Origin of the sequence: Mesorhizobium sp. M0208 (genome assembly GCF_040322015.1) — a bacterium.
Taxonomy (GTDB): domain Bacteria; phylum Pseudomonadota; class Alphaproteobacteria; order Rhizobiales; family Rhizobiaceae; genus Mesorhizobium.
Window position 1 is genome coordinate 113,442 of record NZ_JAMYSP010000011.1, and the last position, 56,398, is coordinate 169,839.

Below are 56,398 nucleotides of genomic sequence, written 5' to 3' on the forward strand. Positions count from 1 at the left end.
TGAACTACGCCATTCCCGCCTCGGTTGCCGGGCGCAAGGTCATCCTGGCCGCAAGCAGCGTGGCAATGGTGGACAGTGCCCGCAATCAGTTCACCTACCATGTCCTTGATGGACTGAACGAGCGTGCCCGGTTGCTGGGCGTCGAACTGGTGACCCGGCCGGTTTCGGCGCCCGAGGACGAAATCGCGCTGCTGCGTGAATCCGAGCGCGACGACAGCGTCGCCGGTTGCCTGTTTCTGACGCTGGACGATGACGATGTGCTGACGCTGACAGCCGGCTTCGCTAAGCCGATCGTGCTCGTCAACGGCGACGATCCCTCGATGCGCCATTCGAGCGTGACGCCCTGCAATCGCTCTGCCGCCATGCTTGCCGCGCAACATCTGCTCGGCCTCGGCCACCGCCGCATCCTGTTCCTGATGCGGCGTGGCCGGCGCACAATCGAGCGGCGCTATGAAGGTTGGCGCGACGCGCTGATCACGGCCGGCATTGCCGGCTTCGACGACTTCGTGGTCGAGGTGCGGGACTGGCTGCCGGAACTTGCGAGCAGAGCCGTGACCGAGCGCATCGCGGCCCGCGGCCTCGATTTCACCGCCGTGCTGACGGCCGGCGACAGCCTGGCCTTTGGTGCGATCGCCGGCGTCCAGGAGGCCGGATATTCGGTGCCTGGCGATGTGTCCGTGGTCGGTATGGACGACTTGCCGCTCGCTGCCTTCTGCAACCCGCCGCTGACGGCGATGCACATTCCCATGCGCGAGATCGGATCGGCAGCACTTAGCCTGCTGCTCGACGACATGGCCCATTCGGGGTCGCCGCCGCGCCGCGTCGAACTTGCCTGCAATCTCGTGGTGCGCCAGTCGACGGCACCAGCCCGGAGCGGCGCGGGCGGTCATCAACTGGCCTCTTGAGCGCGCGACTTGCCGCCAGCAAAGAGCAGCGGCAAACCCTCTTGCGTCTCCAGTTCAAGGACACGTCCAAGCAGGATCATATGGTCGCCAGCCGGGAAACGGTCGGCGACGCTGCATTCGAACCGCGCCAGTGCGCGCGGCAGCAATGGCACGCCGTGCTCGCTCCACGACAGGTCAAGATCGGCAAAGTCCGTCCCCGACTTCGAAAAACGCCAGCACAGATCGATCTGATCTTCCGCCAGCACGTGAATGGCGTAGTGCGCGGAATTAGCGAAGGCTTCGAACCGGCGCGAGTGGCGGCCGATAGACCAGAGCACCAGCGGCGGATCGAGCGACACGGATGAGAAGCTGTTGGCAGTGATTGCTACCGGGCCGTCGGCCGTGCCAGTGGTGACGACCGTTACGCCGGTGGCGAAGCGCCCGAAGGCATTGCGCAAAAGGCGTGGATCGCACACAACATGCTCCATCAGCGGCGCTCCCCCGTTCCCAGTGGTGTCGCCGGGATCCGTTCCGGCACCCGGCCATAGGCGTGCGGGAGCGAGCATGTCTTGAGCTGGGGCAGCACCTTGGTGCCGAAATGGCGCGCCTCGTCGAGATGCGGGTAGCCGGAAAAGATGAAGGCGCGGATCCCCATCTTCATATACGCCTCGATTTCCGACAGAACCTGATCGGTCGAGCCCACCAACGCCGCGCCGCAGCCGGAGCGCGCTCGCCCGACGCCCGTCCACAGATGCGGCTCGACATAGCCTTCGGCATCGGCGATCTGGCGGTTCCTGGCCTGGTGCGATACGCCGAGCGATCGGGCGTCGAGCGCACGCTCGCGGATCGCCCTGCCCTGCTCGTCGTCCAGCTTCGAAACCAGCTCCCGGGCATATTCCTTTGCCTCGGCCTCGGTGTCGCGCACGATCATGTGGACGCGCAGGCCGTAGTCGAGCGTCCGCCCATTGCGCTCGGCGCGTTCGTGGACGGCTTTCATGCGGCCGGCAAGTTCCACCCTGGTTTCAGGCCACATCAGGTAGACGTCACACTGTTCGGCGCAAAGCTCGAGCGCGTCGGGCGAATAACCGCCGAAATAGAGCAGCGGACCGCCATTTTGCTGATAGGGCTTCGCCGGCGCCGTCGAGAGCCCCTTGAAACGATAGACCTCGCCCTCGAAATCGATGCTGTCCCTGGTCCAGGCCTGGCGCAGTATCTGCACCACCTCGCGCGAACGCTGATAACGGTAGGCGCTGTCGGCTGTCTCGCCCGGAAAGTCCGACGAAATGACGTTTACCGTCAGCCGGCCTTCCAGCATGTGGTCCAGCGTCGCAATCGTGCGCGCCAGCATAATTGGCTGCATCTCGCCGCAGCGCACAGCGGCGAGCAGATTGATCTTCGACGTGATCGGCGCACAGCCGGCTACGAAGCTCAACGTGTCCTGGCCGACCTGATAGGACGACGGACACAAGATGTTGCGGAAACCGAGTTCCTCGGACGTCTTCACGATCTCGGAGCAATGCGCCCAGCTCGAGCGCAGCGCGCCGTCCGGAACGCCGAGATATTGATAGTCGTCCGAGCAGAGTGCGGCGAACCACGAGACTTCGGCAGCTTCGAGATCCGGCGAAGTGATTGGGACGATGCTCATTGCCACTCTTCAGAAAAGACGTCCGGGCCACTCTTCAATGACCTCAGGAGCTGCGAATGGGGCTTGCGTAGCATTCGTTTTAGTGTAGATCAATACTGTATCAATTTTGGAGCCAAACCCGAAACCGGGATGCGATTGGAACACCGGATGCATTTGACAAGGGCGGACCCCGGCCACCGATCCAGCCAGATGCGCGGCCCCCTGCCTGTGCACTTGCAGACCAGCGAAATGCTGATCCGCGAAATCGCGGCCGGACGGCTGGCCGACGGGGCGCGGCTGCCGCCCGAGCGCGCGATGGCCGCGAGCCTCGGGATTGCCGTCGGCACGCTCAGGCGGGCGCTGGCAGATTTGACCGAAAAGGGCCTTCTCGACCGCATCCAGGGCTCGGGTAACTATGTGCGGGCGCGCGGCGACTTGCTCGGGATCTATGCTTTCTTTCGCCTGGAGCGTATCGGTGGCGGCGGCCTGCCGAGCGCCGACGTGCTATCCGTCGAGCGACTGCCCAAGCCAGCCGACCTGCCGCAATTCGGCAGCGCCGGCGAAGCCCACCGTATACGCCGGCTGCGGCGGCTCGACGGCGAGCCGGCCGCGGTCGAGGAGATCTGGCTGGACGTCAGCCGCGCCGAGCGGCTCAAGCGCGAGGATTTGTCGGAATCCCTCTATCTCCACTACCGGCTCGCTCTCGGCTTTTCGATCGTTCGCGCCGAAGACCATGTTGCCGTCGCACCCGCGCCGGACTGGGCCCCGCTCGAATTCAGGCCACCGCCGGGGACGGTCGTGGGGTTCATAGAACGTATCGCCTGGGCTGGCGACGGCGCCAGCGCGGAATATTCCAGCAGCTGGTTCGATCCGGGCGCGGCGCGGTACGTCACGCGTTTCAGATAGGCCGGAGGAAGACGCAGCGTGACCAGATCATCGATCGGCTACGGCATCATCGGCTGCGGCATGATGGGCCGCGAGCATATCCGCAATATCGCTCTGTTGCCCGACGCGCACGTGGCCGCGATCGTCGAGCCGGACCCCGGCATGTTGGCGGCGTCGCTGGCGACGGCGTCGGGCGCGCGATCGGCGGCATCGATCGCCGAACTGCTGGCGATGGACGAGGTGGACAGCGTCTTGATTGCCAGCCCCAATCACCAGCACCTCAGTCAGATGGAGCAGATCGCCGCACTTCGACCACTGCCGGTACTGGTGGAAAAGCCGCTCTTCACCGACGCCGCCGACGAGGAGCGGATCGCGGCGCTGAAAGCTCGGCTTCCGCTCGTCTGGGTGGCCATGGAATACCGCTATATGCCGCCCGTCGCCGCCTTCGTCGAGCAGGCGCGCCACGCCACCGGCGGCATCCGCATGCTGACGGTCCGCGAGCACCGCTTCCCGTTTCTGGCCAAAGTCGGCGACTGGAACCGCTTCAACCGCAACACCGGCGGCACGTTCGTCGAGAAGTGCTGCCACTTCTTCGACCTGATGCGGCTGATCCTCGGATCGGACCCCGTCCGCGTGATGGCGAGCGCTGGACAGGCCGTAAACCACCTCGACGAACGCTATGGCGGTGAGAGGCCGGATATCCTTGACCATGGCTATGTGCTGGTTGATTTCGCGAGCGGCGCGCGCGCCATGCTGGAACTGTGCATGTTTGCCGAGGGCAGCCGCTACCAGGAGGAACTCTGCGCTGTCGGTGGCGACGGAAAGATCGAATGTCTGGTGCCCGGACCAGGCCGGTTCTGGCCGACCCACCTTGGCCCTGCGCCAGTGCCCCAGTTGATCGTCAGTCCGCGCAATCCGCCTGGACCGCGACTGCTGGAGATTCCCGTTGACCCCCGGCTGCTCGAGGCAGGCGACCATAACGGTTCGACCTATTTCGAGCACGCCCGCTTCACCGCTGCGGTGCGCGGACAAGGCAAAGTGGAAGTGACCTTGCAAGACGGCTGGTGGGCCGTCGTCATGGGTCTTGCCGCCGAGAGATCGGCCCGCGAAGGCCGCGCCATCGAACTCGCCGGTGAATTCGCATTGCCGACCTAAGGCTAACCACGCATTCACCGGACCACCGAGTCAGATGCGCCGACCGGTTGCTGCGTCGAACAGATGCGCACATGCACGGTCGATTTCGATCCGCACCCCTTCGCCTTGCTTGAGCGCAAGCCTTTCTCGGAAGAGGCAGGAGATTTCTTCACCGGAGCAGTCGACCCTGGCGAAGATTTCCGAGCCGGTCGCCTCGAGAAGCGTGATCGTGCCCGGCACGCCCTGCCCGGTCGCCCGGATATGTTCCGGTCGAATGCCGTAGACGAGTTCGCGTCCTGCGGCATCCGCCGGCTGGGCGCCTTCCGGCAACGGCAGGATCAACCCGCCGGCGCTGCGGAACACGCCCTCCTCGATGCGGCCGGCAATGAAGTTCATGGCGGGCGAGCCTATGAAACCGGCAACGAAGAGGTTGGCCGGATGGTCGTAGAGGTCCAGCGGCGCGCCGATCTGCTCGACCAGGCCGTCATGTAGCACGACGATCTTGTCGGCCATGGTCATGGCCTCGATCTGGTCGTGCGTGACATAGATCGTCGTAGTACCCAGCCGCTGGTGCAGGGCCTTGATCTCGCCGCGCATCTGGACGCGCAATTTGGCATCGAGGTTGGAGAGCGGCTCGTCGAACAGGAAGACCTGTGGGTCGCGTACGATCGCGCGACCCATGGCAACGCGCTGGCGCTGGCCGCCAGAAAGCTGGCGCGGATAGCGGTCAAGCAACTTTTCCAGGCCAAGAATGCCGGCTGCCTTCCGGACCCGGCCAGCGGTGTCGGCCGGATCGGCTCTCTTGATCTTGAGGGCAAAGCCCATATTGTCGGCCACAGTCATATGCGGATAGAGCGCATAATTCTGGAACACCATGGCGATGTTCCGGTCCCGCGCGCGCAGATTGTTGACCATACGTTCGCCGATGGCGATCTTTCCGCCGGAGATCGTTTCAAGGCCTGCGATCATGCGCAGCAGCGTCGATTTTCCGCATCCCGACGGACCGACCAGGATGACGAATTCGCCGTCGGCGATGTCGACGCTGACGTCGTGAATGATCTTGGTGGCCCCGAAGGCCTTCTGCACGTTGTTGATTGTTACCGATGCCATTGGATCTTTCCTGGAAAACGGTGATGTCAGGCCGCGTCCTCAACCGCCCTTGACGGCGCCGGCGGTCAGCCCCGCGACGATCTGCCTTTGCGCGAACATAGTCAGGATCAGCACCGGCAGCGTCACCACCAGCGCCGCCGCGGCGAGCGGCCCCCAGCTGACCTGCTCGTAGGACAGCATGTTGTAGACGGCGACCGGGAGTGTGCGCGTCTCACGGCTGGCGAGCACCACGCCGAAAACGAAATTGTTCCACGAGAAGATCACGGACAGGATGAAGGCGACGACGATGCCCGGCTTGGCGATGGGCAGGGCAACCAGCCGGAAAACCTGCCACGAGCTGGCGCCGTCGATGTTGGCCGCCTCCTCCAGTTCCATCGGCGTGGTCTCGAAATAGCCGATCATCACCCAGACCACGATCGGCACCGTCACCACCAGATGGATGATGATCTGCGGCCAGAGCGTGCCGAGGATCCCGATCCATTGAAACAGCAGAAACAGCGGGATGAGATAGGATAGTCCGGGCGTCATGCGGGCTATCATGATGACGACCGCCGATCGTTCAGCCTTGAGCCGTGCGATGCCATAGCCGGCCGGTACGCCGATCAACAGCGCCAGCAAGGTCGCCGTGCCGGTGACCAGAACCGAATTCCAGAGATACAGCAGGAAATTGTTCTCCTCGAACACTTTCACATAGTTCGACCAGGCGAAACGTTCGGGGATCAGGATCGGCGGATAGGCACCGTTATCGATTTCGAATTTCAGCGACAACGAGATCATCCAGAGGAAGAACAGGATCGCCGGCGAGACGAAAACCAGGGCAGCGAAAAACAGACCGATCTGGTTGAGCAGCCGTGAACTCATCTATTTGCCCTCCGTATCGATCCACTGCGAGCGTTGGCGCAGCATCAGCAGGACAAAAGACAGGGCCACGATGACAACGAAGAACACCACGGCCATGGCCGAGCCGTAGCCGATATCGTAGTAGGAGAAGGCGGTGTTGTAGAGATAGAGGTTGATGGTCTCCGACGCCGTGCCCGGCCCGCCCTGAGTCATCGCGTAGATGATATCGAAGCTCTTCAACGCATCGATGGTGCGGATGATGACCGCGATCATCAGGAACGGCGCGATCATCGGCAGAGTGAGATAGCGGAATTGCTGCCAGGCATTCGCGCCGTCGATCTCGGCGCTTTCGAAGGGCTCGCGCGGCACCGAGGCCAGCCCGCCAAGCACGATCAGCATGACCAGCGGCGTCCACTGCCAGGTCTCGACCGCAACCAGCGACGGGATGACCGTGTTGGCGTTGAATATCCATTCCTGAGCCGGGATGCCGACCAGCGACAGCAGGTAGTTGAGCACGCCAAGCTGAGGATGGAACATCATTGTCCAAACCAGTGCCACGGCAACGGGTGTTGCCATCATCGGCATGACGAAGACGCCGCGCAGCAAGCCGCGCAGCGGAAACCTGGCGTCGAAAATCAGGGCGGCCAGAGTGCCCAGCAGCATCGGCGCTGCAACCGAGAGGAAGGTGTAGGTCAACGTATGAACAAGGGATTCCCAGAAACGTGGGTCGCTTGCCAGGCGGAGATAGTTTTCCATCCCGGCAAAGCTCCGCGATTGGCCGAGCGTCCAGCGGTTAACGCTCATCCACAGGGTGAAAGCCCAGGGGAAGACGATGACGGCGCCGACGACGACGAGTGCGGGGACAACGAAAGGCCAGTAGTTGGGAGCCAGCCGGATGGTCTGGCTCCCGTCGATAACCGGCATCGTCACCCCGGTCTGTTCTGGGGTGGTGGCCGACATCAGCCCTGCTCGCTCCTGTCGAGAACCGGCTGGAACTGCTCGGTGGCCTTCTTCAGCTCCGCGGCGGGATCGGCGCCGGCAATCATGTTGGTCAGCGCCACGCCATAGATATCGCGGAATTCGGTGACGGGGATGATGACCGGCAGCGCCAGCCGGCTGATATTGCCCGAGCCGACCACGGCATCGAGCCAGCTTGCCGGCATGGTGACGCCTTCGCGCACCTTGGGATCCTCCAGCACGGATTTGCGGAACGGAACGCCAGCGCCGGCCTGCAACAGCCGCGCGCCCATGGCTGGCGATACCGCCCACTGGCAGAACAGATAGGCAGCTTCCTTCTTCTCGCTGGCGGCGGTAACGCCAATCCCGTCGCCGAAGGTGCCCGAGGCATGCGCCTTGGGACCCTTGGGCATGACGCCATAACCGACCTTACCGACTACCCTCGACTTTTCCGGGTTTTCCATCGGCGGGGCAAAACCCACACCGTCGAACCACATGCCGATCTTTCCCTGCAGGAAGGCAGACTGTGCTTCGGCCCAATTGAACCCCGTGACGCCCGGAGGGGCGGACTTGGTCATCAATCTTTGATAGAGCGCGGCAGCCTCGACCGCCTCGGGAGCCTCGGTGCGCAGCTTGCCCTTGTCATCGAGCGGTGTCATGTCGTAGCCGAGCATCAGCGACGTCCACACCGGCGTGTTTGCGTTCTTGAGCCCGCGGGCGACGAAGCCGTATGTATTGGTCGAGGGGTCGGTCAGCGCTTCGGCGGCGGCCACCAGTTGCTCGAAGGTCTCGGGGTATTTGAGGCCCTTGGCCTCGAACAGCTCCTTGTTCCAGTAGAGGATCCAGTAGTCCACCGAGAAGGGTAGCGAGCGCAGCACGCCCTGGCCGTCCTTGGCAAACAGCATGCCGGCTTCGGCGAAGTCGCTTTCGACCAGCGCCGGATCGGTGAGCGACGGGTCGGCGAGATAGCCGGCGATGTCGGCCAGCCAGCCGCCCTTCTCGAACTGGCGCTTCTGCACGTGGTAGCTCAGATGCACGACATCGAAGCTCGGCTTGCCCGAGCTCAACTCGATCACCGTCTTCTGGCGCTGCTGCTGCTCGGGCGTTGCCTCGGCATTGACCTTGATGCCGGTCAGTTCCTCGAACTCGGCAAGATATTTCAGGATGGTGTCGCTGCGCGGGCTTTTCACCAGATTGACGTCAAGCGTCGTCCCGGCAAAGCGTTTCCAGTCGACGCCTGCGGCAAAGCCGGGGCGAAGCCCCACAAGGCCGGCAGCGGTTAGCGCTGCGGTTCCGGCAAGGAGTTGCCTCCTGGTTGGGTTGAACAGATTGGACGACATTTCTTCCTCCCGGTTGCTGTCGTTGTGGATGCGCCGCGAACCGCGGCGCGGCTATATTTCCTCAGATCTGGAGCGCCAGCCGGCGCGCATTGTCGATATGCAGACTGATCGCTTCAACCGCCTTTTGCGGATTGCGGCTCTCCATAGCTTCGATGACAGCCAAATGTTCGCGCATCACCGGCACCACACGTCCGTCGATGCGGAAACGCTCCTGGTGGATCAGCCGGATTTTCACCGAGTTGACCAGGTAGGCCTTGGCGATAATCTCGTTGCCGAGCGCATTGATGAAGGTGTCGTGCATGGCCCAGTCGATGTTCTGGGCCTTGGCTTCCATTTCAGGCGTCGGCGCCTGTCCCAGAGCTTGAGCCAGCATCTCCTCATGTTCGCGCCGCATGCGGGCAAGTTCGGCGTCAGAAGCGCTGGTCGTGAATAGCGCCACTGCCTCGCGTTCCATGAACAACCGAAACTGAAACGCCTCGCGGATCAGATTGATATCGATATGCGCGATCTGCATGCCGCGCTGCGGGATGGTGGTCAGCAGTCCCTCGGCCTCGAGACGCGGGACGATCTCGCGAATGGCACCCAGCGGCAGCCCAGTGAAAGCGACCAGTTCGCGCTGTGACACGAACTGCCCCGGCCGCAGATCACGGGCCAGCAAATGCCGCGTGAAGCTGGCATAGGCTTTCTCCCGGAGAGTGATCGGTTCGCTGCCGTCTTCCACTTCAGCTCGCTTCCTTGTCGGTCAGCCCGCCCTTGTCGGTCAGGCCGCCTCTGTCGCAAACAGCCCGTCGTAGGCAGCAGCAAGCTGCCGTTGTCCTTGCGGGCCGATCGCCTCCAGGGGCGGGCGGACCGCCAGCCAGCGCTCGTCGCCGGTCTTGCGCGCGACCATGACCTTCACCGCCGGCGTGACCGGGTATTTGAGCAATTCGAGCACGAAGTCCTCGACGCGTGAGTCGTCGCGGCCCTCTTCGACCATTGCGCGGATTTCGCCGGTAACAAAATTAGCCATGCCGGAAATCGCACCCTGTCCGCCGCGGCGCACGCTTCTCGCCAGATGCCGTTCGTCGCCGATGAGGATCACCAGATCGCCGTGCGCTTCAAGCAGCGCCTCACTGTAGCTCCAGTCCCCGCCGGAATCCTTCACCCCGGCCACCACAGCGGGAAAAGCGGTGCGCAGCCGGCCGATCAGCCCAAGCGGGAGCGGCACCATGGTGACTGAGGGGATGTTATAGAGGAGCACGTCGCGCGCCAGCGGACCGAGTGCGGCGAAGACGGCGGAAAACCATCCGAATAGCCCGTCCTCGCCGACATTCTTGAAGTAGCTCGGCGGGGCGAGCAGAATGTTGCGAACGCCGCGCTGCAAAGCGTGCCGGGCCTGATCGGCGGCATCTTCAGCGGCATCGACCAGCACTCCGGCAACGAGCTGATGTGCCGGAATACCGGCCGCCAGCATGGCTTCGGTGACGATCCGCCGCTCGTCGGTGCCGACCGAGGCTCCTTCGCCGGTGGTACCGAACAGCGTCACACTGCTGCAGCCGGCGCCGAGGCAGGCTCGGGCATGCGCGATCATCGGCGCGAGCGCTATCTGCCCCGACGGGTCGAAGGGTGTGGTTAGGGCAACCGAAAGACCAAAGCGGGAAGGCAATGCGAACTCCGTTGAAATCAATGTGCACGTAGCGTTAGCACGCTAACATGTCAGATGTAAACTGGCATCGCCGACTGGCGCTGTCACGGCAGCAGCATCGCCGATCATTTCCCGCGCCCGAGCATCGCATAGGCTGCTGTCCCCGAGCCCTGCGGATTGGCTGGACGAGGTAGCCTAAGCTCGCTCAAGTGGCGACGAGGTGGCCGTCGCCAACATCTTCAAGCTTGAGCTTCCGGGGCTCGTCACCGATGCGCCGCACAGCGCTTGGAATTTCACTGTCCAAGCGGGCGAACCGGGCGCGCCGGCGGCCTGGATCGGGAACCGGAACGGCTTCGATCAGCCGCTTTGTGTAAGGATGGCACGGGTTGGAGAAGATCTGGTCGCGGGTGCCCATCTCGACGATCTGCCCCAGATACATTACCGCCACGCGATCGGAGATGTTTTCTACCACCGCCATGTCGTGCGAGATGAAGAGATATGCGACGCCAAATTCGCGCTGCAGTTCCTTCAGCAATCTTAACACGCGCGCTTGCACCGACACGTCGAGAGCAGAGACGCTCTCGTCGGCAATGATCAGCTTCGGTCGCAGCGCCAGCGCCCGTGCAATGCAGATTCGCTGGCGCTGCCCGCCGGAGAATTCGTGGGGATAGCGCTCCATCTGGTCAGCGGAGAGGCCCACGCGTTCGAACAGGGCGGCGATCTGGGCACGCCGTTGCTCTCTGTCGCCAAGGCCGTGGATCAGCAGAGGCTCGGCGACGAGATCGCCTACTCGCATGCGCGGGTCGAGGGACGCGAAGGGATCCTGAAAGATCATCTGCACATTGCGGCGGACAGCCTTGCGCTCCTTTCGGCTGAGTGCCGACAAGTCCTGGCCGCCGATTGAAATGCTGCCGATGTAGGGCACCAGCCCGGCGATCGCCTTGGCCGTCGTCGACTTGCCGCAGCCCGATTCGCCGACCAGCGACAGGGTTTCGTGCGGCGCGATCGAGAAACTGACGCCTTCGACCGCGTGCACCCTGCGGTCGACGCGGCCGAAGAAGCCGCCACGCAGGTCGAAGCGGACGTGAAGATCGCCGACATGTACAAGCCCGGCCGGCATGTTGGCGGCATCCTGTCGGTCTTCGGCCATCCGTCCGCCGCCGATACGCGGCACGGCGGCCAGAAGCTCGCGCGTATAGTCGGCCTGCGGGCGATTGAAGATGTCAGCCGCCCTGCCCTGCTCGACCATCCGTCCGTCGCGCATGACAATGACGCGGTCCGCCATCTCGGCGACGACGCCCATGTCGTGCGTGATCAGGATAACGCTGGTGCCGTGCTCGCGCTGCAGGTCGCGCAGCAGCTCCAGCACCTCGCCCTGAACCGTGACATCGAGGGCGGTCGTCGGCTCATCGGCGATCAGCACATCCGGGTTCAGGGCCAGAGCCATGGCAATCATCACGCGCTGACGCATGCCGCCTGAGAGTTCGTGCGGATAGTGCTCGAGCCGCCGTTCGGCATCCGGAATTCGGACTGCCTTCAGCGCCTCGAGCGCCCTCAGCCGCGAGTCGGAGCGCGACAGCGAGGTGTGTGCCTCGATCGCCTCCGTGAGCTGACGGCCGATGGACAGAACCGGATTGAGCGATGTCATCGGTTCCTGAAAGATCATTGCAATACGGTTGCCGCGGATGCGGCGCATTCCGCTCTCGCTGAGAGCCGCGAGATCCTGATCGCCGAGCCGGATGGAGCCTGATCTGATGCGTGCCGCCGGCTGCGGCAGCAAGCCCATGATGGCCAGCGCCGTCATCGACTTGCCGGAACCGGACTCGCCGGCGATGCAAAGCGTTTCGCCGCGCATCAGGCCGAATGTCAGGTCGGAAACGACGTCGCGCTCGCCCTCCTCGCCACGCACGGCGACGCTCAGACCTGAGACGCTGAGTACCGGCCTAATGGAGCCACTCTCCGAGGCGGCCTGCCCGGATCGTTTGATGTCCTCCATGTTCATTCAAAGACGCAGCGGGGGAAGTAGAACGAAACCACCCAGTTGGGCATGTCGACGATCTCGCTGATGCGCAGGTCACCGCAAACCGAGACGAGCATATAGGCATCTACCGGATCCATGCCGTAGCGGCCGGAGAGCAGGTCGATCATCTGGGAGACGGCGCTCCTGGCGCCGTCCATCAGATCCGGCCCGATACCGGTTGTCACCTCATAGCCCTTGGCGTCGAGATGCCGCGACACCGGACCGGGCGTTGTGAAACGCGGCGTCCGCAGCCGGGCATCCTTGACCAGATCGAGCGTCAGCACGGCATTCATGGGGCTCTCGATTGCCGTGCCGCAGACCTCGCCGTCGCCTTGCGCGGCGTGCGTGTCGCCGACCGAGAACAACGCTCCCGCGACCTCTACGGGCAGGTAGAGCACCGTGCCGGCAGCGAGATCGCGTATGTCCAGATTGCCGCCCACGCGCCGCGGCGGGACCACCGAATGCAGACCCGGCTCAGCCGGGGCATTGCCGATGGTGCCGGCGAAGGGCTTGAGCGGCACCCGGCCGCTCTTGCCGAACAGCGCCGGTTCGAGCGAGGCGGCGTCGTACTTCCAGATATTCAGTGCCGGTTGAGTGAAGTCATCCGCCAACAGACCGAATCCCGGGATATTTGCCGTCCACCCGAAGCCGGACGGCTTGAACGCCTCGATAGTGATTTTCAGGGCGTCGCCCGGCTCCGCCCCGTCGACATAGATCGGCCCAGTGACCGGGTTCACCTTGGCAAAATCGAGCACAGCAACGTCGTCGACGGTGCTCTCCATCGTCAGCTGCCCGCCGGACGAGTCCAGGCACTGGAACTCGATCGTCGACCCTGGCGCCACTCGTTCGGCCGGGACAAAGGAATTGTCCCAGCCGAAATGATGGTGGCGCCCGTGGATGGTGTAGTCGCAGTTATTGCACATCGGTCACATACACATTGTCGTAGTTGATCGGGATGTGGACCGGGTCGACATAGAGGTTGTCGGCGCCACCCATGCGGGCTGATTTCATGGTGAAACGCTGCTCGTTGAACACCGGTGCCCAGGGCGCGTCTTCCATGATCTTGCCGTAGATCTCGCTCCACATCTTGGCGCGCTCGCCAGCCTTGGCCGGGTGAACGATGGAGTCGGCTTCGGCTGCTTTGGCGTCGAGCTCCTTGTTGCAATACCACGACCAGTTCCAGCCGCCCGGGACGGCACCAGCGCAGCCGAGGATCGGTCCGTAGAAGTTCGACGGATCGGGGAAGTCGGCGATCCAGGCCATGCCGCCGGACCAGATCATCGGCGCACCGGCCTTGTCGCCGCCGGCGGCGATGACGTTGGCCTGCGCGAGCGACTGGATACTGGCCTTGATGCCGACCGCCGCCAGATCCTGCTGAATGGCCTGCGCGATGCGCGGGTTGGGATCGGTGTTCATGGCAAACAACTGCGTGTCAAATCCGTCGGGATGCCCGGCCTCGGCAAGCAAAGCCTTGGCCTTGCTCACGTCATAGGGATAGCCCTTGAATTCCTTGTCGTAGCCAGGCATCGACGGCGGCAACGGCTGATTGGCCGGCACCGCACGGTTGTTGATCAGCTGGACGATGCGGTCCTTGTTGATCGCCATGTTGACCGCCTGCCGTACCTTCACATTGTCGAAGGGCGCAATGGTGGTATTCATGGTGATATAGCCGGTGTGCAACTGGCCGCCCTCGACGACACGGGCCTTCTGCTCGGGATCGGCCATCACCTCCTGGAATTTCGCCGGGGGAATGCCGTCGCCGGGAACGTCGATCTCGCCTTTCTGCAGCCGCAGCAGCGCCACGATCGGCTCCTGGCCGATCTCAAAGGTGATCTTGTCGAGATGCGGCAGACCCTTGTGCCAGTAATCCGGGTTGCGCTCGAAGACCACGCGCTGGCCGAGCGTCCATTCGGCGAGCTTGAAGGCGCCGGTTCCGACCGGATGCTTGCCGAAATCCGCGCCGTATTTTTCGACCTCTTCCTTCGGCACGACGTGCGAGAAGTTGATCGCCATGACATGCAGGAAGGTGGCGTCGGGCCGGGTCAGCTCGAACTTGATCGTGTAGGGATCGACGACGGTTATGCCGGCCAGGCTTTCCGCCTTGCCGGCAGCGACATCGTCATAGCCTTTGATCGAGCCGAAGAAGCCGGCACCCGGGCTCTGTGTCTTTGGATTGGTGACCCGGTCTAGCGAATATTTCACGTCGTCGGCGGTCATCTCGCGGCCGTTGTGGAATTTCACTCCATGGCGCAGCTTGAAGGCGAAGGTCTTGCCATCAGGCGCAATCTCGTAGCTCTCGGCAAGGTCGGGCCGCAGGTTGGTGGTGCCCGGCTCGTAGTCCATCAGCCCGTCGAACAGGCTCTTGATCATCGACCAGTTCTGCCAGTCATAGCCGATGGCCGGATCGAGCGTGGCGACGTCGTCCTTGTAGGTGATGGTGATCGCGCCGCCCTGCTTGGCATTCGGATCGACAATGTCTTCGGCGCGTACGCTCGTCATGCCAAGCACCAGCGCAAGCGCCGATGCTGCCACGGTGGATATCAGATATTTTCTCATGTCATGTTCCCTTTCTCTGATTTTTTGGTTTTCATCTGAGCTTGATGCGCGGATCGATGAACGGTGCGACAGTGTCGGCCAGGAGATTGCCGAGCACGATGGCAAAGGCCGAAACCAGGGTGACTCCCATGATGATCGGAATGTCGATGCGCTGAATGGCCTGCCAGGCTAGCTGGCCGATGCCTGGCCAGCCGAACACGCTTTCGACAACCACGATGCCGCCCATGAAGATGCCGATGTCTATGCCGATCATGGCGATGACCGGCAGGATGGCGTTGGGCAGCGCGTGCCGGAAGATAATGGCGCTGCGTGCAAGACCCTTGGCACGCGCGGTACGCACGTAATCCTGGCGCAGCACGTCGATCATCGACGAGCGCATCATGCGGGCGTACCATCCGGCGCCAAGAATTCCCATGGTCAGCGACGGCAGCACCAGATGACGCCAGGTGCCGTAACCGCCGATCGGGAACCAGCCGAGCCGCACCGCGAATACATAAAGCAGCAGCAGGCCGACGACGAACTGCGGTGCCGAGACGCCGACGAAGGAGGCGACCATCAGCGACTGGTCGGTGGCGGTGCCACGCTTGATGGCGGCGATGAGGCCCATCGTCAGCCCGATCATGACTTCGCAAGCAATGGCACCAACCATCAGCAGCAGGCTTGCCGGCAGCCGCGAGACGATAAGCTCCGTGACCTCCGAGCGCTGAATGTAGGAGCGCCCCAGATCACCGCTGAGAAGGCTGGTCAGGTAGTGCCAGTACTGGACGACAAAGGGCTGGTCGAGACCGAGCTGCCGGCGGATGCTCTCGACCGTCTCGGGCGTTGCGCTGCGGCCGGCGATCTGGCGGACAGGATCGGCGGGCAGCAGATAGAGCAGCGCAAAGGTGATCAGGGAGACGCCGAGCAAGATGAGAACCGACTGGACAACGCGGCGGCCGAGATAGGCGATCATGCCCGCCCCCTTTGCGTCGGATCGAGGATGTCGCGCAGCGCATCGCCGACCAGGTTAAAGGCTAGCGCCAGCGCCAGGATCGCCGCACCCGGAAAGAAAACCAGCCAGGGCGCTGCCTGAAAATAGGTTTGATTTTCGAAGATGATGTTGCCCCAGGAAGCAGTCGGCGGTTGCACGCCGATGCCGAGATAGCTGAGCGTCGCTTCCAGAAGCACCGTCGTCGAGATGCCGAGCGTGCCCCAGACGATGATCGTCGGCAAAAGGTGGGGCAGGATATGGCGAAACAGGATACGTGGAGCGCTTGCGCCGATGGTGCGCTCGGCATCGATGAACTCGCGCTCGGAGAGCGAACTTGTCTCGGTGTAGATGACGCGGGCGGTCTGCACCCAGTTCACCAATGCGATCACCATGGCGACGATCCACAGGCTCGGCTGGAGGACCGCCGCCAGGCAGATGGCGAGCAGCAGCGCGGGGAAAGCCATCATCAAATCGGTGAAGCGCATAAGCGCGCTTCCGATCCAGCCGCGGAAGTAGCCGGCGGTGATGCCGACTAGCGTGCCGATCAGAAGCGCCACGCCATTGGCGACGATGCCGATGATCAGCGACGTGCGCGCGCCGAATAGGAGACGGGTCAGCAGGTCGCGGCCAAGCAGGTCGGTGCCTAGCCAGAACTGGGCTCCCGGCGGCAGTGGCGCGCCTTCAAGCGTGAGCCCGTCGAACATCTGCTCGTTCGGATCGTAGCCTGTCAGCCACGGTGCAAGGACGGCGCCGGCCAAGACAAGGGCAATAATCCCGAGGCCGAGCAAAGCGAGAGGCCGTTTTAGCAGACGTCGCCAGAGGCCGGCGCGAGGCTTGGCTGGCATACGCCCGGCGGCTGAAAGCTCAGGCGCGATCGGATTGGTCATCGTCGCCTTCTTCTTGTGTCATCGCCACGATCCTGCGCGCGGCTTCCTCGACGCTGATTTGCCAGCTCATCGCCAGCGAGCGGAGCTGCGCATAGGCACGGCCGTCCTCGGCACCCTTCGACAAGGCCTCCACCGCGCGTACGATGGTCTGGCGCTCCGCGACCCGCTGACGAAGCGAGGCGATCTCGCCGGCCAGAAGCTTGCGCGCCTCGAAACTCTGCCTTGCGATCAAAAGCGCGCTATAGACGCCGGCATTGCCGACCGGTTTCAGCAATTGGGCATCGGCCTTGTGCGACAGTGCCCATTCGACACGCCCCGGCGCCTCGGAGCCGATCAGCGCTATAAGCGGCATCGGGGCCTCGCCCGGCTTCCACGGAAATTGCTCGTCAAAGCCGAGGTCGACGTCGAAGAAGACGAAGTCCGCCGCCAAGGCTTCGGCCGGCAGTTCCGGCCAGAAGCCAATCGCCTCAAGCCCGATGGCCGACAATTGCCTTGTGATCGCCTGCACGGTCGGATGTGGACGATGCAGGACAAAAGCCCTGGCGCCTCCAAGGTTCGGGATACGCGCCATCTTGCTCACGACACCACCCGCAGGCGTGGCCGCCCGAACGTCTCCGTCCGGTCATAGCGGGAAAGGTAGGGATCGGGTGCCACGCCCTTCGTCAGCGTGACCGTTTTGAACGATGTTCCATCGATACGTCCGATCTGCACCGGCAACGTAGCATGCTGGGTTTGCGGGTCGATGGCGATGTCGCCCAGCGGCGTTCGAAATGATGTTCCGGCAAAGACCTTGGGAAGGTCCATCCATTGTGCACCGGGGTTGCGGGTGAGTATCTCTGCGAGCGTGCGCACCGAGGCATAAGCCGCCGCCTCGAAGGATGAGGCAGGCATAACGGAAGACACTGAAGCCGCTCCGCGATCCGCACCCGAGATGTCGTGAAAATAGGGCCCAACGGAAAGATGGCCATTGCCTGCCCCGTTGAGCGCCGGCAATTCGCATTCCGTGAGATTGCAGGACAGGATCGGGCAACGCTCCGGCCTGAAATGCGGGTCGCGCCGGCCAAGCTCGGCATAGGCGGCGATAAAGGCATAGGACGAAGGGCCGATGAGATTGTTCAGAATGAAATCAGGTCTCGTCGCCTGTACCTCCGCGATCAGCCGCGCAACGTCGACCTCGCCGAGCGGCAGATAGCGTTCGCCCAGCACCTTGCCGCCGGCGTCCGCAATCAGGTCGCGCGCCACACGGTTGGTCTCCCAACCCCAGATGTAGTTGGAACCGAGCAGGAAGCCGTCGGCGCCGAAACGAGGCACGACATAGGCAAGCAGCGGTACGAGATGCTGATTGGGGCAGGCGTGCGTATAGACGACGTGCTCGTTAGCTTCGAAGCCTTCGTACGGGCAGGCGTACCACAGCGTGCCGCCTGCCCTTTCCAGGATTGGAATGACCTCCTTGCGGCTCCACGAGGTGACGCAGCCAATGATGTGACGCGCGCCGCTGTTGGCGAGAATGTCCGCGCAGCCGCTTGCATACCGATCGATGTTGCCCTGCGGGTCGCGCTCGACCGGGACGAATTCGAAGGGGACAGCGGGATCGGCGTTGACGTCGGCGATGGCGTTCACCGCGCCTGCGCGGCAGGATTCGGACACCAGCCGGTAGTTGCCGGACCGTGAATAGAGAATGCCGATCTCGATATGCCGTTTCAAGCAAAGCCTCAAAATGACAATGCCCCGCAGCCACCGCCGCAAGGCGAGGCATACGAGGCATTCTTGCCGCCCGGCGGCCAGAGCCGGTATTTGTCTCACCGTATTCCGCCCGCGCTCCCAGTCAAGAGCCGCCGCACGAAACTTTGGCTAGCCGAAACGGTTCGACGTGGAGCACGCAACTCACGCCGGTCGTCCGCCAGGAACCAAAATTGCTGATGCCCAGGTATGAGGCCCGGACAACCAGGTTCGCTACCATTCAAAGCAACGACTTTAATATCGGTTTACCTGAATCTGCTAGCAGCAATGACGCCGGTTTTTCGTCGGTCAAGCAAAGGGTTCCACCTTGCCGCAGCAATTCAGTACTCCGTTCGGTCACCGGGGCGATCGCAACTTGCCGAGATTGCACGGCTTCATGGGCGACGAGTTGGAACGCGCGCCCGATGTTCTCGTGCATGGCGTCGCCTTGGCCCGGAAGCTCGGTGGGCGGAACTTTGGTGGCGGGAGCCGGGCTTGAGCGTCATTCGCGCCTTGCAAGGCGCCGATCTCCCGGCAGTCGCGAACATGTTTCAACGCGTGCTGTTGAAGGAAAGGACCGAAGCGCCGGTCTCTCTCGTGGAATACATGAAACGGTTTTATCTGGATGCGCCCGGTTGCGGAGACAACCTCCGGTCGCTTGTCTACGTCAACGACGCCGGTCGTGTCTCCGGGTTTGTCGGTGTTCATGTGTTGCCGATGACGTTCAACGGCCGTCAAGTACGCGCCGCCATCTGTAGCTCGCTCATGGTCGAGGACCATGAGCACGACCCGCTGGCCGGCGCCCGCTTGCTGAAAGCTTACCTGGATGGTCCGCAGGACATCTCCTTCAGCGAGACGGCCAACGATATCTCCGTGAAATTGTGGACCCGGCTGCGCGGCGTGGTCCTGCCGCAATACAGCCTCGACTGGGTGCGTGTGATGCGGCCAGCGACCTTCATGCTCAGCCTTTCCGCCAATCGCATGGAGCTTGCCCGAGCGCTCAATCCGTTGGCGCGTGCCGTCGACCGATTCTATTGCAGGAGGATGACGTCCAGCGAACGGCGCTGGTCGGGTGTGGCGGCGGACGGGGCAGGTCACGGGGGATTTCGGATGTCCGAAATCGATAGCCACACATTTGCCAAGCTAATCGAGCCGTTTATCGCGCGTTTCGCGCTACGCCCGGAATGGACGGAAGACCAACTCGACCACATCCTGACCGATGCCGCACAAAAGCCGGATCTGGGCGAGCTTGTCTATGTTTGCGTGACGTCGCCAGTCGGCACCAATGTCGGCGCCTTCGCCTATTACGCACGGAAGTATGAAATTGGCCGCGTGCTGCAGATCCTCGCCCTGCCCGGCCAGGCGGGCTCCGTGATAGACTGCCTGATCGATCATGCCGCCGCGCGCGGCGTCAGCGGCCTGCGCGGACGTGTTCAACCTGCACTTCTAGAGGCGATGCTTGGACGACGGATCGCTTTCCTGACCGTTGCTTCAACGGTGGTGCATTCGCGTGATCCAGAGCTGTTGGACGCGATGAAGAACTCGCAAGCCTTCCTGAACGGGCTTGCGGGCGAGCAATGGAGCCGGCTGATCGGGAGCCGTTTCAGCTAGAGCGAGACGCATGCAAATCGAACCGTGCACACCGCTCTACCTGTTTGTCAGGTGCCGAGTTCTTCGACTTCCTCGACGAGTTGCGGGCGCATGTGCAGATAACGCGTCGCCCTGCGTTTGGCGATGATATCGGCCCAGACGCGTTCCACTTGTGTGGCGGCCAACCCCGCCGCCTGTCCCACTACCTCAGCCGCCACGCCGTTGTTGAGACCGTAAAGGCAAAGATCCATACGGTCATAGGGTAGCGAGAAGTAGAACTCCTCCTGGGTCTGCGCCAGCGAGTAGGTATCGGTGGTCGGAGGCCGGTTGAGGATTTCCTCCGGAACACCGAGGTGGGCCGCAAGCGCATAGACCTGCGTTTTGTAGAGATGGGCGATCGGCTTGACGTCCGCGGCGCCGTCACCGTTCTTCACGAAGAAACCCTGATCGTATTCCAGCCGGTTCGGCGTTCCAAGAACGGCGAAGTTCAGGCGGTCGGCATGATAGTATTCAATCTGCTTGCGGGTGCGTTGTTTCATATTGGTAGCGGCGACGACGCCGAGATAGACAGGCAGCGGCATTCTCAGTTTCGTCTGCTTGCCGTCCGGATCCTGCACCACCAGGGATGAGATGTTGTAACCCCCGCCCTCGAGCGCGTTCGCAATGACGATCTTCGAGGCCCAGCCTTCGCCGTATTCCGGGACCACTTCGCGAATGAAGGCGTCGCGACGCTTGTAGCAGCCCATTGCGCGCAGGATCGGCCCGATATCCTCCGTCACAGCCTCGACACCGAAAGTTTCGGCGACGAGGCGGCCGAGCCGCAGGCTTTCAGGATCGGAATCGCTCTCCGGCATGAACAGGCAAAGCACATTCTTGGGCCCGACGGCTCGTGCCGCCAACGCGACCGACACGCTCGAATCGATCCCGCCCGAAAGACCGAGTACAAGGCCCCGCTTGCGAAGCCCGCGCAACTGCTGACGCAAGGCCGTTACGATACGGTCCGTTTCGGTGATCAGGTCGATTGCCAGAGCCTGCGCCAGAAAGGTCCGCGCATCCTCGGTCGGGCGAACATTCATTGCGCGGCCTCCAGGGTTTCTGCCGCAAGCCGACGGCTGACCTTGCCGGTATCGGTCTTCGGCAGCTCCCGGCGGAACTCGATGACCTTGGGGACCATGAAGTCCTCAAGGTGGCGTGCACAGTGACGGATTATATCCTTTTCGCTAAGCGCCGGGTCGGACCGTACGATAACTGCACCGATCGCATGCCCGAGCACGGGATCCGGCACACCGACAACCACCGCTTCCGCGATGCCCGGATGAGCGTGAAGCACGGCTTCCACCTCCTTGGGCGCCACCTTCTCTCCCCGCGACTTTATGATGTCGTCCTTGCGGCCGACGAAATAAAGAAAGCCTTCCTCATCGGCCCTGAACAGATCGCCGGTGTAGAGAACCTTCTCCCAAGGGTTCGGACCCGGGCGCAGGGCTCGTGCCGTCGCAGCTTCGTTTCGCCAATAACCCTGCATGACGTGCGGCCCGCGAATGATCAGCTCGCCTGCTACGCCCGGCGGCACCCGTTGCCCGTGGTCGTCGACGACAAAGGCTTCGGTGTTCGGAATGGCTATTCCGACCGAGCCCGGCCGGCGGTCGAGCTCCTCGGGCGGCAGATAGGTGCAGCGCTTGCATTCCGTCAGGCCATACATCGAATAGAGCCTGACACCGGGGAAAAGGAACCGAAGGCGTTCTATGTGAGAGGGCGGCAAGGCAGCCGCCGTGTTGGAAATATAGCGAAGGCTGGGCAGGAAGCCCGGCGCCAGATCACGCATCTGCAGGATCATCGCTGCCATCGTGGGCACGAGCGGAAGCCCGGTGACTCGTTCCTGGCGGATGCGTTCAAAGACCGCCTGGGGAAAAGCGAAGGACTTCTCGAGCACGAGCGTGGCGCCGAGCCTGACGGCCATCAGCAACTGATAGAGGCCGTAGTCGAAGGCGAGCGGCAGAACATTCAAGATGATGTCGTCGGGCGAGTTGCGCAGATAGGTGGTGATGGAGTCGGCCGCCGCGTCGCAATTGCGGTGCGTCATCATCACACCCTTGGGCCGGCCGGTCGAGCCCGAGGTGTAGATCAACATCGCAAGATCGACGTCAATGCCGCGATGGTCAATCTCCCCGGCTTGAAACGTCAAGCAATCCGCCAGGGATGTGGCTCCTGCCGGGCATTGGTTATCGGCAGCAACGGTGGAAGCCACGAAGATACCGGTCTTGCCTGAGTATTCGGACGCCTCGGTGACCACGGGCATCAGTCTTGCTTGCGTGAGAATCCCGGCCGCATCGCAATCGGTGATGATGTAGGCCAGCTTTTCGGCCTTGGTGGATGCGTTGATCGGACTGAAAGTCGCGCCTGCTTTAAGAACCGCGAAAATCGAAACCGCAGCCTCCCAGCAATTGTCCATGAAGATCAGCACCCGGTCGTCGCGCCTGACGCCATTCATGAAAAGGGCGGCGGCCAGGCGGCTCGAGAGATCGTCCAGCTCTTCGTAGCACAGCCTTTTGTGCTCGGTGATCAATGCCGTTTTGGCTGGATGGGCAGCGGCTTTCGCCGTCAGAAAATGTTCGATCCGCACGGACGCTCCTCGCCGATGGCGCCTACGCTGCCAGCGCTTCTGCTTTTGCCTTGATGAAGGCTGAGATGCGGTCAATCGAATCCAGATTGGCCGGTACGATGTCGGCATCGACCATCGCTATGCCGAAATCATCCTCTATGAATGCCACGAGCTCCAACACGGCCGTCGAATCGATGATGCCGTTCTCGATCAGTGATGCGGAGTCCGCAAGCTCGTACGACGTGTCGCCGAACAAGAAGTTGTCGACGATAAAGGTTTTGACCTTGTCTTTGATTGCTACCATGATTTTTCATTCCCTCGATTTCTCAGGCCGCTCGTGCTGCACCGACCTTTTCGCCGGTGAAAATCTTCTGCCACAGCTGCGTCGACAAAATGCCAACGAAAGCCGCATTGTCGCGGAATCCGGACGCGGGCTGCAAGCGGCATTTCTCGTGCAGGTTCGCCACCGCCTTGGCGTTGAATAGTCCTCCGGCGGCGATGCTCGCCTCGCTCAGCGAGTCGCGTACGTAGTCCAGTTCTCCGGGTCCAACGAAGGAGCGGGCTTCCGGCGCCCGGTAAGGCTGTTTGGTGCGCTCGCTGATGGCCGTCGGAAGCAGGTGCTTGGCAACTTTGCGCAGTATGTGTTTTTCCACCAGTCCCTTGAGCTTCATCTCCTGCGGGAGTCTTGCCGCAAACTCCACCAAGCGATGGTCAAGGAAGGGGAAACGCCCTTCGATACCGTGCGCCATGGCCATGCGATCGCCCTGGCTGGAGAGGATGTAGCCCGGCAGGAGAAAGCGGGTTTCGAGATATTGCGCTTGATGCAGCGGATGCCACCGGGAAAACGCCTCAGGCAACCGGCCGGCCAGTTCCTCGGCTGCGTCGTAGCCCTTCAATGTCGCACGCAGGTCACCGGAGAAAAACATCTTGGCCGCTGATGTGGTCTTGAAACGCGGCCGATGCGAGAACAGCGGATCGTCCAGGGCTGCGCTGCCGGTGCCGAAGAACGCGGCCAGGTACTCTACGGACTGCTGCTGCAGACCTGGCAGATAGGGATAAAGCTTCCGGAACAGCTGTGGTCTTATGCGCGATGCCGGCTGTCGTCCGCAGAAACGGCGAACCCGCGCTTCCTTGAAGACATCATAGCCGGCAAAGACTTCGTCGGCGCCTTCGCCTGTCAGCACCACTTTCAAACCGGCCTGGCGAACGAGGCCGGACAGTTGATAGAGGGGGGCCGGGGCGGTGCGGATGATCGGCCGCTCGGTAAAGCGGATGACTTCGGGAAACACGCCGGCGATATCACCGGCACGACAGGCTATGGTTCGATGGCGCGTGCCAAGTGCTGACGCCATTTCGGTCTGGAAGGCGCTTTCGTCATGCTCGGCGCTGTCGAACGTTACGGAAAATGTCTGCAGCTTAAGAGGAGTCATACCGGCCGCGAGTGCCGAAACGAGGGATGAATCGAGCCCGCCCGAAAGGTAAGAACCGACCGGCACGTCGGCGCGCATGCGAAGCCTCACCGCGTCGGTCAAAAGGGCCTGCAGTTCTTCGGCAGCGATGTCCTCATTGGTAATCTTCGATGGCGAATCTCGATGAGGATAGTCCAGATGCCAGTATGGTTTGACCGTCACTTGCCCCTGTGTCGCGATCATTACGCTTGCCGGCTCCAGCTCGTGGATATCGCGGAAAGCCGTGCGTGGAGCGATCGGCGCCCACAGCGTAAAGATCTGGTCGAGTGCAATCGGATCGATTTCGGCAGAGATGCCGGGTACCTTCAGCAGGGCTTTTATCTCGGACGCAAAGTAGAGCACGCCGTCCTTGCTGGTGTAGAACAGCGGCCTAACACCCATGCGGTCTCTTGCAAGCACCATCCGCCGCCGCCGGTTGTCCCAAATCGCGAAGGCGAAATCACCGTTCAGGAGCGGCAGGCAGTCTTCGCCCATCTCCTCATACAGCTGCAGGAGAACTTCGGTGTCGCTCGAGGTGCGGAAGCGTCGGCCCTTGGCCAGCAGCCCTTCGCGCAATTCCACGTAATTAAAAATCTCGCCGTTGAACGCAATCGTCAAATTGCCGGTTTCGTCGGACATCGGCTGCTGGCCATCACCAATCCCGATCACCGACAGCCGCGCATGCCCGAGTCCAGCCTCGGGCGCTACGAATTTGCCTTGTTCATCCGGTCCGCGATGGGCGATCGCGGACGTCATGCGCGCAAGCAAAGCTTCCGCATCCCGGACTGAACCGAAATAGCCCCCGAATCCGCACATCCACACAGCTCATATTGAACAGCAAGCCACGAAACATAGCGGTCATAAGCGCCTCAAAGGTTAATCGGATACCTTTCAGCGAGCATGTGGTTAACAGGATGTTAGGATAAAATGATGCTTTTGCGGACCGACTTGTTCCCACTCCAGGTGTCCCGCTTGAAGGCGTCACGGCGAGTGGTGCAAATCACTGCTTCGAGTACGGCCGGTACCAGTCGACAAACTTCTTCAGCCCGTCCTCTATCGAAACGCTAGGCTTGAAGCCGAAATCCCGCTCCAGCGCGGTCATGTCGGCGTAAGTCTTCTCGACGTCGCTCGCCTGCATCGGCTCGTTGTGGCGGATTGCCTTGACCTTGAGCAGCCTTTCCAGAATGTCGATGAAGTCGCCCAGGCGCACCGGCCGGTTGTTGCCGACATTGTAAAGCCTGTTCGGCGGAACGTCAGCTGCCGGCGGCTTGTCGAGCACGGCGACGACCGCTTTGACCACATCGTCTATGTAGGTGAAATCGCGCCACATTTCGCCATTGTTGAAAACCCGGATCGGCTTGCCCTCGAGCATCGCCCGGGTGAACATCCAATACGCCATATCGGGGCGGCCCCAGGGACCATAGACCGTGAAAAACCGCAGGCCGGTCTGCGGTATGCCGAACAAATGGGCGTAGGTGTGGCTCATCAACTCATCGGTTTTCTTGGTGGCGGCGTAGAGCGAAACGGGCTTGTCGACCTGATCGGCTTCGCTGAACGGCACGCTGCGGTTGCCGCCATACACCGAGCTCGACGAGGCATAGACCAGATGCTCGAATGCCGGTTCGGCGCGACAGAATTCGAGCACTTCGAGGTGGCCCATGACATTGGAGCGGACATAGAGCCGCGGATTGTCGAGTGAGTGACGCACGCCGGCCTGCGCGGCGAGATGCACGATCCTGACGATGCCTTGCCCGGCCAGAGCAGCCGCAAGCGCGCCCTGTTCAGCAATATCGAGCTGGTGGAACGAAAAATCCTTGCGGGGCAGAAGGCGGGCAAGCCGCCCCTTTTTGAGCGCCAGGTCGTAATAGTCGTTCATGTTGTCGACGCCGACGACCGCTTCTCCCCGGTCGAGCAGATGATGGCAAACGTGACTGCCAATGAACCCCGCGGCTCCGGTGACAAGTATAGGCAACAAGCTTCTCCACGTGCACAGCCTGACGGGTATCTGGAGCGGCAGATCCAGCCCATTTCGTCGTGCTATAGTCGAAAGCCGAGGTGGAGACCACCACTAAGCTGATGCGTCAGCTTGCCTCGCGCATGGCCTCAGCCGCCTGCAGGTCAACCGACACCAGTTGGCTGACGCCTTGCTCGGCCATGGTTACCCCGAACAGCCGGTCCATGCGCGCCATCGTGATCGGGTTGTGTGTGATGATGACGAAGCGCGTTTCGGTGGTTGCGGCCATTTCGTCCATCAGATTGCAGAAGCGTTCGACATTGTGGTCGTCGAGCGGCGCGTCGACTTCGTCGAGCACGCAGATCGGCGCCGGGTTGGTCAGGAACACGGCGAAGATCAGCGACATTGCCGTCAACGCCTGCTCGCCGCCGGACAGCAGCGTCATCGTCTGCGGCTTCTTGCCGGGCGGTCGCGCCAGGATCTCGAGCCCGGCTTCGAGCGGATCGTCGGACTCGATCAGTTGCAGCTCGGCGGTGCCGCCGCCGAACAGATGCGAAAACAGCCGTTGAAAATGGCCGTTGACCACCTCGAAGGCAGCGAGCAGCCGCTCGCGGCCTTCACGGTTCAGGCTGTGGATCGCCTGCCGCAGCTTACGGATCGCCTCGATGATGTCGTCGCGCTCGGAGACGATGGTCTCCAGCCGGTCCGACAGTTCCTTCTGCTCTTCCTCGGCGCGCAAATTGACGGCGCCCAGCCGTTCGCGCTCGACCTTCAGCCGGTCGAGCTGACGCTCGATCTCGGCCATTTCGGGCATCGGGCTGTCGGGTTCGAGGCCGGTGTGGCGGATCACCAGATGCGGCGGCGTGTTCAGCGTTTCCTGGATGCGCGCTTCGACTTCCAGCCGACGCTCGTCGGCGGCGGTCAGCCGCTCTTCGGCGCGAACACGCGTTTCGCGCGCTTCGGCGAGCGATTGGATAGCAGCGGTCGCAGCCTTGTCCAGCTCGGACTGCCGGTTCTCCGCTTCCTGCAAGCGGTCGCCGGCAGCCTTGCGAAGGCTTTCGGCCTCGGCGAGCTGCGACAGCAAGGCGCGCCGCCTGGCGTCGATCTCGTCGGGGGCGTCGGCCAGCCGCTCGCGCTCGGCCTCGGCCTCGGCCTTGCGTTCGCCGAGCGCTGTGATCTGCGTCGACGCGTTTTCGGCGCGCTCCACCCAGTTGCGCCGTTCCGCGCCGATGGCGTCGAGCCGGCGCACACGTGCCTCGGCTTCCCGCTTCAGGCCCTCGTGAACTGCGCGCGCATCGGCAAGGGCGGCGCGGTCGCGGGCGACGTTGGCGGCCGACTGGTCGAGTTGCGACTGCAGATCGCCGAGATCGGGCGCTTCCTGCAACAGCATTTCCGCCTCGACGAATGCTGTCGCCGTCTCCTCATGGCTGTCGACAATGCGGGCGCGCGCCTCGTCAAGTGCTGCACGCCGGCTCGACAGTTCGCCGCCGGCCTTTTCGGCCTCGGCCAGCGCATTGCGAGCAGCGTCCAGCCCGTGCTGGGCGTCGCGCCCGGCCTGTCGAGCGGAGCGTTCGGCTTCGCTCGCCTGGGCAAGCGCCTGTTCGGCCCGGGCAAGAGCCTGTTCGGCGTCGCGCAGTATGCGGGTGGCATGGACGGCTTCGGCGTCGAGTTCGGCCAGCCGGTTTTTCTGCGCCAGCCGCTGCGCGGCAGCGGTCGGCGCATCGGCGCTGGCGGTAAAGCCGTCCCAGCGCCACAGCGCGCCTTCGCGGCTGACCAATCGCTGCCCGGGAGCAAGCAGCGTCTGCAGCCTTCTTCCGTCGGCGGCTTCGACAATGCCGATCTGGGCCAGCCGGCGGGCCAGCTGCGCCGGCGCGCGCACCACGCTGGCGAGGCTCTTTATACCTTCGGGCAACGCGGCGTCGCCGGGCTGGATTTCGCTCTGGCCCCAATGCACCGGCGCGCTGCGGTCGAGCGGCACGTCGAGATCTTCGCCAAGTGCGGCACCCAGCGCCGTCTCGTAGCCGCGCTCGACGCTGATCTGCTCCAGCACCGAGGGAAACAAGTCGCCGCTCGCAGCGTTGAGGATCTTGGCAAGCGTGCGGGCCTCGGTTTCGATCCGCGCCAGCTCGGCCTTTGCGTCCTGAACCGGTGGGCGGGCAGCACCTTCGCCCGCGCGCGCCTCGGCGACCGCCCGTTCGGCTGCAATCGCTGCTGCCTCGGCCCCTTCGAGCAGTGCCAGCGCCTGTCCGACCAGCAGCCGCTTCTCGGCGGGATCGGGCAGGCCGGCGACCCTGGAGACGATCTCCGACAATTCGCGGTCGACATCTGCAAGCTGGCGGCCAAAGCGGTCGCGGCGCTCGGCGGTATCGCGCAGCGTCCGTTCGATCTGGTTGCGGGAGGCGGCAGCCTCCGCCCGTTCGGCGGTCAGCGCGGCGAGCCTGGCCTCGCTAGAGGCAAGCGTCGATGCCGCCTGCTCGAAAGCCGCGTGGGTGCTGGCCTCACGCTCGGCGGCGCCGGCGTTTTCGGCGTTGAGCGCGGCTTCTTCGGCGGCGAGACGTTCTAGGATATCGGCATTGTCGCGGACCATGCGCTGCTCGCGGGCAAGGTCGCCATCAAGCTGTTGCAGTCGGCGGTCGAGCTCTGCCTGGCGGGCGCGGATGCGGCCTGCCTCTTCCTCGATCTGCGCCTTGGCGATCGACAGACGCTGGAAGGCTGCGGCGGCTGCTGCTTCCGCATCGCGCAGGTCCGGCAGCCGGTGGGCGTTGATGCCTTGTTCCCTGGCGGCAGCCATCTGGGCGGCAGCACGGTCGCCGACCAGCGCGGTGGCAATCGCCAGCGCCGAACGCGCTTCGCCTTCCTGCATCTTGGCCAGCGTCCAGCGAAGATGCAGCAGCGTCGCTTCGGCTTTGCGGATGTCGGCCGACAGGTTCTTGAAGCGCGAGGCTTGGCGGGCTTGGCGTTTCAGGCTTTCGATCTGGCTTTCCAGTTCGCCGACGACGTCGTCCAGCCTTTCGAGGTTCTGTTCCGCCGCCTTCAGCCGCAGCTCGGCTTCGTGGCGCCGTGTGTGCAGGCCGGAAATTCCGGCTGCCTCTTCCAGCAGCGCGCGGCGCGCCTGCGGCTTTGCCTGGATCAGCTCGCCGATGCGGCCCTGCCCGACCATCGATGGCGAACGCGCGCCGGTCGACTGGTCGGCGAACAGCAGCTGCACATCCTTGGCGCGGGCTTCCTTGCCGTTGATGCGGTAGAGCGAACCCGCCTCGCGTTCGATGCGGCGCGAAACCTGCAACTCGTCTGCATCATTGAAGGCCGAGGGCGCGCTACGGTCGCTGTTGTCGAGAAAAAGCGTGACTTCAGCGGTGTTGCGGGCCGGTCGTGTTCCGGAACCGGAAAAGATGACGTCGTCCATGCCGGACGCACGCATGTTCTTGTAGGAGCTTTCGCCCATAACCCAGCGCAGCGCCTCGACCAGGTTCGACTTGCCGCAGCCATTCGGCCCGACGATGCCGGTCAGGCCGCGTTCGATGACGAACTCGCCGGGTTCTACGAAGGATTTGAAGCCGAGCAAGCGAAGGCGCGAGAACTTCATTCGCGCCGGCCCATAGCGAAGTTTCGCAACACTGTTCCGGGGTTTTGCAAGGAGAACCCGCGGCAAAACAAAGAAGTGCGCACGCCGAAGCGACGCCGCTTCGGCGCTGCCGAAAGGTCAGAGCAGAGGGTCGATGATGGCCGACATTTCCGCAATCGACATCGCCCCTTTGTAGGTCTTTCCGTTGATGAAAAAGGTCGGTGTGGAATCGACCTTGAATTCGTCGGCGCCGCGCTTCTGGACGGATCTCACATCGTCCAGAAGTTTCTGGTCCGTCAAGCAGGCCTCGAAGGACTCCTGTGTAAAACCGGCAAGCTTCGCGATTTGCAGCAGTGCGTCCTTGGTATTGTTCACACCAACCCAGTTGGCCTGCTGCCTGAACAGAACGTCGACCATCGGGAAATAGTTGTCCTTGGAGCAGCGCGCCAGCATGAAACCGGCCTCGGCGCTGGGATCGAACGGAAACTCGCGCAGGATGTAACGGGCTTTGCCGGTGTCGATATATTTCGTCTTCAGCTCCGGAAACGTGGTCTCGGCGAAATGCGCGCAATGCGGGCAGGTCATCGATGCATATTCGACGATGGTGACCTTTGCATCGTCCTTGCCGAGCTGCATGTCGGGCAGCGCGCCGGGCTTCAACAAGGCTGCCATATCCACCGTGCCCTGAGCTTCAGGCGCTTTGGCGGCGGCCGGAGCGGCCGGCTTCGCAGGTTCCGCCGGAGCCGCAGGTTTCACATCCTGCGCCTCGGCTTTCTCGCCCGAGTCGCTGCAGGCGGCAAGCAGGGCCGCCGCTGGTATTGCGGCCAGCGAAGTCAAAAGGTGTCTGCGGGACAACGAACGAATCATACGAATCACCTGGGCAATAGTTGGATTTTGCAATGCAAAGGCTACAAAAAGCGAGAGTTGGCGCGAATTAAGGCATTACCGGCCCTATTCCAATCGCCAAATCCGGGCATACCATCACGATAGCGCGAGATCACGGCTTCTTTTGACCAAGAATGGTGGCGCCAAGCCGCTCCAACGAGGCGCGCAGCCCGTCGTCCTCGATCAAACCGACAGTGCCCGACAGCTTCGCCTTCTCCGCCACGGTCAGCGGCCGCAAACTGGGTTTCGGCTTTTCCTTGCCCGCCATTACCGGCTTCTGCACGATCCTGATCCGGCCGATCGCATTGAAACCGAGAAAAGCATTGACCCGGTTGATGATCTCGCCGGTCTCGTGCTGCAGATGCAGTGCCGCCAGACCCTCGCAGGCAATTACCAGCACGGCCGGCTCGAACGGATCGTCCTCGTGCATGCGGCGCGGCCACTGGATCTTTTCCGGGCACGAGCGGCCGGCAAGCCGCGGTCCGGCAATCTCTTCCCACGACTGGACCAGCCCGATCGACATGCCGGCCCGCTTGCGCAGCACCGGGTCGAGGATCTCGGTTGCGAGATCGCTCACCGGAACGGGATTGCCGAAGGGCCTTTTCCCTGCCATGTGCGTTCTCCAGCTTCAGCATCAGTGGATTAGGGCCGACCCTCGATCAATGGCACTGCACGACCAGACCCGCAAGGCCGTATCCGGAGACAATGGCGAGATCGCGTTCCGGCTGCTTGGCTGGTACGACGCGCATCACCGCGAGCTGCCGTGGCGCGTTCCGCCGCGTGCGCTGGCAGGCGGCGCCCAGCCCGATCCCTATTTCGTCTGGCTTTCCGAAGTGATGCTGCAGCAAACCACGGTCGAGGCGGTAAAATCCTATTTCCGGGCTTTCGTGCAGAAATGGCCAACTGTCGAGGCACTGGCGGCGGCACCGACCGAAGACGTCATGAAGGCCTGGGCCGGGCTCGGCTATTATTCCCGCGCCCGTAACCTCAAAGCCTGTGCCGATCTCGTCGCGCGGCAAGGCGGCCGCTTTCCGGACAGCGAGTCCGGCTTGAGGGAACTGCCCGGCATCGGCGCCTATACGGCGGCAGCGATCGCGGCGATCGCCTTCGACCGACCAGCCGCGGTCATCGACGGCAATGTCGAACGGGTCGTCTCACGGCTGTATTCGATCGCCACGCCTCTAGGCGACGCCAAGGGCGAGATACGCGGCCAGGTCGAACACATGGTTCCCTCGACAAGGCCCGGCGACTTCGCGCAGGCGATGATGGACCTGGGCGCGACGATCTGCACGCCGCGCCGGCCCCGCTGCATGCTCTGCCCCGTCAGGCAGGATTGCAGCGCCACAATCTCGGGCGATCCCGAGCGCTTTCCGGTCCGCCTGCCCAAGGCCGAGAAACCCTTGCGCCGCGGCGCCGCCTTCGTCGCAGTCAGGGGCGACGGCGCCATCCTTTTGCGAAAGCGCGCGGATAAAGGCCTGCTGGGTGGCATGACCGAAGTGCCGACGACCGGCTGGACCGCGCGGATCGATGGCGCCACCACGGCGGCGGCAGCCCCGTTCCCCGGCGACTGGCGGCAGGCCGGACGCATCGGCCATATCTTTACCCATTTTGCGCTTGAACTCGACGTGTTCAAGGCGGAGACCGACAGTGCCGCCCCGGCCGGGCATTTCTGGTCGCTGGCCCATGAAATTTCCGGGGAGGCGCTGCCGAGCGTCATGAAAAAGGTAATCGAAGCGGCGATACCGGGCGCGACGAAAAAGCAGCGGCCGCATTGAAAGAGAGAAGAATGTCCGAAATCCGCCACATCGTTTTCGACATCGGCAAAGTGCTGATCCACTATGATCCGAACCTGCCCTTCAGCCGCTTGATCCCCGATCCCGACGAACGGAAATGGTTCTTCGACAATGTCTGCACGCACGACTGGAACATCGAGCAGGACCGCGGCCGCAGTTGGGAAGAGGCCGAAGCGCTAGCAATCGCTCAATATCCCGACCATGCCGAAAACATCCGCAATTTCCGCCGGTACTGGCACGAGATGGTGCCTCATGCCTATGAGGACAGCGTCGCCATCATGATCGGGCTGATCGAGAGCGGCCACGACGTGACGATGCTTACCAATTTCGCGGCCGATACGCTTGCCGAGGCCCGCGAGCGGTTCGATTTCCTCAATAGGCCGCGCGGCGTGACCGTGTCGGGCGACATCCGCCAGATCAAGCCGGATCGCGCCATCTACGATCACCACGTCGCCGCGTTCGGCCTCGATCCGGCAGCCACGCTGTTCATCGACGACAGCCAGAAGAATGTCGACGGCGCCAAGGCGGCCGGTTGGCAGGCTGTGCTGTTCACCGACGCCCAGACGCTCAAGGCGGACCTTGAGCGCCTTGGGATCAAAGTGTGATTTGAATCACTTCCAGAGGTTGGGTGAGCCTTCGCATAACCGATCTATCGCAACTCGGAGCCTCAGGCCCCTGCCCGCTCCATGCCCAGGCGGGCAATGCGGCGAAGCTCGTCGATCGGTGTCAAACCGCCGCTGCGCTCATAATGCCAGAAGGTCCATCCGTTGCAGGCGTCCAGCCCCTGCACGTGTGCGCCGATCTTGTGGATCGACCCGGCATTGTCGCCGATCGCCAGCGTGCCGTCGGCACGCACTTTTGCCGCCCAGCGCTTCTTGGCGTCGTAGAGCGTGGCGCCGGGCGCCACCAAGCCATTGTCGAGAAGCGTGACGAATGCGACGCGCGGCTCAGCCCGCTTGCCGGTCAGCACCGTCAAATTGGCGCATTCCAGCGGCCGGACCGCATCGATACGTTCCATGGCGGCATCGATATAGGCCTGCTCACGCTCGATGCCGACGAAGTGGCGGCCAAGCCGCTTGGCCACAGCCCCGGTGGTACCTGAACCGAAGAAGGGGTCGAGCACGATGTCGCCCGGCCTGGTCGATGCCGTCATGACGCGGGCAAGCAACGCTTCCGGCTTCTGCGTCGGATGCAATTTGTCACCATTGTCGTTCTTCAGGCGCTCGCCGCCGGTGCAGATCGGAAATAGCCAGTCGGAACGCATCTGAATGTCGTCATTCGACGCCTTCAGCGCCTCGTAGTTGAATGTGTAACCCTTGCCCTTTTGGTCGCGCGATGCCCAGATCATCGTCTCATGCGCGTTCTGGAAACGGCGGCCACGGAAATTGGGCATTGGATTGGTCTTGCGCCAGACGACGTCGTTGAGGATCCAGAAGCCCAGGTCCTGCATCTTGGCGCCGACCCTGAAAATATTGTGGTAGGAGCCGATGACCCAGATCGTGCCGTTGGGCTTCAACACGCGGCGCGCCGCCAGCAGCCAGGCGCGAGTGAAGGCGTCGTAGGCCTCAAAACTGTCGAACTGGTCCCAATGGTCGTCGACGGCATCGACCTTGGATTGGTCGGGCCGATGCAGATCGCCATCGAGCTGCAGATTGTAAGGCGGATCGGCAAAGATCACGTCGATCGACTTTTCCGGCAGCCGTTCGAGCGCGGCGACGCAGTCGCCCTTCAGGATCGTATCCAGCCACTCGGATTGCTGGGGAGCATCGGAAAGGTCGTCGAGAAGACGCACGGCAGACATTGTGACACCCAAGGCACGCGTTACTGTTTACTGTCCGTTATGGTTACCGATCAGCGTAAATATTCAGTGAAGCAGCACGCCGAATTTGCGAAGCCCGGCCTGTTGGTGTATGCCGCGCCGCCTGAGCCGTTTTGACCAAAGGCCCTCTCGGCATTCCCCTCATCCCGCTTCCCGGATCACCATGCCCCAGCCAGATCTTGTCATCTTCGATTGCGACGGCGTGCTCGTCGATTCCGAAATCATCGCCGCGCGTATCGATGCCGAGCTTTTGACCTCGGCTGGCTACGAGATATCGGCCGAGGAGATTTCCGAGGTCTATGCCGGGCTGACTTTCAAGGACATCATGATGCGGGTCGAGGAAAAGTCCCGGATCCCGTTCCAGGCCTCCCTGATCGACAAGGAGGAACAGCTTGTCGATCGTAGGCTGCGCAGCGACGTGCGTGCCATCGACGGAGCGCACGAAGCTGTCGCCGCGGTAGCAGTGCCGCGCTGCGTCTGTTCGAATTCGCGTTCTGAGCGGATCGAATTCATGCTGGAGAAGGTGCAGCTTTTGCCGTTCTTTGCCGGCCGGATCTTTTCCTCGCTGGAAACCCCGACCGGGAAAACCAAGCCGGCGCCGGACGTGTTTCGGTTCGCCGCGGAAAAGCTCAAGGCCGATCCTGCGAACACCTTTGTCATCGAGGATTCGGTGCATGGCGTCACCGGCGCCAAGACGGCGGGAATGCGTGTCATCGGCTTTACCGGCGCGGCGCACAGCTATCCCGGCCACGCCGATGCGCTGACCGAGGCCGGCGCGGAAACGGTCATCCGCCGCTGGGCGGAACTGAAAAGCGTGATCGCCGCGCTGTCGGAATGGTCGGCGGACGCGTGAGAGGCCGCCTCCAGCCGCCGTGGCGCGAATGCAGCGGCTTAGTTGGTCGCGGCGGCTTTCTTCTTCCTCGGCTTGTCTGTCGCTACTTTCGGAGCGCCCTCGTCATACCCGGCATATGCCTGGTAGTCCTTCGCCGTCGGCTCCGGAACGACGACGTTGGAATCGGTGAAGACGAACTGCGTGGCACTCGAAGGATCGGTAACCTGGACCTGATAGGAGTGAAGCTGCGAATAGAGAACTTCGGTGCCGTGCATCACCGCGATGCGGATCGGCATGGTGATGGTCCCGGGGGTGAACATCGGGCCAGGCACGACCTTGCCGGCGACGGCTATCTTCATCGACAAGGAGCCGTTGGCGCGGCTGCAGTCGCGGGTCACATCGGTGATCGAAGCCTGATAGATGATCTTGGCGGAATCGTCTGGCTGATCGACGCCAGCCGCGTCCGCTGCCGGCTGCGCGGCTTCCTCGGCGGCAACATCGGTTTTTTTCTTCGGCTTCGGACCGCTCTTGGCGTAGGTATTGAAGAAAGCGGTGCCGTCACGCAACGTCACTTTCGGGCAATAGGCCTGCAGCTGGCTGGAAAGCACCTTGGGATCGGGTGGCGGTGGCGGCGTCGTGTCCTTCTTGCCGAAGCCGAGAATACCATTGTCGCTCGATTGGCAGCCTGCGGCGGCAAGCATAAAGCCGGCGAGCCCCAGACCCGCGACAAAACGACCGTTGAATGAATGAAACGCCATGAACTGCACTTCCCTCTCGCAAAGCCGGTGACGTATATCAGCCGCGCGGCAAAAATGCGACTGAGCCAGCGCAGAAATCCACCACCTCGCGGCGGGCCAAAATTCCCGGCAGCAATGGAACCGTAACGATGCAATATGTGAGTACCCGCGGGGAAGCGCCCGCGCTGGGATTTTCCGACGCGGTGCTGGCCGGACTGGCGCGCGACGGCGGGCTCTACCTGCCGAGCGCCTGGCCGCATTTTTCCGCAGCCGAGATCCGCGCCATGCGCCGCCTTGCCTATCCCGATCTTGCTATCCGGGTGCTGTCGCCGTTCCTCGGCGGCGAGATCGCGGCGCCGGTGTTCGAACGGCTGGTGCGCGAAGCCTATGCGAGCTTCCGCCATGAGGCCGTCTGCCCGCTGGTGCAGACCGGGCCGAACAGCTTCGTGCTCGAGCTCTTCCATGGCCCGACGCTCGCGTTCAAGGACGTGGCGATGCAGCTTCTTGCACGGCTGATGGACCATGTGCTGGCCGAGCGCGACCAGCGCGCCACCATTGTCGGCGCCACCTCCGGCGACACCGGAGGGGCCGCCATCGATGCCTTTGCCGGGCGCAACCGCACCGACATCTTCGTGCTTTTCCCGCATGGCCGCGTCTCGCCGGTACAGCAGCGGCAGATGACGACCTCGACCGCCGCAAACGTCCATGCGTTGGCGATCGAAGGTAATTTCGATGACTGCCAGGGCCTGGTGAAGGACATGTTCAACGACCACGGTTTTCGCGACCGGGTATCGCTGTCGGGCGTCAATTCGATCAACTGGGCCCGCATCATGGCCCAGATCGTCTATTATTTCTCCTCCGCGCTGTCGCTCGGCGCGCCCGACAGACCGGTTTCCTTCACCGTGCCGACCGGCAATTTCGGCGACATCTTTGCCGGCTATGCCGCCAAGAAGATGGGGCTGCCGATCGAACGGCTGATCATCGCCACCAACGACAACGATATTCTGGCGCGCACGCTGGCGACAGGCGAATACCGCATGAAGGGGGTTTTTTCGACCACGTCGCCCTCGATGGACATCCAGGTGTCTTCGAACTTCGAACGCTTGCTGTTCGAAGCGTCCGGCCGCGATGCCTCGACCGTGCGGCGCTACATGAACGGGCTCAAGCAGTCCGGCGCCTTCACCATCGAGGCTGGCGAAATCGCCAAGATCCGCTCCGAATTCGACGCCGGCCGCGCCACCATGGACGAGGTCGCCGCCACCATCCGCACCACACTTGCGGCGAGCGGCTATCTGCTCGACCCGCATACGGCCGCGGCCATGCATGTGGCCGCCGGCAAGACTGCGGGTGAGGTGCCGATGGTGGTGCTGGGCACTGCGCACCCGGCAAAGTTTCCCGTCGCCGTCGAAGCCGCCAGCGGCGTGTCGCCTGCCCTGCCTGCATGGCTAGGCGGGTTGATGAGCGCCGAGGAAAAATACACGGTACTTCCATCCGACCTGAAAATGGTGGAAGATTATCTCGGCCGCCACACGCGGGCGGCGCGTTAGGGAGTAATTGCCATATGGGTGTTGAGGTAAGCCGTCTGTCGAACGGCCTGACAGTCGCCACCGAAACCCTTCCAAGCCTCGAATCTGTTGCCCTTGGCGCCTGGGTCAAATCGGGCGCACGCAACGAGCGTGACGAAGAGCACGGAATGGCGCACTTGCTCGAGCACATGGCTTTCAAGGGCACCAGGCGGCGAAGCGCCTTCGAGATCGCCTCGGAAATCGAGGACGTCGGCGGCGAGATCAATGCCGCCACCAGCGTCGAGACGACCTCCTATTACGCAAGGGTTCTGAGCGACGACGTGCCGCTGGCCGTCGATATTCTTTCCGACATCCTGCAGGAATCCGAATTCGATCCGCAGGAGTTGGAGCGAGAGCAGCATGTGATTCTGCAGGAGATCGGCGCCGCGCACGATACGCCCGACGACGTCGTTTTCGATCACTTTACCGAGACCGCCTTTCGCCACCAGACTATCGGCCGCTCGATTCTCGGCACGCCGGAAACCGTCAAATCCTTCACTTCGAAGCAGTTGCACGACTTCATCGAACGACAGTACGGCGCCGAGAACATGGTGATGGTGGCGGCTGGCGATATCAAGCACGACGATTTCGTGCGGGAGGTCGAAAAGCGTCTCGGCAGCTTCCGCGGCAAGGCCGACGGCACCATCCCGCAATATGCACAGTATGTCGGCGGCGATTTTCGCGAGGACCGCGACCTGATGGACGCGCAGATCGTGCTGGGTTTCGAGGGCCGCGCCTATCACGTCCGCGATTTCTATGCCTCCCAGGTCCTGTCGATGATCCTCGGCGGCGGCATGTCGTCGCGACTTTTCCAGGAAGTCCGCGAAAAACGCGGCCTGTGCTATTCGGTCTATGCCTTCCATTGGGGTTTTTCCGACACCGGCGTCTTCGGGGTCCATGCCGCGACCGGACAAAGCGATATTGCCGAGCTGGTGCCTGTGATCATCGACGAGCTGCAAAAGGCCGGTGAAAACATCCTGCAGGAGGAGCTCGACCGGGCGCGTGCGCAATACCGCGCCGGGCTGATCATGTCGGCCGAGAGCCCGGCTAGCCGCGCCTCGCAGATCGCCAGGCAGTTGCTTCTGTTCGGCAGGCCGATCGCCAAGGAAGAGCTGATGGAGCGCCTGTCGGCGTTGACTGTCGAGCGGCTGACGGATCTGTCGTCCCGGCTTTTTTCGACCAAGCCGACGCTTACAGCTGTCGGGCCGGTGGGTACGCTCGCGCCCTATGAGGCGATCCTCGATTCGCTTTCGGGCACGCAGACCACTGCCCGTAAGCTTGCCGTCTAAGCCCATTCGAGCATCGTGTTCGCGCTCCCTTTCTTTCGCCGCGACCTGCCGGCACTGAAGGGCGAGCTGGTCACGCTGCGCGTGCCGCTGACCAACGACTATCGCGAGTGGTCGGTGCTGCGCAGTGAAAGCCGCGCCTTCCTCGAGCCGTGGGAGCCGCGATGGACGCCTGACGAGCTCGACCGTACGGCGTGGCGGCACCGTATCGGCCGCTACCGCGAGGACTACGCGCAGGGGACGGCGATCGCCTTCTTCATCTTCGAGAAAAGCAGCGGCAAGCTGGCCGGCGGTATCACCCTCGGCAATATCCGCCACGGGGTCGCCCAAAGCGGCCATATCGGCTACTGGATCGGCGAGCGCTTCAGCGGACGCGGCCTGATGACCGATGCCGTCAAGGTGGTGACGCGTTTCGCCTTCGAAACGCTGCGGTTGCACCGGATCGAAGCTGCCTGTATCCCCGATAATGCCCGGTCGATCCGCGTGCTTGAAAAAGCCGGATTCCGGCGCGAAGGACTGCTACGATCCTATCTCAGGATCAACGGCATCTGGCAGGACCATTACCTATACGCCCGAATCGCGGACGATCCGCCGGGCGTTGGAACAAAGGACTGATTTTTGACGAATTTTCTGCGCAACGGGTCGCTGCTTGCCTTTATGCTGGCGGCAATCGTCACGCTCTGCGCGGCATCGTCGGCGTTTGCGGTCGAACCGATCAAGATCGCCCGCGACGACGTGGCGCTCGACCTTTCGGGCGCCGTCGCAATCTACCGCAACCAGGGCGAGAATTTCCAGGTCTCGACGGCACCCGGCCCGGACGGCATCGTGCGGCGCATCGAGGTCGAGGCCAATGACGTGCGCTCGACCGGCGACTGGGCGGTGTTCGCGCTCGCTAACACCACCGACCAGCAGCTCGACAGGCTGATTGTAGCACCGCATTTCCGGCTGGTGAATTCCGGCCTGTTTTGGCCGGATCTCGGCTCGACCCGTATCGCTGCGATCACGCCCAGCGAAGGCTTTGCGCTCGACCGCCAGACCAGCCCCGACGCCGACGTGTTCCGGGTGACGTTGAACCCCGGAACGGTGATCACCTTCATCGCCGAGCTCGCCTCGCCCAAGCTGCCGCAGGTCTATCTGTGGGATCCTGAATCCTACAAGGACTCGGTCAATTCCTACACGCTGTTTCGTGGCATCGTCATCGGCATCGCCGGCCTGCTGGCGCTGTTCCTGACCATTCTTTTCGTCGTCAAGGGGACCTCGATGTTTCCGGCGACGGCGGCCCTTGCCTGGGCGGTGCTTGCGTATATCTGCGTCGATTTCGGCTTTCTTAACAAGATCATAGAAATATCCCCGGGCAACGAGCAGATGTGGCGCGCCGGAACGGAGGTGGCGCTTGCGGCGACCTTCGTGGTGTTCCTGTTTGCCTATCTCAACCTCAACCGGTGGCACGGCCATTTCAGCTACGGCGCGCTGGTCTGGATTCTCGGGCTGGTGCTGATCGCCGGCGTCGCCATCATCGATCCGGCGGTTGCCGCCGGCATTGCCAGGCTGTCCTTCGCCGCCACCGCACTGACCGGGCTCGGCTTGATCATCTTCCTCGGTATCCGCGGTTACGACCGCGCCATCATGCTCGTGCCCAGTTGGGTGATGGTTCTGCTGTGGCTATGCGGATCGTGGATGGCGATCACCGGCATGCTGGACAACGATATCGCCCAGCCGGCGCTGGGCGGCGGGCTGATCCTCATCATCCTGCTGATCGGCTTCACGGTGATGCAGCACGCTTTTGCTGGCGGCGCCCTGCATCAGGGCCTGTTCTCCGATCTCGAGCGGCAGGCGCTGGCGGTTGCTGGATCGGGCGATACTGTGTGGGACTGGGACGTGCTGCGCGACCGCGTCGTCACTCGTCCCGACGTCAGCATTCAGCTTGGCCTTGCCCCCAACAGTCTCGGCGGCCCCGCCCGCAACTGGCTGCCGGTGCTGCATGCCGACGACCGCGACACGTTTCGCACGACGCTCGACGTGGTGCTCGAGCACCGGCGTGGCCGGGTGTCGCAAAATTTCCGTCTGCGCGGCGCCGACGGGCACTATCACTGGTTTGCGCTGCGCGCCCGGCCGGTGATCGGCTCGGACGGCGAGGTCATCCGCTGCGTCGGCACCATGGTCGACGTGACGGAGCAGAAGAAGTCCGAGGAACGGCTGCTGCACGACGCCGTGCACGACAATCTGACCGGCTTGCCCAACCGCGAGCTGTTCATGAACCGGCTGGAGGCGATCATTTCGATCGCCCGCACCGAAGAGAAGGTGCGCCCGACCGTCTTCGTCATCGACATCGATCGCTTCAAGCAGGTCAATGACGGGCTCGGCATCTCGGCCGGCGATACCATCCTTTTGACCATAGCGCGGCGGCTGCACCGGCTGCTCAAGCCGAAGGATTCGCTGTCGCGCTTTGCCGGCGACCAGTTCGCGCTGATGCTTTTGTCGGAGCAGGATCCGGCTCGCATCGCGGCCATCGCCGATGCCATCAAGCACGCCATCAACAACCCGATCACCTTCGCCAAGCGCGAGATCGTGCTGACCGCCTCGATCGGGCTGATCACCTGGACGTCCACGCAGACCTCGGCCGAGGACATGGTCAAGGATGCCGAGCTTGCCATGCATCAAGCCAAGCGCTTCGGCGGCGACAGAATCGAGCCGTTCCGGCCCGCCTTCCGCACCGTCGGCACCGACCGGCTGCAGTTCGAGTCCGACCTGCGCCGCGCCATCGAGCGACGCGAATTCACGCTCGCCTATCAGCCGATCGTGCGGCTGGAGGACGGCAGCGTTGCCGGCTTCGAAGCGTTGCTGCGCTGGGACCATCCGCGGCGCGGCATGATCCCGCCGGCGGATTTCATTCCGGTTGCAGAAAACTGCGGCCTGATCGTGCAGCTTGGGCTGTTCGCCATGCAGCAGGCTGCCGAAGACCTGGCCGGATGGCAAAAGCAGATCGGCGATGCGCCGCTGTCGGTCTCGGTCAATCTGTCCAGCCGCCAGCTCATCCGCCGCGACCTGGTCAGCGACGTCCGCTCGGTGATCGCGCGAGCCAACCTGAAACCGCGCTGCTTCCGGCTCGAACTCACCGAATCGCTGGTGATGGACAATCCCGAGCAGACTGCCCATGTGCTGACCAAGCTGAAGCAGCTTGGGATCGGCCTGTCGTTGGACGATTTCGGCACCGGCTATTCATCGCTGGCCTATCTGACGCGCTTTCCTTTCGACACCATCAAGATCGACAAGAGCTTCGTCGACGACGCGACGCCGAAACGCGCGGTGCTGCTCAAGTCCATGGTCAACATGGCACATGAGCTCGGCCTGTCGGTCGTTGCCGAAGGCATTTCGGACGAGAGCGATGCGCTGGAGCTGCGGCAGATGGGCTGCGAATACGTGCAGAGCTTCATGTTCGGCGCGCCGATGCCCGGCGACCAGGTGCTGAAGACGCTGAAGGAACAGTATCCGCTCACTCAAGCGTGACAAGTTTCGGGGACGTGATGAGGGCTCAGGCGTGACCGGCAGCCAGGCTGAGATGCGCGAGATCGATGCCGATCGAGGCAAGGATCCGGTCGTATTTGCGGTCGATGTCGGCGTCGAACAGAAGCTCGGCACTTGCCGGGCAAGTCAGCCATCCATTCTCGGCGATCTCGTTTTCAAGCTGGCCCGCGCCCCAGCCGGCATAGCCGAGCGCCATCAGAGCCCGCCGGGGTCCGCGGCCGGAGGAGATGGCGCGCAATATGTCGACGGTCGCGGTCAAGCAGACGTCGTCGGACACGGCGAGCGAGGATTCCACCCGGTAGTCGCCCGAATGCAGGACGAAGCCGCGGCTGCGATCCACCGGTCCGCCATTGCGCACGACAAAGTCGCGCGCCGGCGCCGGCAGACGGATCGCCTCCATCTCATTCATGATGCCAAGTTGCACGAGCAGGTCCGGAAACAGCATCTGCTGCGTCTGGTTGATGATCAGCCCCATCGCGCCTTCGTCGCTGTGCGCGCAAATGTAGATGACAGAGCGCGTGAAGCGGTCGTCCTTCATGCCGGGCATGGCGATCAGGAACTGGTCGTCGAGAAAGCCGGGTCCTGTGGCCGTCCTTTTATGGCGCAACAAATCCATGGCCACAGCGTAACGCGTTTCCGAAGCCTCGAAAAGATGGGCGGCGCTCGATTTGATCAGGCTCGTAAATCGAAGGTCACGCAAATATGATGCAGCCGCGTCATGAAATCATTGTGTAGCCATCAACGGACGATCAAATCACCGTCATGCAAAGCTTGAAAATCCTGCTGCTTGGTGTGGCCATTGGATCGGCGACCGCCCTCCCAGCCTCAGCCTCCTCGTCGGCCTGGTACAACAGCGAAGGCGGCAGGGTGAGGCTGGTGACGAGCGGCAAAGCCGACGAGGCCGGACGTCTCCAGGGCGTCCTCGACATTGCGCTGAAGCCCGGCTGGAAAACCTATTGGCGCGATCCGGGCGATGCGGGCGTGCCGCCACAGATCGACGTCTCGGCCAGCACCAACATTGCCGACGCGACGCTTTTGTTTCCGCCGCCGCAGCGCCATGACGACGGCTATGGCAAATGGGCCGGCTACGACCACCCGGTTTCGTTGCCGGTGACGTTCACGCTTGCCACGCCCGGCCAGCCGGCCGTCATCGATGCGGACATTTTCCTCGGCATCTGCGAAACCATCTGCATCCCCGTGCAAACAAGACTGACCGTCGATCCCGGCGCCGATCCGGACAACGCCGAGGACACGGCACTGGTCAAGGCAGGCCTTGCCACCCTGCCCGCCACGGCAACGCCCGATTTCGGCATAAACGTACTGCCGGGCGACCACGAAACGCTGATTGTCGAAGCGAGCTTTCCGGGCAGCCCCGAGGGCGCCGACTTCTTCGTTGCCGGCGAACGCGACTACATGTTCGGTGCCCCGGCACGCAGCGAAAAGGATGGCAAGCTGATCTTTACTGTGCCGATCCTCGACAGGCCGTCGACAACGCCAACGGATGGCGGCCTGCACTACACACTGACAAGTGCCGCAGGCGCGGTCGAAGGCCTGTTGCCATTCCCGTGATGCCAACGTCTGGACGGTTGCCGGGCGCGCCTTAATTCGCTATCGCAAGGACACTCCCTTCCATTTCCAAACGAGGACCATCATGACGATCTCCGTTGGCGACAAACTGCCCGATGCGACCTTCAAGACAATGACCGCCGACGGTGCAAAGCCGATCACGACGGGCGAGATATTCTCAGGAAAGACGGTCGTGCTGTTTGGCGTTCCAGGCGCTTTCACGCCGACCTGCAGCAACAATCATCTGCCCGGCTACCTGGACAATTACGACGCCATCCTGGCGCGCGGCGTCGACACTATCGCCGTTGTCTCGGTCAACGATGTTCACGTCATGGGGGCTTGGGCCCGCTTCAGCGGCGGTGAAGGCAAAATCCTTTACCTTGCCGATGGCAATGGCGATTTCGCCAAATCGGTCGGCCTCGACGCCGACCTCTCCAGCGGCGGCATGGGGCTGCGCTCGAAGCGCTTTTCGATGATCGTCGAGGACGGCAAGGTCACCGCACTCAATGTCGAGACAAAGCCCGGCGTCGACGAGTCCGGTGCGGCTCACATTCTCGGACAGCTTTCCGTCCTGGCGACAGCCTAGGCCAGGCACGGCAAAGGGCGCCTTCGAGCGCTCAACGTCCAAAGGACGCTGACTTTTGCATCGGCGCATGATCCTTCCGAAAGCCGACCCGGTTTTCGGGGCCATGTGTCGGCCCTTCGGGACTGCTTGCTTTTGGGGACCTCGATTATGTCTGACATCTTGTGGCGCAGCGTCGCGATCGGCATCGGCGCAACCGCGCTTATGGATGTCTGGGCGATTTTCCTGAACAAGGCCTTTGCCCAACCGCGCCCGAACTGGGGGCTGGTCGGCCGCTGGGTCTGGCATCTCAGGGAGGGCAAGGTCTTCCATGATGACATTGGCGAGGCCTCGCCCTACCCACATGAATCAGTACTTGGCTGGGCCTTTCATTATGCTGTCGGTATCGTCTACGGCATCATACTGGTCGTGCTGGCCGGGACGGCCTGGCTCACCGCGCCGACCTTCCTGCCGGCCTTTATCCTCGGCATCGTCACCGTCGGCGCCGGCTGGTTCCTGCTGGCGCCCGGCATGGGCGCCGGCTGGGCCGCTTCGAAGCGGCCCAATCCGATGCAGGTCCGCGCCCTCAATCTTGTGTCGCATACGGTGTTTGCCATCGGACTGTTCGGCACCGCCCTCCTGATCCGCTGACACGCCAGTTCAACCGGATCAATAACTCTGGGTCGAGCGCCGAACCTTCTTGGCCGCCGATTGCCTGGACTGGGTGCCTTCCTTCGGCGGCACGGACGCGAGCACGGGTTTCGCCGACTTCGTCTTGAATGGCGCCATGCCGAGCCGCGCCAATTCGTCGGCGCGCTCGTTCTCAGGATGGCCGGCATGGCCCTTGACCCAATGCCAGGTGACCTGATGGCGGTTGCGCGCCGCGTCGAGCTGCTGCCACAGCTCGGCATTCTTCACCGGCTGCCGGGCGGCGGTCTTCCAGCCGTTGCGCTTCCAGCCATCGATCCAGCCGAAAATGCCGTCCTTGACGTAGTTGCTGTCGGTATAAAGGTCGACGACGCAAGGCTCCTTGAGCGCGTTGAGCGCCGAGATCGCCGCCAACAGTTCCATGCGGTTGTTGGTGGTCAGAGCCTCGCCACCATGGAGCTCCTTGATGGCGCCGTTGAAGCGCAGGATTGCGCCCCAGCCGCCAGGCCCGGGATTGCCCGAACAGGCACCATCGGTGAAGATTTCAACGCGCTTGGTCATGTCAGTCCATATTCGGAAGGAGAGTTGATCGCCCGGTGGAAGCGCATCCGGCGGATATACTCGGTCGGGTCGCGTTTCATCACCAGCCCGCCATCCGGAACCGTCAGCCAGTCGTAGAGCCGGGTCAGCATGAAGCGCAGCGCCGAGCCGCGCGCCAGCATCGGCAGCGCAGCTTTCTCGTCACTGCTCAACGGCCGCACGCTTTGGTAGCCGGCAAGCAGCGCCGTGCCCTTGGTCAGATTGAAGGAAAAATCCTTCTCGAAGCACCAGGCGTTCAGGCACGTGGCAACGTCATAGGCGTAGAGGTCGTTGCAGGCGAAATAGAAGTCGATCAGCCCGGACAGTTTCTCGCCGAGGAAGAACACATTGTCCGGGAAAAGATCGGCATGGATGATGCCTTGCGGCAGACCGTTCGGCCAGTTCCGCTCGAAATCGGCGAAATCGGCATCGACCTCGGCCGCCAGTCCCGGCTCGACCTCGTCGGCGCGGGCGCGGGCGGCATTCCACAGCTTGCGCCAGCCATCGATGGCAAGGGCGTTGGGGCGGGTCATCGGAAAATCCGCGCCGGCGAGATGCAGTGCCGCCAGCGCCTTGCCGACCTCGCTGCAATGCGCAGCCGTCGGCCGCCGCAGCGACAGGCCTTCGAGAAAGGTGATGATGACCGCCGGCCGGCCGGCAAGTGTTCCAATGACACCGCCATCATGTGCGGTGACCGGGAGCGGGCACGAAATGCCCTTTCTGGCGAGGTGGGCCATAAGGCCGAGAAAGAACGGCAGGTCAGCCTTGTCGACGCGCTTCTCGTAAAGCGTCAGGATGTAGGAGCCGCTGCTGGTGTGCAGCAGAAAATTCGAGTTTTCGGTGCCTTCAGCGATGCCCTTGTAGGACAAGAGGTCGCCGACCGGATAGTTCCTGAGGAATGCGCCGAGCTCGCCCTCGTTGACGTCAGTATAGACCGCCATCGTTGTTACGCGGCCCCGTTGACGAAGGCCATGTCGGCAGCCGTCAGTTCGACATCGCGCAACACCCGCATCACCGGAAAGTCCTCCGTCTCCGTCGCCGTTACGGCCAGCTCGATGGTCACGTCGAAGCGCTGCCTGAAAGCATCGACGATCTCGTCGACGATGATCTCCGGCGCCGAGGCGCCCGCCGACAGGCCGAGCGTCGAAATGCCAGCAATCTCATTCCACGGAATTTCGGAGGCGCGCTGCACGAGAAGCGACATCGAGGCGCCGGCGCGCTCGGCCACTTCGACCAGGCGCCGCGAGTTGGAGGAGTTAGGTGCGCCGACAACCAGGAAGAGATCGGCGCCGGCCGCTGTTTCCTTGACCGCTTCCTGGCGATTGGTGGTGGCATAACAGATCGATTCCGCCGCCGGCGCGTGCAGCTCGGGAAAACGTTGCTGCAGGGCGCGAATGATACCAGCGGTGTCCTCGACCGACAGCGTCGTCTGGGTCACGAAGCCGAGCGCCTGCGGGTCTGCAGGCACGAAGCTTGCGGCGTCGGCTTCGGTCTCGATCAGAGTGACCGCGCCATCCGGCAACTGGCCCATTGTGCCGATCACCTCTGGATGCCCGGCATGGCCGATCAAAAGCACGTGGCGGCCAAGCCGCTGATGGCGCATTGCCTGCTTGTGGACTTTCGAGACCAGCGGGCAAGTCGCGTCGAGATAGAAGAGGTTGCGCGACTGGGCGTCGGCCGGCACCGATTTCGGCACGCCATGCGCCGAAAAGACGACCGGGCTCTGGCGATGCTCGGGCGGGATCTCGGAGAGCTCCTCGATGAACACCGCGCCGAGGCTTTGCAGCCCTTCGACGACGTAGCGGTTGTGCACGATCTCGTGGCGGACATAGACCGGCGCGCCGTATTTCTTCAGCGCCAGTACGACGATCTGGATGGCACGGTCGACGCCGGCACAGAAACCGCGCGGCTGGCAAAGCCGGATGGTCAGCGGTGGCTTTGTGTGAAGCATGATTGCATCTTACGCTGATTGTAGGCCGGTTGATCGGACTATGACTTCTGAGCTCTAGGCGCGAAATGAGGTGCGCGCCCCTGCCCTGTCAAGGGTAGTGGCGGCGATCATTGGTCTTTCGCCGGGCGGCGGAGCCAGGAGATAAGGACACCGGCAAGGGCGGCGGCAAGGCCGTACCAGGTTATCGCATATTGCAGATGGCTGTTCGGCAGGTCGATGACGGTGACGCCGCCGACCGGCAGCCCGCCGGGGTTGGGCGTGGCGTTCGCATCGATGAAGATTGGCACCAGCGCCGCACCTGCCGGCAGGCCGGCGCTAGAGGCCATCGCATCACGGTCCTTCCAGTAGAAGATGTTCTTCTGCGGATCATTGTCGGGAAGCATCATCGAGGGCCTGGCCGGCAGCGGGTTGCGGGCGAGCCCCGTCACCGTCACTTCGCCCGTTACCTGCCCCTGCGGCCGCTTGGCTGGGTCCTTGAAATCGTAAGGCACGAAGCCGCGGTTGATCAGTACGAAACGGCCATCGTCGAGCTGCAGTGGCGTGAAGACATCGAAACCGGACTGGCCTTCCCAGGTGGCGAGGAAATGCCGCTCGCCTTGATGCAAGAAAGTGCCGGTCACCGTTACCGGCGTGTAGTCCACGTCGCCGGTGGCAGCAAACCGCTTTTCGACCTCGGCCAATGGCACAGGCGCCGAATGCGTGCGCTGGTCTATCGTCTGGAGAAGGCCCTCTTTCCAGTGCAGTCGCTGAACCTGCCAGGTGCCGAGCGCCAGCAGGATCAAAAACACGATGATACCCAGGCCGAGCGCCAATGCGCGCTTGGGCCGCGACCGGCCGGCCACCAAACCTGATGCCTCGCTCATTCGCCGCGGTCCAGCCGGCCCTCGGCCGCCTTGTTGCGGTATTGCAGCGTCAGCAGCACGCCCTTGATCAGCCGGAGCGCCGCCAGGCAAAGCACTAGCGTCAGCGGAATCCACAGCAGCAGATGCAGCCAGAGCGGCGGATTGAGCGTCACCTCCGTCCACAACGCCAGGCCGACGACGATGAAGCCGATGATCAGGATAACGAACACCGCCGGCCCGTCGCCGGCATCGGCGAAGGAATAATCGAGGCCGCAATTGGTGCAGCGATTGCCGACCGTGAGGAATCCCGAAAACAGCTTGCCCTCGCCGCAGCGCGGGCAGCGGCCATACAGGCCGGCCGAGATCGGATCGATTGGTGGCCAGATCGCCTTGTCCTCGCTCATCGGATCATCCTAGGAGCATTTGCCGCAAAAGATAAGGCGGCCGCGCCGCCGCAGCCGCCTTGTCGATTTCCTCAGGTCGATCTCAATGGGGTTCGATCATCGCGCCGTTCGAGGCCCAGACGTAGATCGAGGCAAACAGGAACAGCCACACCACGTCGACGAAGTGCCAGTACCAGGCGGCGGCCTCGAAGCCGAAATGCTGCTTGGGCGTGAAGTCGCCCTTCATGGCGCGGATCAGGCAGACCAACAGGAAGATCGTGCCGATGATGACGTGGAAGCCATGGAAGCCGGTCGCCATGAAGAAGGTGGCGCCGTAGATTGAGTCCCTGAAGCCGAACGGCGCGTGCATGTACTCGTAGGCCTGCACCATGGTGAACAGCATGCCGAGGCCGACGGTCAGCAGCAAGCCATTGATCAGGCCTTTGCGGTCGCCGTGGATGAGCGAGTGATGCGCCCATGTCACCGTGGTGCCCGACAAAAGCAGGATGACGGTGTTGTAGAGCGGCAGATGGAAGGGGTCGAGAACTTCGATGCCCTTGGGCGGCCAGACGCCGCCGGTGAAGGCGGTGCGGGCGTATTGATGGACCTCGCCCGGGAACAGGCTGGCGTCGAAGAAGGCCCAGAACCAGGCGACGAAGAACATCACCTCGGAGGCAATGAACATGATCATGCCGTAGCGCAGATGCAGCGACACGACGCGGGTGTGGCGACCCTCATGCGCCTCCTTGATGGTGTCAGACCACCAAGCGAACATCGTGTAGATGACGATCAAAAGGCCAATGAAGAACAGCCACGGATTGGCAATGTTGAAACCGAAGATCGGGAAATCGCCGCCCTTGAGATACTGCATGTAACAGACGCCGCCGATCGCGGTCACCAGTGCCCCGACGGAGCCCAGGAAAGGCCACGGGCTCGGGTCGACGAGATGATAGTCATGCTGTGGTTTTGCGTGTGCGTCTGCCATATCAACCCCCGAGGCTTGCTTCGGTATCTGAAATCTTGTTGCGGCGGCCGTCGGCCGGCACCGATGATGCGACCGGCTTGGTCTTGTCGACCGGGAACATCGTGTAGGACAGGGTAATCGTCCTCAAATCCTTCAATTCCGGCGCGTTGACGATGTCGGGATCGACATAGAACACGACCGGCATGTCCAGCGTCTCGCCCGGCTTCAGCGTCGTGTCGGTGAAGCAGAAACACTCGACCTTGTTGAAGTAAGGCCCAGCCAGTTCCGGCTGCACGTTGAAGGTGGCGCGTCCGGTGATGGGCCGGCTGAATTTGTTCGTCGCGCTGAAATGCGCCTCGGCGGTCTCGCCGATCTTGATGGTGATCGAGCGGTCGACCGGCTGGAATTGCCAGGGAACGCCGGCGGTGTTGGCATCGAAGCGGATGGTGATGTCGCGGTCGAGCACCCTATCGGCATATTGCTGGGTCGCCCGTTTGACGGTGCCGCCGTAGCCTGTCGCCTGGCAGAACATCGCATAGAGCGGCACTGCGGCGTAGGCCATGCCGATCATGCCGCCGAAGAACGCGATGCAGACGGCAGCGACGACGCGGTTCGTATTCTTCTTCGTAGGATCGGTGACTGTTTGCCTGGTCATCGTCAGCTCACATCGAGCCAGGGAAACTGTGGCCAAATTTCACGATGGTCGCGACGTAGAATATGACGACCAGCGCCGCCAGCGCGAAACCGATTGCGGCCGAGCGATTGCGGCGCGCCTTCTGCTGACGTTCGGTCAGCGTGACCAGTTCAAGCTTCTTTTCGGCCATGCTCATGCTCCGCCGACGGTCAGCGCGCGCGCGACGACGCAATCGCCAAGGTAGGTGGCGAAGATGGCGAAGAGATAAAGCAGCGAATAGCCGAACAAGGCCTTGGCCGGCTTCATCGCCCTGTCGTCATCGGCCATTTGCAGCACCTTCCACGCATACCATAGGAAGCCGACGCCGAGCAGCAACGCAACGATGCCATAGGCCGGCGTAGTGAAGCCAAGAACCCATGGCAGCACGCCAACCGGCGCGAGGACCAGCGCATAGGCAAAGATCTGGCGCCTGGTCGCGGGATGGCCGGCGACATTCGGCATCATCGGAATGCCTGCCTTGGCGTAGTCCTCCGACTTGAACAGCGCGAGCGCCCAGAAATGCGGTGGCGTCCACAGGAAGATGATCAGGAACAGCACCAAGCTTTCGAGGCTGACCGATCCGGTTACCGCCGCCCAGCCGATGACCGGCGGAATGGCGCCGGCAGCACCGCCGATGACGATGTTCTGCGGCGTCCGGCGCTTCAGCCACATCGTATAGATGACAGCATAGAAAAAGATGGTGAAGGCCAGAAGCGATGCGGCCAACCAGTTGACCAGCACGCCGAGCGTCATCACCGACAGAACCGAAAGCACCAGCCCGAAACTCAATGCCTCGCCTGGCCGGATGCGGCCGGCCGGCACGGGACGGCCGGCGGTGCGCGTCATCACCGCATCGATGTCTGCGTCGTACCACATGTTGAGCGCACCGGACGCGCCAGCACCAATGGCAATAGCCAGGATCGCGATCACCGCCAGCAGCGGATTGATGGTCACCGGAGCGGCGACCATGCCGACAAACGCGGTGAACACCACCAGCGACATGACGCGCGGCTTCAGCAGGGCGAAGAAATCGCCCGCCGTCGCTTCCGACATGCGGAAGCCTGGCTCGTCAATCAGTCTGTCTTCGGCAAGGGCCATGCGTACTTAAAGTCCATCATTCCGTTGGCCAAAACCGCCGGTCGGCCGGCGGTTCCGTATTAAAGGAGGCAACCGCCTACTTGATCTTCGGCAACTGTTCCCACTGGTGGAACGGCGGCGGCGAAGGCAGCTGCCATTCCAGCGTGGTCGCACCCTCGCCCCAAGGATTGGCGCCGGCGACACGCTTCTTCTGGAACGCCTCGAAGACGCCGAACAGGAAAATGACGACGCCGACAGCCGAGATGTACGAGCCGTAGGACGACACCATATTCCAGCCGGCGAAGGCATCCGGATAGTCGATATAGCGACGCGGCATACCGGAAAGGCCGAGGAAGTGCTGCGGGAAAAAAACCAGGTTGACGCCGACGAAAGTGACCCAGAAGTGGGTGTTGGCGATCACCGGCGAATACATGTAGCCGGTCATTTTCGGGAACCAGTAGTACCAGCCGGCGAAGATGGCGAAGACCGCGCCCAGCGACAGCACGTAGTGGAAGTGCGCGACCACGAAATAGGTGTCGTGCAGCGGGCGGTCGAGGCCGGCATTGGCCAGCTGCACGCCGGTGACGCCGCCAACAGTGAACAGGAAGATGAAGCCGATCGCCCACAGCATCGGCGTCTTGAGCGAAATCGACCCGCCCCACATAGTGGCGATCCACGAGAAGATCTTCACACCCGTCGGCACCGCGATGACCATGGTGGCAAAGACGAAATAGCGCTGTGTGTCGAGTGACAGGCCCGTCGTGTACATGTGGTGGGCCCAGACGATGAAGCCCACTGCGCCGATGGCAACCATCGCATAGGCCATGCCTAGATAACCGAACACTGGCTTCCTCGAAAAGGTCGAGATGATGTGGCTGATGATGCCGAAACCCGGGAGGATCAGAATGTAGACCTCCGGATGGCCGAAGAACCAGAACAGGTGCTGGAACAGGATCGGATCGCCGCCGCCGTCCGGGGCGAAGAAGGTGGTGCCGAAATTGCGGTCGGTCAACAGCATGGTGATGCCGCCGGCCAACACTGGAAGCGACAGAAGCAGCAGGAAGGCGGTGATCAACACCGACCAGGCGAACAGCGGCATCTTGTGCATGGTCATGCCGGGCGCGCGCATGTTGAAGATGGTGGTGATGAAGTTGATGGCGCCAAGAATCGAGGAGGCGCCGGCGATGTGGATTGAAAGGATCGCCAGGTCCATGGCCGGTCCGGGCTGGCCCGATGTCGATAGCGGCGGATAAAGCGTCCAGCCGCCGCCGACGCCGTAGGCGCCGGGCGCACTCGGGACGAAGGCGGAGATAATCAGCAGGATGAAAGCCGGCGGCAGCAGCCAGAACGAGACGTTGTTCATGCGCGGGAAGGCCATGTCCGGCGCGCCGATCATGATCGGCACCATCCAGTTGGCAAAACCGCCTATCAGCGCCGGCATCACCATGAAGAAGATCATGATCAGCGCATGCGCCGTGGTGAAAGCATTGTACATGCTCTTGCCGCCGTCGATAGCGGCGTCACCATTCATGCCGTAGACCATCTGCGCCAGGCCAGTGAATATCTGGATGCCCGGCTCCTGCAATTCCATGCGCATGACGACCGACAAGGCGCCACCGATGCAGCCCGCCATGATCGCGAAGATCAGATAAAGCGTGCCAATGTCCTTGTGGTTGGTCGAATACACCCACCGGACCCAGCCATGATACGGCTTGTGGTCGTGGTCGTCGTGAACTGCAGCGTCTGCCATGATCGGCTCCGTTCCCTGAATCTTTTCTGGTCGCGGCATCAGTTGCCGGCGGCCGCTACCTTGTTCGTGCCATCGACCTCGGCCATCAGCGCCTTGTTGGCGCCGGGAAGGTCGGTCTTGGCTGCCGCCAGCCAGGTCTTGTATTGCGCATCGGAGACGACGCGAATAGCGATCGGCATGAAGGCGTGGTCCTTGCCGCAGAGTTCGGAACACTGGCCATAATAGAGGCCTTCCTTGTCGGCCTTGAACCACACCTCGTTGATGCGGCCCGGCACCGCATCGGTCTTGATGCCGAAGGACGGCATGGCAAACGCGTGAATGACGTCGGTCGCCGTCACCAGCACCCGGGTCATGGTGTTGACCGGCACCACCATCTCATTGTCGACGGCGAGCAGGCGCGGATACGCGGCGCGATCTTCCTTGCCGGCAGCAGCCCTGTCGGCATCCTGAAGGATCGCGGAATTGAAGGAAAGCGTATTGTCGACCTGGTATTCGTAGTCCCAGTTCCACTGATTTCCGGTCGCCTTGACGGTCAGCTTGGCTTCTTCCGGCGGCGTGTACTGCGCGGTCAGCAGCTGGAACGAGGGAATGGCGAGACAGAGCAGGATCACGACGGGACCGACAGTCCAGATGACCTCGATCAGCGTGTTGTGGCTGGTGCGCGACGGGGTCGGGTTGACGCTCGCCCGGAACCGCAAAATGCAGTAGGCGATCAGGAAAAGCACCAAGGCGGTGATCACAATGATGAACGCGAACGAGTAGTTCCCGAACCACTCGATCTGCCTCATAATGTCGGTCGCCGCAGGCTGAAAACTGGTTTCCCAAGGCTGGGGCTGGGCTGCACGAGCCGATGCAGCGGCAAACAACGTGGCGGCGGCACTAGCTACGATTTTGGCGGTTGCCAGGAATTTTCTCATCGCCCTCGTTATCTCCCAGTTCCTCGCGATCGGACCGCAAGAATGTCGAACAATGCCGGGACGGGAATCCCGGACAATTCAAGGCTGGTTCAAACCATACTCTATTTGCCTCCGCAAGAAAGGAGCGCCGGAACCCGTGCGGCATTTTTGCGCGCAAGCGCGGCGCTGGCTTCGTGCGGTGATGGCTCGCCGCGAATCACCAGAGCGGCATCCGAGTAGAATGAGCCGCGCGGCGCGCGGAACCGTCGCAATTAGGGCGAAATTGGCACTGAAAAGCGCATTGTCGCCTGTGTCGGGGCAGATCGCCGGGGTCTCGTCCTTTACTTGGGTTTAGTGCGGCTTAAAGTGCCGTGATTCGCAATGGAGCCGTCATGAACCCTTGGCTTTCGAGAACCTTGGCGAAGGTCATCCTTGTTGCCGCCGCAATAGCCTTGCCCGGCGCCGGCCTGGCCAATGCCGCGCAGCCAAGCGGCACGGTGAAGTCGACGCATGGGGCGTGGTCGATCATCTGCGATACGCCGGCCGGTGCTACGTCCGAACAATGCGTGATGATGCAGAACGTCGTCGCCGAGGACCGCCCGGAAATGGGTCTTTCCGTCGTCGTGCTGCGTACAGCCGACAATAAGGCCGAAATCCTTCGCGTGCTGGCGCCGCTCGGCGTGCTGTTGCCCAACGGGCTCGGCCTCAATGTCGACGGCAAGGATATCGGCCGCGCCTATTTCGTGCGCTGTTTCCAGGACGGCTGCTACGCCGAGGTCATCCTGGAAAAGCCGCTGCTCGACACGCTGAAGACCGGTACGTCCGCCACCTTCATCGTCTTCCAGACGCCGGAGGAGGGCATCGGCATTCCCGTCGACCTCAAGGGTTTCGCCGACGGCTTTGCCGCCCTGCCTTGAGGCTGCACGTTGACGCTGAAACTGCTCGATGCGGACGACTTCGAGATATTCAGGCGAATTCGCCTGGAGGCTTTGCGCGCTGCGCCCGAAGCCTTCGCCAGCAGCGCAGCGGAATGGGAGCAACTTCCCGACGAGGAATGGCGGCGGCGCCTGACGAACAACCTGGTTGTCGTCAGCTTTCGGAGCGGGGAACCTGTCGGCATAATGGGCCTGATGCGCCAGCCGGCCAGCAAGATGGCGCACCGCGCGACGATCGTCATGGTCTATTTGCGCGGCAGCGAGCGTGGCGGCGGATACGCCGTCAAGATGCTCAATCTGCTGCTCGATCACGCCCGAGCATTGGGCATAAGGCAGGTCGAGCTGGCTGTAAGTGCTGAAAATCCAGCGGCCATACGATTCTATCAACGAGAAGGTTTTCACGAAGTAGGCTGCATACCGGCCGGCTTTCTTCATGAAGGCAGGGAGATCGACGAAATCATGATGGCACGCCGCTTGACTTAGGTCGTGGTGTTCCACCGTGAAGTTGCCGAACGGCGCCCAGGCGCCTACATGCCGTAAATCACTTCTCAAGAGGCCAGCGCCATGAACAGCCTGATCGGCCAATTCGACATTTCCGACGATCGCATCAAGCAGATCGTCGCCGAGACTATAAACGGCGCCGACGACGGTGAACTGTTTCTCGAATACAGCGAAAGCGAAGCGCTGATGTTCGACAATGGCAAGCTGAAGACCGCCAATTTCAACACCGACCAGGGTTTTGGCCTGCGCGCAGTCGCCGGCGAGGCCAGCGGCTACGCCCATTCCAGTGATCTCTCCGAAGCCTCGCTGCTGCGCGCCGCCGACGCGGTTTCGACGGTGAAGAGCGGCTATTCCGGCAGGCTTGCTGCGGCTCCCGCCCGCACCAACCGCCATCTCTACGGTGACGGAAACCCTATCCCCTCGCCTTCCTTCGAGACCAAGGCCAAGCTGCTTCAGGAAATCGATGCCTGGCTGCGATCGGAGGACCCGCGCGTCCGGCAGGTGACGGCGTCGCTCGCCGCCTCTTGGCAGCATGTCGAGATCGTGCGCGCTGATGGCCAGATGGTCCGCGACATCCGCCCGCTGGTCAGGATCAACGTGTCGGTGGTGGTCGGCGACGGTGACCGCCAGGAGAGCGGCTCCTACGGCATGGGCGGGCGCAAGGATTTTGGCGAGTTCCTGATCGAGGACAGCTGGAAGCATGCGGCCAAGGAGGCGCTGCGGCAAGCACTGGTCAATCTCGAAGCGGTTCCCGCGCCTGCCGGCACTTTCGACATCGTGCTGTCGAGCGGCTGGCCGGGCGTCATGCTGCACGAGGCCGTCGGCCACGGGCTGGAAGGCGATTTCAACCGCAAGAAGACGTCTGCCTTCGCCGGCCTGCTTGGCCAGCAGGTGGCGGCGAAAGGCGTCACCGTCGTCGACGA

55 protein-coding genes (2 of these 55 only partly in view) are annotated in these 56,398 nt (G+C 62.7%); 17 read left to right on the forward strand and 38 right to left on the reverse strand.

Features of this window, described 5'->3' with window-relative positions; translation table 11 throughout:
• Nucleotides 1-905, forward strand: partial view of a LacI family DNA-binding transcriptional regulator gene (locus tag NKJ17_RS13880; RefSeq protein ID WP_502906547.1) — the 3' portion only. The gene continues 175 nt to the left of window position 1, outside the view; only the last 905 of its 1,080 coding nucleotides appear in the window; its start codon lies beyond the left edge, outside the window; the stop codon is at nt 903-905.
• Here NKJ17_RS13880 and NKJ17_RS13885 read toward each other — a convergent pair.
• Entirely contained in the window at nt 890-1,372 is a 483-nt protein-coding gene (locus NKJ17_RS13885) for a flavin reductase family protein (protein ID WP_352645985.1), read from the reverse strand. The two genes, NKJ17_RS13880 and NKJ17_RS13885, sit on opposite strands and share 16 nt — an antisense overlap.
• Nucleotides 1,372-2,529, reverse strand: a complete 1,158-nt coding sequence (locus NKJ17_RS13890; RefSeq protein WP_352688908.1) for an LLM class flavin-dependent oxidoreductase — start codon at nt 2,527-2,529, stop codon at nt 1,372-1,374. Before NKJ17_RS13890 ends, NKJ17_RS13885 begins: the two co-directional genes overlap by 1 nt.
• Before the next feature lie 228 nt (nt 2,530-2,757).
• On the opposite strand from NKJ17_RS13890, the gene NKJ17_RS13895 reads away from it, so the two are divergent.
• Together NKJ17_RS13895 and NKJ17_RS13900 are read left to right on the forward strand one after the other, a co-directional pair.
• A complete protein-coding gene (locus tag NKJ17_RS13895) occupies nt 2,758-3,414 on the forward strand; it encodes a GntR family transcriptional regulator (RefSeq protein ID WP_352688910.1) in 657 nt (218 codons plus the stop codon).
• A gap of 60 nt (nt 3,415-3,474) precedes the next feature.
• On the forward strand, nt 3,475-4,548 hold the full coding sequence (locus NKJ17_RS13900) for a Gfo/Idh/MocA family protein (protein WP_502906549.1): 1,074 nt from the start codon (nt 3,475-3,477) through the stop codon (nt 4,546-4,548).
• 30 nt (nt 4,549-4,578) lie between these two features.
• Here the strand turns inward: NKJ17_RS13900 and NKJ17_RS13905 are convergent, their stop codons facing one another.
• The 14 genes from NKJ17_RS13905 to NKJ17_RS13970 form a co-directional block, all read right to left on the reverse strand.
• Nucleotides 4,579-5,637 (reverse strand): ABC transporter ATP-binding protein, encoded by a 1,059-nt coding sequence (locus tag NKJ17_RS13905; RefSeq protein ID WP_352571378.1) that lies wholly within the window; start codon nt 5,635-5,637, stop codon nt 4,579-4,581.
• Between the two features lie 39 nt (nt 5,638-5,676).
• On the reverse strand, nt 5,677-6,498 hold the full coding sequence (locus NKJ17_RS13910) for a carbohydrate ABC transporter permease (RefSeq protein WP_023674179.1): 822 nt from the start codon (nt 6,496-6,498) through the stop codon (nt 5,677-5,679).
• On the reverse strand, nt 6,499-7,401 hold the full coding sequence (locus tag NKJ17_RS13915) for a carbohydrate ABC transporter permease (RefSeq protein WP_352689020.1): 903 nt from the start codon (nt 7,399-7,401) through the stop codon (nt 6,499-6,501). It lies immediately after the preceding gene.
• A gap of 35 nt (nt 7,402-7,436) precedes the next feature.
• Complete coding sequence (locus NKJ17_RS13920) at nt 7,437-8,774, reverse strand: extracellular solute-binding protein (protein WP_352688916.1); 1,338 nt, start codon at nt 8,772-8,774, stop codon at nt 7,437-7,439.
• A gap of 61 nt (nt 8,775-8,835) precedes the next feature.
• On the reverse strand, nt 8,836-9,495 hold the full coding sequence (locus tag NKJ17_RS13925) for a GntR family transcriptional regulator (protein WP_023674176.1): 660 nt from the start codon (nt 9,493-9,495) through the stop codon (nt 8,836-8,838).
• Between the two features lie 39 nt (nt 9,496-9,534).
• Nucleotides 9,535-10,419: a dihydrodipicolinate synthase family protein gene (locus tag NKJ17_RS13930; RefSeq protein WP_352688919.1), complete on the reverse strand. Its 885-nt coding sequence runs from the start codon at nt 10,417-10,419 to the stop codon at nt 9,535-9,537.
• Between the two features lie 184 nt (nt 10,420-10,603).
• On the reverse strand, nt 10,604-12,394 hold the full coding sequence (locus NKJ17_RS13935) for an ABC transporter ATP-binding protein (protein ID WP_352688922.1): 1,791 nt from the start codon (nt 12,392-12,394) through the stop codon (nt 10,604-10,606).
• Nucleotides 12,395-12,396: 2 nt separating this feature from the next.
• Entirely contained in the window at nt 12,397-13,341 is a 945-nt protein-coding gene (locus NKJ17_RS13940) for an acetamidase/formamidase family protein (RefSeq protein ID WP_352688925.1), read from the reverse strand.
• On the reverse strand, nt 13,331-14,974 hold the full coding sequence (locus tag NKJ17_RS13945) for an ABC transporter substrate-binding protein (RefSeq protein ID WP_352688928.1): 1,644 nt from the start codon (nt 14,972-14,974) through the stop codon (nt 13,331-13,333). The genes NKJ17_RS13940 and NKJ17_RS13945 overlap by 11 nt, the downstream gene beginning before the upstream one ends.
• A gap of 31 nt (nt 14,975-15,005) precedes the next feature.
• Nucleotides 15,006-15,926 carry an ABC transporter permease gene (locus tag NKJ17_RS13950; RefSeq protein WP_352688931.1) on the reverse strand — a complete coding sequence of 307 codons (921 nt, stop codon included), beginning with the start codon at nt 15,924-15,926 and terminating at the stop codon, nt 15,006-15,008.
• Nucleotides 15,923-16,789, reverse strand: a complete 867-nt coding sequence (locus NKJ17_RS13955) for an ABC transporter permease (protein ID WP_352689023.1) — start codon at nt 16,787-16,789, stop codon at nt 15,923-15,925. The genes NKJ17_RS13950 and NKJ17_RS13955 overlap by 4 nt, the downstream gene beginning before the upstream one ends.
• Nucleotides 16,790-16,808: 19 nt before the next feature.
• Complete coding sequence (locus NKJ17_RS13960) at nt 16,809-17,411, reverse strand: ANTAR domain-containing response regulator (protein ID WP_352476692.1); 603 nt, start codon at nt 17,409-17,411, stop codon at nt 16,809-16,811.
• Complete coding sequence (locus NKJ17_RS13965) at nt 17,408-18,535, reverse strand: transporter substrate-binding protein (protein ID WP_352688934.1); 1,128 nt, start codon at nt 18,533-18,535, stop codon at nt 17,408-17,410. The genes NKJ17_RS13960 and NKJ17_RS13965 overlap by 4 nt, the downstream gene beginning before the upstream one ends.
• A gap of 256 nt (nt 18,536-18,791) precedes the next feature.
• Nucleotides 18,792-18,989 carry a hypothetical protein gene (locus NKJ17_RS13970; protein WP_352689029.1) on the reverse strand — a complete coding sequence of 66 codons (198 nt, stop codon included), beginning with the start codon at nt 18,987-18,989 and terminating at the stop codon, nt 18,792-18,794.
• Between the two features lie 56 nt (nt 18,990-19,045).
• Here NKJ17_RS13970 and NKJ17_RS13975 point away from each other — a divergent pair, with 56 nt between their 5' ends.
• Nucleotides 19,046-20,161 carry a hypothetical protein gene (locus NKJ17_RS13975; RefSeq protein ID WP_352689026.1) on the forward strand — a complete coding sequence of 372 codons (1,116 nt, stop codon included), beginning with the start codon at nt 19,046-19,048 and terminating at the stop codon, nt 20,159-20,161.
• A 47-nt stretch (nt 20,162-20,208) separates the two neighbouring features.
• On the opposite strand, the gene nadE is transcribed toward NKJ17_RS13975, so the two are convergent.
• The 8 genes from nadE to NKJ17_RS14015 form a co-directional block, all read right to left on the reverse strand.
• Complete coding sequence (nadE, locus tag NKJ17_RS13980) at nt 20,209-21,216, reverse strand: NAD(+) synthase (protein ID WP_352688936.1); 1,008 nt, start codon at nt 21,214-21,216, stop codon at nt 20,209-20,211.
• Nucleotides 21,213-22,760, reverse strand: a complete 1,548-nt coding sequence (locus tag NKJ17_RS13985) for a class I adenylate-forming enzyme family protein (protein WP_352688939.1) — start codon at nt 22,758-22,760, stop codon at nt 21,213-21,215. Before NKJ17_RS13985 ends, nadE begins: the two co-directional genes overlap by 4 nt.
• Before the next feature lie 22 nt (nt 22,761-22,782).
• Nucleotides 22,783-23,046 (reverse strand): acyl carrier protein, encoded by a 264-nt coding sequence (locus NKJ17_RS13990; protein ID WP_254818658.1) that lies wholly within the window; start codon nt 23,044-23,046, stop codon nt 22,783-22,785.
• A gap of 19 nt (nt 23,047-23,065) precedes the next feature.
• Nucleotides 23,066-25,003 carry an asparagine synthase (glutamine-hydrolyzing) gene (gene asnB / locus NKJ17_RS13995; RefSeq protein WP_352688942.1) on the reverse strand — a complete coding sequence of 646 codons (1,938 nt, stop codon included), beginning with the start codon at nt 25,001-25,003 and terminating at the stop codon, nt 23,066-23,068.
• Between the two features lie 184 nt (nt 25,004-25,187).
• Nucleotides 25,188-26,159, reverse strand: a complete 972-nt coding sequence (locus tag NKJ17_RS14000) for an NAD-dependent epimerase/dehydratase family protein (protein ID WP_352688945.1) — start codon at nt 26,157-26,159, stop codon at nt 25,188-25,190.
• A gap of 109 nt (nt 26,160-26,268) precedes the next feature.
• Entirely contained in the window at nt 26,269-29,727 is a 3,459-nt protein-coding gene (gene smc / locus NKJ17_RS14005; protein WP_352688948.1) for a chromosome segregation protein SMC, read from the reverse strand.
• 117 nt (nt 29,728-29,844) lie between these two features.
• Nucleotides 29,845-30,573, reverse strand: coding sequence for a DsbA family protein (locus tag NKJ17_RS14010; RefSeq protein ID WP_352688951.1), 729 nt, complete (start codon nt 30,571-30,573; stop codon nt 29,845-29,847).
• Nucleotides 30,574-30,703: 130 nt separating this feature from the next.
• On the reverse strand, nt 30,704-31,204 hold the full coding sequence (locus NKJ17_RS14015; RefSeq protein ID WP_352688954.1) for a DUF721 domain-containing protein: 501 nt from the start codon (nt 31,202-31,204) through the stop codon (nt 30,704-30,706).
• 49 nt (nt 31,205-31,253) lie between these two features.
• Between NKJ17_RS14015 and mutY the strand changes: the two genes are divergently transcribed.
• Complete coding sequence (mutY, locus tag NKJ17_RS14020) at nt 31,254-32,366, forward strand: A/G-specific adenine glycosylase (protein ID WP_352688956.1); 1,113 nt, start codon at nt 31,254-31,256, stop codon at nt 32,364-32,366.
• Nucleotides 32,367-32,377: 11 nt separating this feature from the next.
• A complete protein-coding gene (locus tag NKJ17_RS14025; RefSeq protein ID WP_352688959.1) occupies nt 32,378-32,989 on the forward strand; it encodes an HAD family hydrolase in 612 nt (203 codons plus the stop codon).
• 62 nt (nt 32,990-33,051) lie between these two features.
• On the opposite strand, the gene NKJ17_RS14030 is transcribed toward NKJ17_RS14025, so the two are convergent.
• Entirely contained in the window at nt 33,052-34,185 is a 1,134-nt protein-coding gene (locus tag NKJ17_RS14030; RefSeq protein ID WP_352688962.1) for a site-specific DNA-methyltransferase, read from the reverse strand.
• Nucleotides 34,186-34,366: 181 nt separating this feature from the next.
• Here NKJ17_RS14030 and NKJ17_RS14035 point away from each other — a divergent pair, with 181 nt between their 5' ends.
• Entirely contained in the window at nt 34,367-35,056 is a 690-nt protein-coding gene (locus tag NKJ17_RS14035) for an HAD family hydrolase (protein ID WP_254818468.1), read from the forward strand.
• Between the two features lie 38 nt (nt 35,057-35,094).
• Here the strand turns inward: NKJ17_RS14035 and NKJ17_RS14040 are convergent, their stop codons facing one another.
• Nucleotides 35,095-35,793: a hypothetical protein gene (locus NKJ17_RS14040; RefSeq protein WP_352476682.1), complete on the reverse strand. Its 699-nt coding sequence runs from the start codon at nt 35,791-35,793 to the stop codon at nt 35,095-35,097.
• 128 nt (nt 35,794-35,921) lie between these two features.
• On the opposite strand from NKJ17_RS14040, the gene thrC reads away from it, so the two are divergent.
• From thrC to NKJ17_RS14060, 4 genes are read left to right on the forward strand one after another with little or no spacing between them, the layout of a single operon-like run.
• Nucleotides 35,922-37,319 (forward strand): threonine synthase, encoded by a 1,398-nt coding sequence (gene thrC / locus NKJ17_RS14045; protein ID WP_352688965.1) that lies wholly within the window; start codon nt 35,922-35,924, stop codon nt 37,317-37,319.
• Between the two features lie 14 nt (nt 37,320-37,333).
• Entirely contained in the window at nt 37,334-38,626 is a 1,293-nt protein-coding gene (locus tag NKJ17_RS14050; RefSeq protein ID WP_292657506.1) for a M16 family metallopeptidase, read from the forward strand.
• Between the two features lie 15 nt (nt 38,627-38,641).
• On the forward strand, nt 38,642-39,238 hold the full coding sequence (locus NKJ17_RS14055; RefSeq protein WP_254818464.1) for a GNAT family N-acetyltransferase: 597 nt from the start codon (nt 38,642-38,644) through the stop codon (nt 39,236-39,238).
• 3 nt (nt 39,239-39,241) lie between these two features.
• The gene (locus tag NKJ17_RS14060) at nt 39,242-42,130 is read left to right on the forward strand and encodes an EAL domain-containing protein (RefSeq protein ID WP_352688968.1); all 2,889 of its coding nucleotides are present in this window, start codon (nt 39,242-39,244) and stop codon (nt 42,128-42,130) included.
• A gap of 25 nt (nt 42,131-42,155) precedes the next feature.
• Here NKJ17_RS14060 and NKJ17_RS14065 read toward each other — a convergent pair whose 3' ends face one another.
• Nucleotides 42,156-42,764 (reverse strand): YqgE/AlgH family protein, encoded by a 609-nt coding sequence (locus NKJ17_RS14065; protein WP_254818656.1) that lies wholly within the window; start codon nt 42,762-42,764, stop codon nt 42,156-42,158.
• Between the two features lie 146 nt (nt 42,765-42,910).
• On the opposite strand from NKJ17_RS14065, the gene NKJ17_RS14070 reads away from it, so the two are divergent.
• The 3 genes from NKJ17_RS14070 to NKJ17_RS14080 all read left to right on the forward strand — a co-directional run bounded on the left by NKJ17_RS14070 (nt 42,911) and on the right by NKJ17_RS14080 (nt 44,927).
• Nucleotides 42,911-43,717 carry a protein-disulfide reductase DsbD domain-containing protein gene (locus NKJ17_RS14070; RefSeq protein ID WP_352688971.1) on the forward strand — a complete coding sequence of 269 codons (807 nt, stop codon included), beginning with the start codon at nt 42,911-42,913 and terminating at the stop codon, nt 43,715-43,717.
• An 82-nt stretch (nt 43,718-43,799) separates the two neighbouring features.
• Entirely contained in the window at nt 43,800-44,300 is a 501-nt protein-coding gene (locus tag NKJ17_RS14075) for a peroxiredoxin (protein ID WP_352688974.1), read from the forward strand.
• A gap of 147 nt (nt 44,301-44,447) precedes the next feature.
• A complete protein-coding gene (locus NKJ17_RS14080) occupies nt 44,448-44,927 on the forward strand; it encodes a DUF2938 domain-containing protein (protein ID WP_352688977.1) in 480 nt (159 codons plus the stop codon).
• A gap of 18 nt (nt 44,928-44,945) precedes the next feature.
• On the opposite strand, the gene rnhA is transcribed toward NKJ17_RS14080, so the two are convergent.
• The 11 genes from rnhA to coxB form a co-directional block, all read right to left on the reverse strand.
• Nucleotides 44,946-45,485 carry a ribonuclease HI gene (gene rnhA / locus NKJ17_RS14085; RefSeq protein ID WP_352476676.1) on the reverse strand — a complete coding sequence of 180 codons (540 nt, stop codon included), beginning with the start codon at nt 45,483-45,485 and terminating at the stop codon, nt 44,946-44,948.
• On the reverse strand, nt 45,482-46,444 hold the full coding sequence (locus tag NKJ17_RS14090) for a homoserine kinase (protein WP_352688980.1): 963 nt from the start codon (nt 46,442-46,444) through the stop codon (nt 45,482-45,484). The genes rnhA and NKJ17_RS14090 overlap by 4 nt, the downstream gene beginning before the upstream one ends.
• A 5-nt stretch (nt 46,445-46,449) precedes the next feature.
• Nucleotides 46,450-47,454 (reverse strand): 4-hydroxy-3-methylbut-2-enyl diphosphate reductase, encoded by a 1,005-nt coding sequence (ispH, locus tag NKJ17_RS14095; RefSeq protein WP_254818458.1) that lies wholly within the window; start codon nt 47,452-47,454, stop codon nt 46,450-46,452.
• 107 nt (nt 47,455-47,561) lie between these two features.
• Nucleotides 47,562-48,317, reverse strand: a complete 756-nt coding sequence (locus tag NKJ17_RS14100; protein WP_352688983.1) for an SURF1 family protein — start codon at nt 48,315-48,317, stop codon at nt 47,562-47,564.
• Nucleotides 48,314-48,700: a DUF983 domain-containing protein gene (locus tag NKJ17_RS14105; RefSeq protein WP_352688986.1), complete on the reverse strand. Its 387-nt coding sequence runs from the start codon at nt 48,698-48,700 to the stop codon at nt 48,314-48,316. Before NKJ17_RS14105 ends, NKJ17_RS14100 begins: the two co-directional genes overlap by 4 nt.
• 82 nt (nt 48,701-48,782) lie before the next feature.
• Nucleotides 48,783-49,664: a cytochrome c oxidase subunit 3 gene (locus NKJ17_RS14110; RefSeq protein ID WP_352688989.1), complete on the reverse strand. Its 882-nt coding sequence runs from the start codon at nt 49,662-49,664 to the stop codon at nt 48,783-48,785.
• 1 nt (nt 49,665) lies between these two features.
• Complete coding sequence (locus NKJ17_RS14115; protein WP_352476673.1) at nt 49,666-50,298, reverse strand: cytochrome c oxidase assembly protein; 633 nt, start codon at nt 50,296-50,298, stop codon at nt 49,666-49,668.
• Between the two features lie 7 nt (nt 50,299-50,305).
• Nucleotides 50,306-50,473 carry a cytochrome c oxidase system small membrane protein gene (locus NKJ17_RS14120; RefSeq protein WP_023674135.1) on the reverse strand — a complete coding sequence of 56 codons (168 nt, stop codon included), beginning with the start codon at nt 50,471-50,473 and terminating at the stop codon, nt 50,306-50,308.
• Nucleotides 50,470-51,414: a heme o synthase gene (locus NKJ17_RS14125; protein WP_352688992.1), complete on the reverse strand. Its 945-nt coding sequence runs from the start codon at nt 51,412-51,414 to the stop codon at nt 50,470-50,472. The genes NKJ17_RS14120 and NKJ17_RS14125 overlap by 4 nt, the downstream gene beginning before the upstream one ends.
• Nucleotides 51,415-51,490: 76 nt before the next feature.
• Nucleotides 51,491-53,143, reverse strand: a complete 1,653-nt coding sequence (ctaD, locus tag NKJ17_RS14130) for a cytochrome c oxidase subunit I (RefSeq protein ID WP_352476671.1) — start codon at nt 53,141-53,143, stop codon at nt 51,491-51,493.
• A 38-nt stretch (nt 53,144-53,181) separates the two neighbouring features.
• Nucleotides 53,182-54,060, reverse strand: a complete 879-nt coding sequence (coxB, locus tag NKJ17_RS14135; RefSeq protein WP_254818655.1) for a cytochrome c oxidase subunit II — start codon at nt 54,058-54,060, stop codon at nt 53,182-53,184.
• Nucleotides 54,061-54,431: 371 nt separating this feature from the next.
• On the opposite strand from coxB, the gene NKJ17_RS14140 reads away from it, so the two are divergent.
• From NKJ17_RS14140 to tldD, 3 genes are all read left to right on the forward strand, one after another.
• Nucleotides 54,432-54,956, forward strand: coding sequence for an invasion associated locus B family protein (locus NKJ17_RS14140; protein ID WP_254818452.1), 525 nt, complete (start codon nt 54,432-54,434; stop codon nt 54,954-54,956).
• 9 nt (nt 54,957-54,965) lie between these two features.
• Nucleotides 54,966-55,457 carry a GNAT family N-acetyltransferase gene (locus NKJ17_RS14145; protein ID WP_352505215.1) on the forward strand — a complete coding sequence of 164 codons (492 nt, stop codon included), beginning with the start codon at nt 54,966-54,968 and terminating at the stop codon, nt 55,455-55,457.
• 81 nt (nt 55,458-55,538) lie between these two features.
• On the forward strand, nt 55,539-56,398 hold the 5' portion of the coding sequence (gene tldD, locus NKJ17_RS14150; protein ID WP_352505216.1) for a metalloprotease TldD. Its footprint extends 553 nt past the window's final position; the window shows 860 of its 1,413 coding nt (coding positions 1-860); the start codon lies at nt 55,539-55,541; its stop codon lies off the right edge, out of view.

Coding starts and splice junctions, on each gene's coding strand:
- NKJ17_RS13885 (WP_352645985.1), bottom strand. CDS start 1,372: ATGGAGCATGTTGTGTGCGATCCACGCCTTTTGCGCAATGCCTTCGGG.
- NKJ17_RS13890 (WP_352688908.1), bottom strand. CDS start 2,529: ATGAGCATCGTCCCAATCACTTCGCCGGATCTCGAAGCTGCCGAAGTC.
- NKJ17_RS13895 (WP_352688910.1), top strand. CDS start 2,758: ATGCTGATCCGCGAAATCGCGGCCGGACGGCTGGCCGACGGGGCGCGG.
- NKJ17_RS13900 (WP_502906549.1), top strand. CDS start 3,475: ATGATGGGCCGCGAGCATATCCGCAATATCGCTCTGTTGCCCGACGCG.
- NKJ17_RS13905 (WP_352571378.1), bottom strand. CDS start 5,637: ATGGCATCGGTAACAATCAACAACGTGCAGAAGGCCTTCGGGGCCACC.
- NKJ17_RS13910 (WP_023674179.1), bottom strand. CDS start 6,498: ATGAGTTCACGGCTGCTCAACCAGATCGGTCTGTTTTTCGCTGCCCTG.
- NKJ17_RS13915 (WP_352689020.1), bottom strand. CDS start 7,401: ATGCCGGTTATCGACGGGAGCCAGACCATCCGGCTGGCTCCCAACTAC.
- NKJ17_RS13920 (WP_352688916.1), bottom strand. CDS start 8,774: ATGTCGTCCAATCTGTTCAACCCAACCAGGAGGCAACTCCTTGCCGGA.
- NKJ17_RS13935 (WP_352688922.1), bottom strand. CDS start 12,394: ATGGAGGACATCAAACGATCCGGGCAGGCCGCCTCGGAGAGTGGCTCC.
- NKJ17_RS13940 (WP_352688925.1), bottom strand. CDS start 13,341: ATGTGCAATAACTGCGACTACACCATCCACGGGCGCCACCATCATTTC.
- NKJ17_RS13945 (WP_352688928.1), bottom strand. CDS start 14,974: ATGAGAAAATATCTGATATCCACCGTGGCAGCATCGGCGCTTGCGCTG.
- NKJ17_RS13950 (WP_352688931.1), bottom strand. CDS start 15,926: ATGATCGCCTATCTCGGCCGCCGCGTTGTCCAGTCGGTTCTCATCTTG.
- NKJ17_RS13955 (WP_352689023.1), bottom strand. CDS start 16,789: ATGCCAGCCAAGCCTCGCGCCGGCCTCTGGCGACGTCTGCTAAAACGG.
- NKJ17_RS13970 (WP_352689029.1), bottom strand. CDS start 18,989: ATGCACGAGAACATCGGGCGCGCGTTCCAACTCGTCGCCCATGAAGCC.
- nadE (WP_352688936.1), bottom strand. CDS start 21,216: ATGAATGTTCGCCCGACCGAGGATGCGCGGACCTTTCTGGCGCAGGCT.
- asnB (WP_352688942.1), bottom strand. CDS start 25,003: ATGTGCGGATTCGGGGGCTATTTCGGTTCAGTCCGGGATGCGGAAGCT.
- smc (WP_352688948.1), bottom strand. CDS start 29,727: ATGAAGTTCTCGCGCCTTCGCTTGCTCGGCTTCAAATCCTTCGTAGAA.
- NKJ17_RS14010 (WP_352688951.1), bottom strand. CDS start 30,573: ATGATTCGTTCGTTGTCCCGCAGACACCTTTTGACTTCGCTGGCCGCA.
- NKJ17_RS14015 (WP_352688954.1), bottom strand. CDS start 31,204: ATGGCAGGGAAAAGGCCCTTCGGCAATCCCGTTCCGGTGAGCGATCTC.
- mutY (WP_352688956.1), top strand. CDS start 31,254: ATGGCACTGCACGACCAGACCCGCAAGGCCGTATCCGGAGACAATGGC.
- NKJ17_RS14025 (WP_352688959.1), top strand. CDS start 32,378: ATGTCCGAAATCCGCCACATCGTTTTCGACATCGGCAAAGTGCTGATC.
- NKJ17_RS14030 (WP_352688962.1), bottom strand. CDS start 34,185: ATGTCTGCCGTGCGTCTTCTCGACGACCTTTCCGATGCTCCCCAGCAA.
- NKJ17_RS14035 (WP_254818468.1), top strand. CDS start 34,367: ATGCCCCAGCCAGATCTTGTCATCTTCGATTGCGACGGCGTGCTCGTC.
- NKJ17_RS14040 (WP_352476682.1), bottom strand. CDS start 35,793: ATGGCGTTTCATTCATTCAACGGTCGTTTTGTCGCGGGTCTGGGGCTC.
- thrC (WP_352688965.1), top strand. CDS start 35,922: ATGCAATATGTGAGTACCCGCGGGGAAGCGCCCGCGCTGGGATTTTCC.
- NKJ17_RS14050 (WP_292657506.1), top strand. CDS start 37,334: ATGGGTGTTGAGGTAAGCCGTCTGTCGAACGGCCTGACAGTCGCCACC.
- NKJ17_RS14065 (WP_254818656.1), bottom strand. CDS start 42,764: ATGGATTTGTTGCGCCATAAAAGGACGGCCACAGGACCCGGCTTTCTC.
- NKJ17_RS14070 (WP_352688971.1), top strand. CDS start 42,911: ATGCAAAGCTTGAAAATCCTGCTGCTTGGTGTGGCCATTGGATCGGCG.
- NKJ17_RS14075 (WP_352688974.1), top strand. CDS start 43,800: ATGACGATCTCCGTTGGCGACAAACTGCCCGATGCGACCTTCAAGACA.
- NKJ17_RS14080 (WP_352688977.1), top strand. CDS start 44,448: ATGTCTGACATCTTGTGGCGCAGCGTCGCGATCGGCATCGGCGCAACC.
- rnhA (WP_352476676.1), bottom strand. CDS start 45,485: ATGACCAAGCGCGTTGAAATCTTCACCGATGGTGCCTGTTCGGGCAAT.
- NKJ17_RS14090 (WP_352688980.1), bottom strand. CDS start 46,444: ATGGCGGTCTATACTGACGTCAACGAGGGCGAGCTCGGCGCATTCCTC.
- ispH (WP_254818458.1), bottom strand. CDS start 47,454: ATGCTTCACACAAAGCCACCGCTGACCATCCGGCTTTGCCAGCCGCGC.
- NKJ17_RS14100 (WP_352688983.1), bottom strand. CDS start 48,317: ATGAGCGAGGCATCAGGTTTGGTGGCCGGCCGGTCGCGGCCCAAGCGC.
- NKJ17_RS14105 (WP_352688986.1), bottom strand. CDS start 48,700: ATGAGCGAGGACAAGGCGATCTGGCCACCAATCGATCCGATCTCGGCC.
- NKJ17_RS14110 (WP_352688989.1), bottom strand. CDS start 49,664: ATGGCAGACGCACACGCAAAACCACAGCATGACTATCATCTCGTCGAC.
- NKJ17_RS14115 (WP_352476673.1), bottom strand. CDS start 50,298: ATGACCAGGCAAACAGTCACCGATCCTACGAAGAAGAATACGAACCGC.
- NKJ17_RS14120 (WP_023674135.1), bottom strand. CDS start 50,473: ATGAGCATGGCCGAAAAGAAGCTTGAACTGGTCACGCTGACCGAACGT.
- NKJ17_RS14125 (WP_352688992.1), bottom strand. CDS start 51,414: ATGGCCCTTGCCGAAGACAGACTGATTGACGAGCCAGGCTTCCGCATG.
- ctaD (WP_352476671.1), bottom strand. CDS start 53,143: ATGGCAGACGCTGCAGTTCACGACGACCACGACCACAAGCCGTATCAT.
- coxB (WP_254818655.1), bottom strand. CDS start 54,060: ATGAGAAAATTCCTGGCAACCGCCAAAATCGTAGCTAGTGCCGCCGCC.
- NKJ17_RS14140 (WP_254818452.1), top strand. CDS start 54,432: ATGAACCCTTGGCTTTCGAGAACCTTGGCGAAGGTCATCCTTGTTGCC.